Below are 57,671 nucleotides of genomic sequence, written 5' to 3'. Positions count from 1 at the left end.
CACGATTAGTGCAAACGCGCGTAATAGGATATGACGATTCAAAAACCAGAAACTGTCACCTTTGAGCAGACGATGATTGATGCCAAAGGGAATCGACATACCAACAATAAATAGAAACGCAGGAAACACGATGTCCGGAAAGCTCATTGCATCGGCATCAGCTGGCATATGTTTGAGCCAAATCGAAACCCCATTCACACCGGCAATTTCATTGACGATGATCATCATCAAAAAAGTAATGCCACGAAACGCGTCGATGGAGATCACTCTTTGATTTTTTAGAGTATTAATGGGATTAAGCATAAAGCGACTTTCGGTTGGCGAGTAGGTGATAGGCAGAAATTGGATATTGGCAAGTGGAAATTTACTCTGAAGAACTTAAAACGACAATGCATAGAACTACTTTGGCATCTAGGTAAATTCACTTACTTGTGACAAGCCTTCACTCTGACGACAAGAAAAAGCACAGAAAATTAAGTGAAAATACATTCCTTTCAAAAAAGAAATCAGGCACACTGCAATCGCTCTTGCCTTAAAATTTTATTACAAAATCGTATGTTGTTTGGTTTTGACTTGGATGCTTATGTTAACGAATTCTTCGAATTTTTCGCGCCATGTGTTTCAGATAATCTGTATAGCCATGGTCTGTATCAGCAATGGTGTGGTTGTTCGCGTCTCGCAAGCAGCGGAATTGAATATTTGGGTGATGTCGACCACCGCGCAACCGCAACAAGATATGCGTGAAATTTTGCGTCCTTATCTGGCAAATAATCCTGGCTTACGCGTGAACGTCACGGTCTTAAATTGGGAAAGTGCATTGGGCAAAATAAAAGCTGCTGCGGCATCAGGGCAGGGGCCGGATTTAGTTGAGTTAGGAAGTACCTGGGTCGCGGCTATTTCGGCGCTAGATGCGTTGGAACCGATTGGTCTAGCACAACAAGCTGAGGTGGGTGGTGAGCATGCATTTTTCCCAGCATTGTGGGTCACTACACATCGACATAATCAAGGCAAAGTTTTTGCGATTCCTTGGTATGCGGGGGCACGCGTGGCGTTTTATCGTATCGATTTATTTAAGAAAGCGGGCATTAAAGCGAGCGAAGCATTCGCGAATTGGAGTAGCTTCAAACAAGCGATGCAAAAAGTCAATGGCGTTAATTTTGAAGGGAAAAAAGTTGCGGCATTAGGCTATCCGGGAAAAAGTGACTCCGATATTTTGCATAATTTGGCGCCTTGGATTTGGAATGCCGGAGGTGATTTCTTAAGCCCAGATCGTCGCTCTGCGAGCATTTATTCACCTGAAACATTTCAGGCTGTGACTTATTACACCAGTTTTGCGGAAGAGGGTTTGGTACCATTATCCGCATTAGAAAAAGACTCTGCTCAAATCGAATCAGGCTTTTTTGCAAATCAATACGCGGTGATTTTTAGTGGGCCGTGGATATTAAAAATGATGAGCACATCGAAAGCAAAAGGTGGGCAAATGGAAACAGCGGCCGCGCAAAATTTTGGTGTGGCCTCGTATCCGGCCGGGATTAAGGGAAATCAAACTTTCTTCTCGGGCTCCGATTTAGCTTTAATGAAATCGTCAAAAAATAAGGAAGAAGCGTGGAAGTTATTGAAATTTTTGGTCGGACGCGAAGCGCAGTTAAAGTTTAGTAAATTGTCTGGCATGCTGCCAGCACGTTTGGATGCCGTGAATGATCCCTCCTTAATGAAAGATCCACATTATGCAGAATTTATTGAGCAAGTGAAGCTGGGTCGTCATTATCCTGTGGTCGCTGCATGGGCGCAGTTGGAACTTGTATTTCGCAGTCAAATTGCCAACATTGTGGCGCTAGTGAATGGGCAAAAAAATACTTTGACCAGCCCCGCGGTCAAGAAAAATCTGGAGCAGGCTTCGCAACAAGCCAATGCAATTTTAGCGACCGAACGACAATGAAAATTTTAGATTTGTGTTTGTAACTTTTAGAACGTTTTTAGTCGCTATTCTGAAGGTATTACTGCCACAAACTTGGTGGTATATCGCGTAGTTTTGCAGCTAATTCCATACTCGTTCTAACGTTTAATTTTTGGCAGATATGTAGTCTATGTGCTTCTACTGTTTTGGGGCTGATGGAAAGGTGATCTGCAATTTGTTTTCCGAGATAGCCAGCGACGATCTCGGTCAAAACCATCCTTTCTCTTTGTGTCAGTTCGGCGATCTCTTTCAAAATATCGGCTTGTCCCAGAAAATCAGCGCGCGCTTTTTTATCGGTATTGATTGCGCGAGTAATGGCATCAATCAGGCTGCGATGGTCGGCCGGTTTTTCTAAGAAATCGACAGCACCTTGTTTTAAAACTCTGACTACCAAGGGAATATCTCCATGCCCACTCAAAAAAATGACTGGGGGGAGATAGCTGCTGTCGAATTTGCTGCGACGAATTAATTCGTCAAATAGCTCTAAGCCATTGATTCCCGGTATCCGTACATCGACTAGCAAACAATTGAATGCAAGCGGATTGGCTGATTCTAGAAAATCTTGGGCGCGTTCAAATTCGGTGGTTTGCCAATAACGTGTTTCTAATAACATTACTAGCGAGCTACGGACACTAGGATCGTCGTCAATGATCGCGATATGGGGTGCGTTTTCAGTGGATGCAGTAGGTGTCGAGCTGTTATTGGAATTCATAGAGCTGTCTTCTCATTCATTGGTGGGCCTGAAGTGATGTTTTGCGCTGATGGTATCGGTAACGGGATTCGAAAATGGAAACTGGCTCCCAGATCTGGATTGTTCTCCGCCCAAATTTTCCCACCATGGTTTTCGATTACTGTCCTGCAGATCGCTAAACCAAGGCCCATTCCCTCTGATTTTGTCGTATAGAACGCCTGAAATAACTTGTCCATTTCACCGATCCCATGACCATCATCAACGATGCTGATACACACATAATCTTCCATTGTTCGTGCGATGATTTGTAAACGGTGAGGCAACTGATTTTCCGTTTCTATCGCCTCGGCAGAAATAGATTTTGTCGCTATAGAATCATGTGTCATCGCGTCTAATGCATTACGCATTAGATTGAATAAGACTTGTTTGAGCATCACCGCATCGCAAGCTAGCATCAAATCTGTGACATGTGATTCGAGTTGTATCGATATGTGCTGCCGTTGCGCTTGGACTTCTATCAGTTCGATGGATTCGTTGATCAGACGGAGTAAAGAATAGGGCTCATGAGGAGTGGTATTTTTCTGAATGAGATTGCGCATACTGCGCATAATTTTGCCAGCGCGACGTGATTCTTCCCCCATTTTTTCAATCGCCAGTTTTACTTTGGGTGATTGTATCTGATCGTTTTGTATGAGACATTCGGCGGCTGCCGCATAGTTAGCAATCGCTGCTAATGGCTGGTTGAGTTCATGCGCCATGCCTGACGCAAACTCGGCCAAGCTTGAAAGCCTGGCGGTATGTTGCAAGAGTTCGTCACGTTCACGCAATGCTTGTTGCGCAGTTTGTCGTTCAATCAACCAGCGGCGCAAAAGGCGCAGCAACCACACGATGAGCAGACCAAATAGCAGTACTGCCAATGCTAATGAAATCAATAAGGTGTCGAAATTTTGCCCAATACGAACACTCGTTTTCAAGGAGAGACCGCTGGTGGCCGGGCCAAAATCAAGACGATTCAATTCTTGTGTGTGATTGACTATTCCGCCATCGCTGGGCGATAGTTGCTTATCATTTTTGTCGACTAAACTGAGATCGTAACGCTGTACAAACCACCACGGAACTTCTTGCGTCAACAATTTATCGAGGTCGTAGGTGATGAGTAAGCTACTATCCTTGATGAATTCATTATCCGACGGTAAAGCTAACACCCACAATGGCGCAAATTGTTCGATGACACGGCTGTAGGCAACACTCTTCAGACTGCGACTTTGGTTGATCGTCTCGCTTACTAATGGATCATTGAGTGGCGGTAGATTGCCTGGTCGTTGTTCATACTCAGGTAGGCCAATAAGATGTTGTTGAAGTTGGTCTAGGAATTCAACGGCGAGAATGGCGTGATTCTCTTTCATCAACCCGTCGATTCTATGTAAAAATTCTTCACGAGATTTTTTTGAATCCGGATGCAGATCGACAGCCCAATTTTGAAGCATGATTTGATGGGCTTCTAATTTATTCGTGATGATTTGTTCCATCCACAATAAATCAAGTGAAGCCTGCCGCGCTGAAGTTGCTCGTTTTTCTGCGTACCAAAGCCATCCAAGTGTGCTTGCGACAAATAGACCAACCGTCAGGAATAGCATCATGCCGATCCAGGTCCAGCGATTATTGAATAAACTTTGTCGTGCAAATCGCATCGTATGTCCTGATGACGGCGCTGGATGGCCAAGGTCGAAATGCGTGATGTTTGAAATTTCACGGCCGTGCATAATCTATCATTGCTATAGCGGTTTTGTAAAACACTGTTGGAATATTTTAATAAGAGATCGCCAATATTGGATCGATCGGTGGCGCATCAATCGCTGTCGAAGTAGCAGGAAATTATTCTGCTAGCGTTGAAAAAAACGGCAAATCTCTTGCGAAATTTGCCGCGTAAATCCAGTTCGTCCTACATGATTAGCTCTCATTAGAATCCGGTTGCGCAACATCCGTTTCACTTTTGCTGACGCAATGGGGGAGAATCAGCAAATTGAACCAAACGGTAAAACGTCCTGGGGGAAATCAGTGTTCTACAATTCCATCGTGTTGATGGCTGAATCAATAATCAAAGCCAAGCCGTATGCCATAAGTACGAGGATCATTCCAGGTCGCCTTGATAAAACCTCCTGCATCACCTGCACTATTTTTTGAGCGTGTATCACTGACATTGAGCACATAAGCTTCGGCATACCAACTACGATTTGGTGAACTCAGTTTGATTGATGCGTCGACCTTGCTATAGGCTTTTTGTGCATCTGATAAATGCGCATTGTCGAAATTTCTTAACGTGAAATACATCTTATCCTGCCACTTAACGGCAATCCAAGGGGTTAAGGTGTAACCGTTCTCGAGCGCAATTTCTTGTGAGAAATTGAGCCCCAAAGTGAACTTTGGTGACAATGGTAAATGATTGCCAGTGATGTCATACAGGCGACGTCCGGCCAAAGTACGGTCTGAGCCACTATACATTTCTGGACAAGGCACCGCGCCATATTCTTCGCGCACACCACATCCCCAATTGTCACTAAAGGAAGAATAGTCGCGCATCTTCGTGTCTAAATAGGAAAAGAAACCACCAATACGGGCTCCGGCCCATGGTTTGTAGTCGATTTCTATTTCTAAGCCTTTAATATCGACTACGCCGACATTCGTCGTTTGCCATTTTGTGACGACATCACAATTTGGATTCCAGTCAGGGCAGGCACTTTCGGGAATAATTTTCGATGCAAAAAAATCGCCTGTTACTTGCATGTCTTTGTACTGACTATAAAATCCTGTCATCGAAAAGCTGAGACGTTTATCGAGCAATTTTGCTTTGTAGCCGAGTTCTAGATTGGTGACGGTTTCTGGTTTGTAAGGGAAAAAGCTGTATTGCGGACCGGCTGGTCCTTCTGCACAGCGCTTACCGGCGCAAATATCATCCTTATCGCCAAAACCGCCTGATTTATAACCCGTGGACAAAGAGCTATAAATCATCTCGTTGTTGTTGAGTTCTTTCATTAAGCCAATGCGGTAAGTTAGTTTATTCCAACTTTGTGCATGATCATTTTGTGCCGGTGGGCCATATTCACCGTAGGCTTCTGGCCCGGCAAATGCACCCATGTGGTTCGTTAAATCTGCACTGTTGTGGGCGCGAAATCCTGGTGTGCCTGGCGATCCAGGGTGATATAGGCCGTTGTAGTACGCAGTACTTTCGGTATCCCAACCACCATAGACTTTACCGCCTTTATCATCTTTCTTGTCCTGGCTGAAACGCGCACCAAACGTCGCGGTCCAACCGGGAATAAATTTCCAATCTGCTTGAGCGTACACAGCCTTGGCATCAATCTGACGATTTGGTTGTGCATAGTACTGACTCATAGGGTAACCAAAGGGTGCATTCACCAAATATTCTTGCGCATAATTAATTTGATTTTTCTCATGCATCCAAAATGCGCCTGTCACATATTGCAAATTGTCCGCGCGATGTTTGAATTGCACATCATGTACCGTAGAGACATATTTAGAATCTAGCGTGAGCGAAGAATTGTCGATTACTGGCCAATTACCCCATTCACCTTCCGCGCCTAATGGAAGAGTCACTAAGCCTTGGAGTCCTAATGGGTGATAACCGGAGTCGTCATCGCTTTGCTGTTTGCGTCTTTGGTCGGCATAAGCAAAGCCGTATTCTATGCTGTTGTTAGGGCCGAGATTCCAGCTAAGTGCTGAGCGTATGGTATCAATTGACATATCAATTTTACCCGGCACATTCACTTTGAGATCCCACGCGCCACCGTTACAGGCAAAGCGGGTTCCTGCAGCTTGTTTGCAGTCCTTTAGACCTATATCGCCGGCGCCATTGTTTTGAAATTTCTCGTACGAAAGTTGCCAGTCAATATCGGGTGTCACTTTGAGGCGCGCTGATAGGCGGGCGGCCCATTCATTTTTGTTATTGTAGAAGTCTTTCTTGGCGACTTTGCTATTGTGGCGTTGATCTACATCGGGAATGCCATCGCCGATAAAACCATGATCGGGAATATTCACGTCGGTGAAGTCTTGCATTTGGTTGACCCAACCATCGCGTTTCACATTCATGATGGTCGCCCGCAATGCAAAGTTATCGCTCACTGCGATGTTTTGTATCAGATTAATTTGTCGTTGATGGTAATTGCCAAGTTCCACAACGGTGCTGCCATAAGTAGAACCGAACTCGGGCTTTGCTGGAATCAGATTGATACTTCCAGCCGTGGAATTGCGTCCAAATAATGTGCCTTGTGGGCCTCGCAAAACCTCGACCTGGTCTAGATCGAACATCAAGGCCAAAGCACCTTGTGGACGCGGCGAATACAGTCCTGCGACATGCAGACCAACCGCCGGATCACCAATTTCGGTAAAGTTATTGGAACTGACGCCGCGTATGCTAATTTGCACGCCGGAATCGGCACCCGTCGAGAGTTGTAAGTTAGGGACATTACCTGAAAGACCGCGTACATCGGTAATGCCTTCGCGGCTCAGGTTCTCTTGTGTGATAGCCGATACCGCGACCGGTGTTTTAAGTAAAGAGGTTGCAAGCCTGGTCGCGCTGACAGTGACTTCCTGAATGACGTCTTTGTTATTTTCATCCGCTGTGTTGCTTGGTTTACTGGCCGACTTTTTGCTATTAGTCGTTTCTTGCGCATCTGCTTGGAATGCCAGCATTGCACAGGCACTGGCGATAGCAAGGTGCATGATAGTTCGTGAAGTTCTGAGACGGGGCATTTTAGCTCTCTCGAAAATGGTAGATGTTGACATGTGTATCGAGTCGTCCATAGTCCCCAGTACGCTCGATGCGAAGCTCAACACGAATTCAATGACAGTTAATTTATTAGCGTTGAGGCTAGACGTAGTTTTATCTCAGCCTCATTTTCAGGCAATTCAGAAATGTACTCTTGCGTCTAAGTGAATTTACTTACAATGAGGCTGGCACGTGTGCATAACAAATGGTGTCAGATATTTAACTGAGGAAACTTGTTGCCGCAGGGAGTGATTGATGCATGGATTGATGCATGGCTTGATGCGTTGATTGAATTAACAGAAACTAAACCGACGGGGTGATCGATAATCAGCTAAATGCAGCTGCGGCGAGCAAACCGCTACGTACGGCAGCTTCCAGCGTAGCAGGGTAGTCGCAGGCCGTGTAATCGCCAGCAATCGTCAAATTAGCAATGGCAGTTTGGTTCTGTGGACGTTGCATACCTGGAGTACAAGAAAACGTCGCGCGCTTTTCGGTAATGACTTGCGACCACAGCGGTTGGGCTAAGTGTGGCAGTTGTAGTTGTTGTGCCAATTGTTGACAAATTGCCTGCGTGAGTTGCGCATGTGAGTCGGCAATGGCGGCTGTTGACGCACTCACGACAACGGCCATTAATCCTGCCTGCTGAGAATTGAGCTGTCCACGATCAAAAATAAATTGTGCCCAATGGGATTGAGCTGGGTTATCAGCAAGTGCAAAAAATGGGCGGGTCAATTGTACCGAATCGGCGTATTGCAAATAGCAGGTGGTAATTGGTTCGTAGTCGAACTTAGTGTCGAATACCAATTGCTTGAGCAAGGCGGATGAATTTGTTTTTTCTACCTCAGGTAGATCAACCTGAGCGAGCAGCTTTTGACATTGCTCGGCACTCGTGGCGACTACAAGGCCATCAAATTCGTACTCCTGAGATAAGTCATCCGATGGAGCTGAGCTTAATTCTGGTAAGCGCCATTTTCCATTGGATAACAAGGTCAAAGTATGAATCGTTTTACCAAGAGTGACTTGTCCCCCATGACGCACAACGAATTCTGCGGCAGAGTCAGGCAGCAAGCGACTTAAATCCTGACGCGGAATCAACATATCCGACGCGGTTCGTCGTGCGCCAAGGCTATCGCGCAAGACATTTAAAAATACCTGAGCTGAGGCTCTCTCCGGTGGGGTGTTTAAAGCCGCAATGCAAAGGGGAATCCACATTAAACGGCAGAGGCGTTCGGTTTGATCGTAGCGTTGTAGTAGCTCGCTGACGCTACAGTCTTGATTGAGCTGCCAATCGATCCAGCGCGCGGTTGTAGAGAAGCGTGCTAAGGCAAGTTTATCTTCGCGAGCCAAACCTTTTGCCTGCCATAAAGCGAACAATAAATGGAGTGGAGCAGGTAGTCTCGGCGCAATAAATTGCATCCCAGTTTGGTGTGGATAGACCATTTGCAATGGCAAGCGCAGCAGACTCTGTTCCACATCAATCTTGAGCAAACGCATTAAATCTAAGCAGGCAGTATAGGCCCCAAGCAAGATATGTTGACCGTTATCTAGGCGCTTGCCATGAACCTCGACAGCACGGGCTCGCCCACCGAGCGTTCGGGCGGCTTCAATCAGGCTTACTTGGTGGCCATTTTGACTGAGTTTAACTGCCGCCGCGCAACCTGCCCAGCCAGCGCCAATTACTGCGATGCGTTTTGAATTCGGTTTAGCCACGAATATAGGTCTTCCACGCTAACCATAATTTGCGAATAGGCGTGAGTGAAATTCTTTGCTTCAAGACCTGAAACTGATCTTGTTGGATTTCTACCAGCAAGGCACGATAAATGGCGGCCATAATCAAGCCAGTACGTTGCGCACGGCGGTCTTCTGCAGGTAATAGGGCAAATGCTTCATCATATAATTTTTGTGTACGTTCATATTGAAACTGCATTAGCGCGACAAATTGTTCGCTGTGACGTGCGTTGAGAATGTCGCTGGCGGGCACATTAAATTGTTGGAGCTCATTGACCGGCAAATAAATCCGACCCTTGCGCGCATCTTCGCCAACATCACGAATGATATTGGTCATTTGGAACGCTAATCCCAATTTTTCCGCGAATTGTTTGGTTTGTGGATTTTTGATGCCGAAAATGCTGGCCGACAAGATCCCAACAACGCCGGCCACATGCCAGCAATATTGTTGTAATGCGATAAAGTCGAGATAACGATTTTGATTCAAATCCATTTCCATACCATCAACGATAGCGAGCAAATGCGCGCCATCAAGTTGGTAAGTTTCAAGATGGGGTAACAATGCTTTGGTGACAGGATGCGTTGGCGCTTGCTGTAACATTGCGCGGATTTCTTGGCGCCACCAAATCAGTTTATTGCGGGCAACGGATTCATCTATGCAGTCATCCACGACATCATCAACCTCGCGACAAAATGCATAAAGTGCAGTAATCGCGCGCCGCTTTTCTTGTGGTAAGAATAGAAAACTATAATAAAAACTTGAGCCACTTTGGGCGGCCTTTTCTTGGCAATATTCGTCTGGAGACATGCTGGATTCGAGGTGTTGGACTATAAAGTAAGGCGTAATCCTAACCGACTGAGCGCCTTAGCACAAACTCTTACTTATCGGCCTCACTCGCAAATGCTTGCTGACTCTTACAAGATTCTTACAACTGATAGACGAAAAAATGCCGCGCGCATGTTGTACAATGCCGGACTAATGTGTAATGGTCGTGCCGACCACTTCGATGTCGACTCGTTTTAAAGGTAGATTGATCTTGATTAAATTAAATAAAAAAGTAACCGCTTTGGGTATCTTACTGGCTGGTGCCTTGGTTGGTTGTGGTGGTTTTGTCTACACGACCGTCGGCGGAACCGTAAAGGGATTGACTGAAACGGGTAGCTATTTGGTCTTAGTCAATGAGATCGGTTATTCAAAGCCCCTGAGCGTTGATGGCAGCTTTTCATTCCGTGTAGCGAGTAACGCTTCTTATAGTATTACTGTTGGGCAGCAACCCAATCCGGTCAATTGCACAGTGGCGAATGGTAGTGGCAAAATGAATGGCGAAACGCCGATTAGTAATATTGCGGTGACTTGTGTCCCAAATGTTCCGTTGTCGGGTTCGCTAACTGGCTTGGTTTCTGGTGGCGCACTCACGTTGGCATTAAATGATATAGCACAAACGACACTGACGGCTGACGGTGTGTTTTCATTTCAAACTTATGTTGTGAATGGTAAATCTTACACAGCAAAAGTGAGTTTGCCCCCGGCTGGGCAGGTATGCCGGATTCAAAATGCCACTGGTACTGCAAACTTAAGTAGTCCACCAAACAATATTGCGGTGAATTGTACTGCCGGCGTACCAATTGGCGGAACGATCTCTGGCTTGAAATCCGGTACTTTTTTAACGGTGACCAATACGCTGCCTGACGGTACCAAAGATACACGTAACCTATTGGCCGACGGCGTTTATACATTCAATTTCAGTATTGGTGATGGTGAGGCTTATAACGTTGAAGTGACTACACAGCCAACAAGTCAAAAATGTACTTTGACGAACGCGAGCGGTAAAGCATCGTTGGCAGCGCCAGCAGCAGCGAGTAGCATTGCGGTCACTTGCGTTGCTGCTTAGTAGTTTGCGCTCAGTGTTTGCTTGCTCGATATAACGGCGAGTAAAGGACTTGGAATGGAAATTTTCGATTAAATTTTCATTCGCCAGTTCTTAAAGTCGCAAGGATAAAAAGCCAGGTTCGCCTGGCTTTTTTCATAGGCAAGCCAAACGCTCGTTTTGCTCAAAATAGAAAATGTCTTCGTGTTTGAATCCCCAGTGGCCACCTTTGACCCGCACAAAAGGTTCAAAGCTAAAGAAGTCGACACTGGATAAGGCCTGTAAATTATTTGCTTGTATATATTGACGATTTTCCCGTTCAATCTCAAGGCTATGGCCAACGTTTGATCGGAAATCCAAATTAACAAAACCGCTTTCTCGAATCCGAACATTCGCCCATTGAAATAGCTGATGAAAAGTCGTATTTGGATGCACCCAAGTTTGCATTTCATCATGTAAGTTTTTGAGAAAACACAATCCGTTTTGATATTCTAGCGTTTTGGCGTGCTCTACATAATTACCAAATTCAAACGCGAAACTGCGGGAATAATCTCCCCACACCCCATCTTTACTCGGACTGAGATCTACGCTGATAAGATTCTTGCCGCCTAATTTTTCGTGGCTGGCTAGATATTGTTTTCCTGAAATCGAAAGACAACTACGCGAACCAGCAAGGACAAGTGCCGGGCAATCGTAATACCACGTCTCCGTTAAGCCTTGTTCGCATAGTAACTGATATGCTTTTTCAGCAATACTATGTTCACTGTCTTCAACAGTGAGTAAAAATGGAAGTCTTGCCATCACCAATTTGGTACGGCTTTGAATGTCCCGGTAAGCCTGAATTTTTCCTTGATCAGGCATGGTATCGATTTACATAAATAAACATAAAGTTACATCCTCGCAGCGCGCCAAAATAAACGCCATGCATCTGTTGATTTGATTGTTGGACGTTGCAGAAAGACATCCATGTTGATTTGTTCTATCTTTTCCAAAATGCGTAGTCCTCCTTGAACCACCAAGCGTAGCTCGAAGCCTAACCGTCCTGGAAGTCTTTTGCAAAGCGGGCTCCCAGCAATCATCATTGCGCGTGCACGATCAATTTGAAACTGCATCATTTTGCGCCAAGCTTCATTACAGATTCCGGAAGCAATTTGGGTATCGTCGATCTGGAAACTTCGCAAGTCTTCTTGTGGCAAATACACGCGTGATTTTCGCCAGTCGATGGCGACATCTTGCCAAAAATTGATGAGTTGCAATGCGGTGCAGATCCAGTCTGACTGTATTAAGTTTTCTGTGGTATCTGCCTGGTAGAGATGCAGCATCATCCGTCCAACCGGGTTAGCCGAGCGATTGCAATAATTCAGCAATCCCGAAAAATCTTCATATTCCTTGCATGCAACGTCTTGCTTAAATGCAGAAATCAAATCAAAGAAATGTGCAATCGGCAAATTAAATTGTCTAATGATGACTGACAATTCACAAAATAGGGGATCTAGTTTGGTTTCCTGAATCGATTGCTCTTGAATCAGCTGTAGTTGTGATTCGTAATGTGATAGGGCAAACAGACGCTCTGTATCACTTGCATTACCTTCATCGGCAATATCGTCTGCACTGCGGGCGAATGCGTAAATCGTTTTGACGGCGGGACGCAGATGGGCTGGCATCAACCAAGATGCAACGGGAAAATTTTCGTAGTGCTCTTTGCTCATAGGTGTCGATATGCCAATAAAAAATAAATGACTCGAAAGTCATTGGCAAGTAAAAGATTCGTCATTATAATAAATAACTCAAGAGTCAGTAATTTAAATTAATTAAACTTTCTAAATAAAAAGCTAATATTTAATTATTTTACTTAGATGTTATTGTGTTGAAATAAGCTTGAGTTTGGGACTTGTGTTTCATGAAACTAGTGTAACTCATGTTATTTAAGTGGCTCGGAAAATTCAGAAGGCTCTTTTGTTTGCTGGTTCTGTTTTTTTGTATTTAGTTATACCTCACTTTTAAGTTTGTACTTGTTGCCATTAACTAGAGCTCACGGCAGTTCAGTGTTGGAATCGTAAAGGAAAATTCACGTGTCAATCTCACTATCCCGTATGCGCCGCAGTATTGCGCTTTCTGTTCCGTCATCGACTAATCTCACGAGATTTTTATCGCTGCTTAGTTTGCTTGGTTTGCTTAGTATTTCTGCTTGCTCGAAAAAAATAGAAAAAACCGAAGATATTCGACCAGTTCGCGTGATTCAGGCAAAACTGGAAGGGAGTGAAATATTCAGTGAGTTTTCGGGTGAGGTGAGGGCACGTGTCGAGTCGCGTCTCGGATTTCGTGTTGGCGGAAAAATTATCGCACGCAAGGTCGAGCTTGGCAGCATGGTGAAACGTGGTCAGGTGCTGATGCAGTTAGACCCACAAGATTTATTGTTGGGTCAGGCGCAGGCTAAAGCGGGATTGGCGGCGGCTGAGAGTAACCGTGATTTGGCGAAAGCGGAATTGAAGCGTTATCAAGATTTGCGCGAAAAGAATTTTGTGGCGCAAGCAATTTTAGAGTCTAAAGATAGTGCTTACAAGGCTGCCCAAGCAAGTTATGAACAGGCAAAAGCGGGATTCTCTACGCAAACAAATCAGGCCGGATATTCTAGCCTTGTCGCCGATGTGGATGGTGTCGTGACAGCGATTGATGCCGAAGTCGGGCAGGTGGTTAGCGCAGGCACTTCTGTTGTGCGCGTTGCCAAGACTGGGGATATGGATGTTATTGTAGGAATTCCGGAAGATAAAATTAATGCCATTCGTGGTATGACCGATGTCAAAGTGCGTTTATGGGCGAATGCGACGCAGAGTTACAACGCCAAGCTGCGCGAACTTTCACCGATAGCCGATCCTGTAACGCGCACCTTTCTCGCCAAAGTGGGATTGCCTGATACTGCGAAGGAAGTGCGTCTGGGTATGACGGCGACCGTTTCATTCGGTGTGAAAAACCCGCTAGCAATGATACGTGTGCCAATGACCGCCTTGTTTCAAGAAAAAAATATTAGTTCGGTTTGGATCGTTGAGTCGGGCGTTGTGAAGTTGGTGCCAGTGCAGCTGGGGGCTAGTAGTGGTGAGGATATTTTGATCTCTGCAGGACTGTTGCCAGGTCAGACGATTGTTACTGCTGGCGTTAATTTACTGAAGGCCGGTCAGAAAGTCACTATTCTTGGTGTAGAAGCTGAGCATAATGCAAGTCCGGCTGCGGCCTCAGTTGCAGCAGGAGTGGCTAAATGAGCCAAGAAAATAAAGACAAGGGCGGATTTAATCTGTCGCGTTGGGCATTGGAGCATATTCCCTTGACCCGATATTTAATGGTCGCTTTATTGTTAGGGGGGATCTTTAGTTTTGCCCGTTTGGGTCAAGATGAAGATCCGCCATTCACATTCCGCGCGATGGTGGTGCGTGCTGTGTGGCCGGGTGCAACGGCCCTGCAAATGGCTGAGCAAGTCACAGATAAGTTGGAAAAGAAGCTGCAAGAGGCTCCTTATGTCGACAAGATTCGTAGTTATTCCAAACCCGGTGAAACTTTGATTATTTTACAGTTGCGTGAATCGACGCCGCCGAAGGAAACTGCACAAACTTGGTATCAGGTACGTAAGAAGATTGGTGATATTAAAGGTACATTGCCTGCAGGTGTGGTTGGACCATTTTTTAATGATGAATTTGGCGATACTTATGGCTCGATCTTCGCGATCTCTGCTGACGGTTTTACCTATGAAGAGATGCGTGAGTACGCGGATTTTGTGCGCCAACAATTTTTGCGTATTCCTAAGGTCGCCAAAGTAGAGTTGTTTGGCGTGCAGGAAGAGAAAATTAATATCGAGTTTTCGCAGAAAAAATTCTCGCAACTTGGTGTGCCATTTGAAACCATCGTGGCGCAAATTAACTCACAAAATCAGATTGAAGCGACTGGGGTTTTGACGACTTCATCGAGCAATTTGCAGGTGCGTATTTCGGGTGCATTATTGGCCGTAAAAGATCTCGAGAATTTGCAGTTGCGTGCGAACGGAACGACTTTTCGTTTAGGTGATTTTGCTAGCATTAAACGTGAATACAAAAATCCACCCGGCGACAAGATGCGCTTTAATGGGAAAGAAGTAATTGGTTTGGGGATCTCAATGGAGAAGGGCGGTAACATCATTGAGCTGGGTAAACATCTGCAAGTCGAAGTGACTGCAATCAAATCGAAACTGCCCGTCGGCATTCAATTAGAGCGCGTATCTGATCAACCTAAGATAGTGGCGACTTCTGTTGGTGAATTTGTTAACACGCTTATCGAAGCGGTTGTGATTGTGCTCGCAGTGAGTTTCCTGTCATTGGGGTTGCACACCAAGCCTTGGCGACTAGATGTCTGGCCGGGTTTGGTTGTGGGTTTGACGATACCTTTAGTGCTGGCGGTAACTTTCTTGTTCATGCGTATTCTCAATATTGATTTGCATAAGATTTCGTTAGGGGCTTTGATTATCGCTTTGGGATTGCTGGTGGATGACGCGATCATTGCGGTCGAGATGATGGTGCGCAAGATGGAAGAGGGGTTCTCCCGCTTCGATGCTGCAACATTTGCGTATACCTCGACGGCTATGCCGATGTTGACAGGTACTCTGATTACGGCCGCTGGTTTTTTGCCTATTGGTTTGGCGGAGTCGGCTGCAGGTGAGTACACTTTCTCGATGTTTTCCGTGAATGCACTTGCTTTGTTGATTTCATGGCTGGCAGCTGTATTGTTCACGCCTTATCTTGGTTATTTATTGTTGCACGTGAAGCCACATACTGGCGCGGACGGACATCATGAGTTATTCGACACGCCGTTTTATTCTCGTTTCAGAGCATTAGTAAATTGGTGTGTGACATGGCGTAAAACAACGATTGCAATTACCTTGGGTGTCTTTGCATTGGGAGTGTTTGGATTTAAATTTATCGAACAACAATTTTTCCCTGACTCGAGTCGACCAGAATTGATGGTGGAGTTGTGGTTGCCAGAAGGTTCGTCTTTTGCTGCAACTGAAGCGCAGGCAAAAAAATTCGAAACTTTTATTCAAAAGCAGCAGGGCGTGGAGAGTGTAACGAGTTATGTTGGCACCGGGAGTCCACGTTTTTATTTGCCGTTAGATCAAATTTTTCCGCAAACGAACGTCACGCAAATCGTTGTTTTGCCAAAAGACTTAAAGGCGCGCGAAACTTTGCGTCTGAAGATTAATCAAGCATTTAAAGAAGATTTCCCAGAAGTTCGTGGTCGCGTTAAGTTGTTGCCGAACGGTCCACCAGTGCCATACCCGGTTCAGTTCCGCGTGACTGGCTTAGAGGTGGCTAAAGTGCGGGAGATTGCTGATCGAGTGAAGGCGGTTATGCGCGCAAATCCGAATGCAATCGGTGTGAATGACAATTGGAATGAGTCGGTAAAAACGATTCGTATCGATATGGATCAAGACAAGTTGCGCGCTTTGGGTATTACCTCGCAAAGTGTAATGCGAGCGGCAAATACGATTTTAACTGGCACGACCGTTGGGCAGTTTAGAGAGTCAAATAAATTGATTGATATTGTGGTGCGTCAACCAGTTGATGAACGTTCTACGGTGCAAGCTTTAAGTGATGCGAATATTCCGACCGGTAGCGGCAGGACTGTTCCGCTATCTCAAGTTGCCAAAATTTCGCTAGCTTGGGAGCCTGGTGTCGTATGGCGTGAGGGACGTGAGTGGGCGGTAACAGTGCAATCGGATGTGGTTGATGGCATTCAGGGGCCAACTGTTTCAGCTCAAATTAATCCTAAATTAGATGCGATTCGTGCCAGCTTATTGCCAGGATATAAGATTGATTTAGCTGGTGCCGCTGCAGATAGCGGCAAGGCGCAGGAGTCAATTGCTGCGAATGTGCCTTTGGTTATTTTCATTATTTTCACATTGTTGATGCTGCAATTGCATAGTTTTTCACGTGCTGTGTTGGTGTTTTTAACTGGGCCTTTAGGTGTGGCGGGTGCGGCGATGGCTTTGTTGATTTTGCAGCGCCCATTCGGTTTCGTCGCTCAACTCGGTGTGATTGCATTGTTCGGTATGATTATCCGTAACTCGGTGATTTTGATTGACCAGATTGAGCAAGATCGAGAAGCTGGAGTGCCGGCTTGGGATGCGATCGTGGAGGCAGCAGTACGCCGTTTCAGGCCAATTATTTTGACCGCGGCCGCAGCGGTGTTGGCGATGATTCCTTTGTCTCGGTCTGTGTTTTGGGGACCAATGGCAGTTGCAATCATGGGCGGTTTAATTATCGCTACTGCTCTGACATTGTTATTCTTGCCAGCCTTGTATGCAGCCTGGTTCAGAATAAGAAAACCCGTATCAACAATTTAATGCCTGATTGTCGAATACCTACTGCATATTGGATAGTGCACTGCCTTGTCTTTGATTTTTGTTGTATAAAAATCCTGAATAATCTAGATGGCGCTAATAAAAATGCAGTAGTTTCAATTTCAACATAAAAAATTCAAGACAAGTCGTGACAAAATCTAGTAGAATAGTTGGTTGAAGTTGAAATGCCACAGCACGAGTTATGGGCGACAATGCAATTGAAGTCGCCCTTTGCTTTTGTGCCGGTCTTTCTACCGGAAGGTGTTTTCATCCCGCGAGGATGGCGAAATTGGTAGACGCACCAGGTTTAGGTCCTGACGCCAGCAATGGTGTGGGGGTTCGAGTCCCCCTCCTCGCACCACAGATTTTTTATATTTGGACGATTTTCATGGCAACTGCAGTCGAAACTTTAGAAAAATTAGAACGCCGTATTACGATCACATTTCCTATCGCAGAAATGCAACCGGAAATTGAAAAGCGTTTGAAAGTACGTGCCCGTACAGCAAAAGCGCCTGGCTTCCGTCCAGGTAAAGTGCCGATGAAAATGGTCGCGGCACAATATGGTTATCAAGTTGAGAATGAAGTTCTCAATGATAAAGTCGGTATCGCTTTCTCCGAAGCAGTTAAAGAAAATAACTTGCGCGTTGCTGGTTACCCACGCATCGAGCCAAAGAAAAGCTACTCCGACAATTACCTGACTTTTGATGCTACTTTTGAAGTATATCCAGAAGTCGTTATTGGTGAGTTGTCTGGCGTTGAAGTTACTCAGGTTAAAACCGATGTAACTGACGCTGAAATTGACAAGACTATCGATATTTTGCGCAAACAACGTGTGCATTTCCATGTCAAAGGTGAGCAAAGTGCACACGGCGACGGAGGTGCTGATTTGTCAGCCCAAACCGGTGATCGTGCTACGGTTGATTTTACCGGTACTTTGGATGGCGTCGAGTTTGCAGGCGGAAAAGCAGAAGGTTTTGCATTTGTATTGGGCGAAGGCCGTATGTTGCCAGAATTTGAAGCTGCAACATTGGGTTTGAAAGTCGGCGATTCGAAAGTGTTTCCGCTGGCATTTCCAGAAGACTATCATAGCAAGGATGTCGCAGGCAAAACAGCCGAATTCACAGTCACACTGACAAAGTTGGAATGGGCTCACCTGCCAGCGGTTGATGCGGAATTTGCGAAGATGTTGGGCGTGGAAGATGGCGATTTGTCTAAAATGCGCAATGACATCAAAGAAAACCTCGAACGTGAAGTTAAAGGTCGAGTCAAAGCAAAAACCAAAGACAGTGTGATGGATGCATTGGTAAAAGCGGTCGAATTTGATGCGCCGAAAGCGTTGATCGAACAAGACGCAGAGCGTTTGTCTGAAATGACACGTCAGGATATGGCGCAGCGCGGTATGAACGTGCAAGGTGTTCCATTTCCAACAGAATTGTTTACTGCGCAAGCTGAACGTCGTGTACGTTTAGGTTTGATTTTGGCTGAATTAGTCAAAGCAAATCAATTGCAGGCGACTGCTGATCAAATCAAAGCTCAAGTTGAAGATTTTGCGCAAAGCTACGAAGATCCACAGCAAGTTGTGAAGTACTACTATAGTGATCGTAATCGTTTGGCTGAAGTTGAAGCCCTTGTTTTAGAAGAAAACGTCGTCAACTATGTGTTGGGCAAGGCAAAAGTGAGTGATTCAGTTTTGCCATTCGACGAACTGATGGGTAATAACGCAGCACAATAAGATAGGATAATTCATGACAGGCATCATTCATAACTCTGGTTTAGAAACAAATATGCTTGGCATGGTGCCAATGGTCGTTGAGCAAAGTGGGCGTGGAGAGCGTGCCTATGATATTTACTCCCGTTTGCTCAAGGAGCGTGTGATCTTTCTGGTTGGACCCGTGAATGATCAGGCAGCCAATTTAATCGTGGCTCAGTTGTTGTTTTTGGAAAGTGAAAATCCAGATAAGGATATTTCGCTTTACATTAATTCTCCTGGTGGCTCGGTTTCAGCCGGCATGGCGATTTTTGATACGATGCAGTTTATCAAGCCTGACGTGTCGACATTGTGCACTGGGTTAGCAGCTTCGATGGGTGCATTCTTATTGGCTGCCGGCGCTAAAGGTAAGCGTTTTTCTTTGCCAAATTCGCGCATCATGATTCATCAACCCTTGGGTGGTGCACAAGGCCAAGCATCTGATATTGAAATTCAAGCTCGTGAAATTTTGTACTTGCGTGAACGTTTGAATGGTATTTTGGCTGAGAAGACAGGGCAAAGTATCGACCAAATCGCAAAAGATACGGATCGTGATAACTTTATGTCTGCTGAGACAGCGGCTGAATACGGTTTGATTGATAAAGTATTGACGCATCGCGTTTAATATTTTATTTGGGTTTTAGTGAAAACGCCCGCATCTATCTGGTGCGGGCGTTTTTTTATTTTCTATGCCAATAGTTGATCACTCAGCGTGAAAAAACCTTTGCTTTGTATCGAGTATTGCAGTGAGGATTCGTTTTTTTGCAGTAATATAACGGTCATAGACTACTTCGTTAAAATTATTAAAAAGTATTATGTCAGATAAGAAAAGTACCTCAGGCGAAAAATTACTTTATTGCTCTTTTTGTGGCAAGAGCCAGCATGAAGTAAAAAAATTAATTGCCGGCCCCTCAGTCTTTATTTGCGATGAGTGCATCGACCTTTGTAACGATATTATTCGTGATGAAATGAATGCGCTTGAGCCAATCGCCTCCGCAAAAAGTGATTTGCCCACTCCCGTTGAAATCACGGAGTTGCTCGACCAGTATGTCATTGGCCAGGAAAAAGCCAAGCGTATTTTGGCCGTTGCGGTGTATAACCATTACAAGCGTCTCAAGCATCTTGGGAAGAAGGATGACGTTGAATTGGCGAAGAGTAATATCTTGCTAGTCGGACCTACAGGCTCTGGTAAGACACTGCTTGCACAAACTTTAGCGCGTATGCTGAATGTGCCATTTGTCATCGCAGATGCAACAACCTTGACTGAAGCTGGATATGTCGGCGAAGACGTCGAAAACATCATTCAAAAATTATTGCAAAACTGCAATTACGAAGTTGAGCGTGCGCAAAAAGGCATTGTATATATCGATGAGATCGACAAAATTTCACGCAAAGCTGAGAATCCTTCCATTACACGTGATGTCTCGGGTGAAGGTGTGCAGCAAGCATTGTTGAAACTAATTGAAGGTACAATGGCCTCTGTTCCGCCTCAAGGTGGGCGTAAGCACCCAAATCAAGATTTTATTCAAATCGATACGACGAACATTATGTTTATTTGTGGTGGTGCGTTTGATGGTTTGGCAAAAATTATTTCTGATCGCTCTGAAAAGAGTGGAATCGGTTTTGCTGCAAGTGTGAAGAGCGAAAGCCAGCGCAGCGCGAGCGAAGTGATTTTAGATGCTGAGCCTCAAGATTTAATCAAGTTCGGCATTATTCCTGAATTGGTTGGGCGTTTGCCGGTGATCGCGACTCTGATGGAGTTAGACGAGACTGCCTTAATTCAAATTCTAGTCGAACCAAAAAATGCATTAATTAAGCAATATGCGAAATTGCTAGAAATGGAAGGTTGTGAATTAGAAATTCGTCCTTCCGCTTTGCAGGCAATTGCTAAGAAGGCGATTGCGCGTAAAACTGGCGCGCGTGGTTTACGTTCAATTTTGGAGCATGCGCTGCTGGATATCATGTTTGAACTGCCAAGTGAAAAAAATGTTTCTAAGGTGGTAATTGACGAAAATACGATCAATAATGGCGGCAAGCCGCTATTAATTTACGATGAGCAACCTAAAGTAGCAGGCGCTTAAATTGCACTGTTGCAAATTTTCGGAAAGTTTTTGTGAATCACAGAGTTTTCCCTGTGATTCACAAGAATAAGCAGTACAATTTATCCAAACAATAGAGATTTTTAGCTTCAATCGAAAAGCTACCCAGGGAATTTCTCTGAGTGGCTTTTTTTATTGTTTTTTTAGGATGACGGGCTTGAGTTTTGGCCTAGTGCGCCAATCTAGTTACTGAAAGTTTTTTTTAAAAGGTGCGCCATGACAACTTCCACAATTACTGAACGTACAGAATTACCATTATTGCCTTTGCGCGATGTCGTGGTATTCCCACACATGGTGATCCCATTATTTGTCGGTCGTCCAAAATCTATCAAGGCATTAGAAGCTGCGATGGAGCAGGGCAAGAGCATTATGCTGGCGGCACAAAAAGCGGCGGCCAAAGATGAGCCATCTGCTGAAGATATTTATGAAATTGGTTGTATAGCAAATATTTTGCAGATGCTGAAATTACCTGACGGTACAGTAAAGGTATTGGTCGAGGGGGCACAACGCGCTCGAATTCATAAAATTACTGATTCTGAGTCACATTTTATCGCCGACTTGACACCAATTGCGCCAGAAGACGGCGAAGATGCTGAAGTTGAAGCCATGCGCCGCGCAATCGTGCAGCAATTCGATCAATACGTTAAATTAAATAAAAAGATTCCGCCAGAAATCTTAGCTTCGCTATCAGGTATCGATGATGCTGGCCGTTTGGCCGATACAATCGCAGCTCATTTGCCTTTGAAGCTAGAGCAGAAGCAAGTAATTTTGGAGATTTTCAGCGTAGCTAAGCGTCTCGAACATCTACTTGGTCAGCTTGAGGGTGAATTGGATATTCTTCAGGTGGAAAAAAGAATCCGTGGGCGGGTTAAGCGTCAGATGGAGAAATCCCAGCGCGAGTACTATTTGAATGAGCAGGTTAAAGCGATTCAAAAAGAGCTGGGAGAAGGGGAAGACGGCGCTGATATCGACGAACTTGAAAAGAAAATCACAGCAGCAAAAATGCCTAAGGAAGCGCGCGATAAGGCAATGAATGAGTTAAAAAAACTCAAGATGATGTCACCGATGTCAGCTGAAGCTACCGTTGTGCGCAATTACATTGACACCATTGTGAACTTGCCTTGGAAGAAAAAATCCAAAGTGAATAATGATTTGAGTAATGCAGAAAAAGTGTTGAGCGATGATCACTACGGCTTGGACAAGGTCAAAGAACGCATTTTGGAATATCTTGCCGTTCAGCAACGTGTTGATAAATTGAAAGCACCAATCTTGTGTTTGGTTGGTCCTCCAGGCGTGGGCAAGACATCGCTCGGACAATCCATTGCGCGTGCTACTAATCGCAAATTTGTTCGTATGGCATTGGGTGGTGTACGTGATGAGGCTGAAATTCGTGGTCACCGTCGTACTTACATTGGATCCATGCCAGGTAAGATTTTGCAGAGCTTGTCAAAAGCGGGTGTGCGAAATCCTTTATTTTTGTTGGATGAAGTAGATAAGATGGGCGCGGATTTCCGTGGGGATCCCTCATCAGCCTTATTGGAGGTTTTAGATCCCGAGCAGAATCACACTTTTTCTGATCATTACATCGAGGTAGATTTTGATTTATCTGATGTCATGTTTGTAGCAACTTCGAACTCGTATAACATTCCTGCGCCTCTGTTGGATAGGATGGAAGTGATTCGATTGTCTGGTTATACCGAAGACGAAAAAGCTAGTATTGCACTACGTTATTTATTGCCTAAACAAGTGAAAAATAACGGTCTCAAAGATGAGGAAATTTCGGTTTCTGAATCTGCAATCCGCGACATCATTCGTTATTACACACGTGAGGCCGGTGTGCGTTCGCTTGAGCGTGAAATCTCTAAGATTTGCCGTAAAGTGGTGAAGATGTTATTGCTTAAGAAGAGTGAGAAAAAAGCTACGATTACTTCGAAAAATCTGGATAAATTCTTAGGTGTGCGTCGCTATGATTTTGGTGTCGCAACAAAAGAAAATCAGGTCGGTCAAGTCGTCGGTTTGGCATGGACCGAAGTTGGTGGGGATTTGTTGACGATTGAAGCTGTTTCAATGCCCGGTAAAGGTGCGACGATTCGTACCGGTACACTCGGCGATGTCATGAAGGAGTCGATTGAGGCTGCCCGTACCGTTGTTCGTAGCAGAGCCGCACGTTTGGGCATCAAAGCAGATGTGTTTGAAAAAACCGACGTACATATTCATGTGCCTGAGGGTGCAACGCCGAAAGACGGCCCGTCGGCCGGTATTGCAATGACTACGGCAATGGTATCTATCTTTACCGGCATTCCAGTGCGTGCGGATGTGGCGATGACAGGTGAAATTACCTTACGCGGCGAAGTGTTGCCGATCGGTGGCTTGAAGGAAAAATTGTTAGCAGCACATCGCGGGGGAATCAAGACGGTTTTGATTCCAGAAGAAAATGCGAAGGATTTGACGGAAATTCCCGATAACGTCAAAAATAAACTGGAGATTATTCCAGTTCGTTGGATTGATAAAGTGTTGGAAATTGCCTTGGAGCGACAGCCTGTGCCATTGACTGAAGAGGAAATGGCGTTGCCTGCAGTAGCGAAGGCAGATCCAAGTGCCGACACTTCAACTATCAAACATTGATTTGTATTGTTAATCCGAATAAAAAAATGCCCGATAAATTCATCGGGCATTTTTTTGTGAGAATGATATTCTAAATCTCAAAGTTTTTAGTCGGAGCGCTGTACATTGGTGTCGCCCCGCAATCTTGTAACTGCGGTTTACCAGCTGCGCATCAATCCAACTGCCAGACCTTCCAAGGCAAAATCGTTCTCATTTTCATTGATGATGATAGGAGAAAAATCTGGATTTTCTGGCAGCAGTTCAATGCCAGTCGATGTTTTCATGTACCGTTTGACAGTCACCTCGTCGCTTATTCTGGCTACCACAATTTGGCCATTGCGGGCACTGTCAGTTTTTTTGACTGCCAGCAAATCGCCATCCATGATGCCAAAATCACGCATTGATAATCCACGCACGCGGAGCAAAAAATCTGGTTTGGCAGAAAATAATGATGGGTCAACCTGATAGGTTGCCTCCACATGTTCTGTTGCTAAAATAGGTGAGCCTGCTGCCACGCGACCAACAAGTGGCAAGCTTAACTGCATAAAAGTTGGATGTCGTAGCGCCATTTGCGCACTTGGCATTGAGTTTGTTAGTTCTGAATCCAGTAGGCGAATCCCGCGTGAGGTGCCCGCTGCGATCTCAATGACGCCTTTACGCGCCAAGGCTTGCAGGTGTTCTTCTGCGGCATTGGTTGAGCGAAAGCCTAATTCATTGGCAATTTCAGCTCGAGTCGGCGGAAAGCCTGTATTTTGGATCGCATCTTTGATGAGATTGAGAATTTGTTCCTGGCGAGCAGTGAGCTTTAACATGATGATCCTGAATATGTCTGGGTAAATCTTATCGGTGTTTGCGAATGAACTGTATATATAAGCAGACTGTATTTTTATACAGTAAATGACTGAATGCAAGTCATTTTGTATTTTTTTTGTACTTTGTTTTAAATTAGCAGCTAATACTCAATTTTCGAGTGATTAAATCACTTAGTTAGCAATTTTAAATCCGATGATCGTGCTAGAAGCTTGATTGTCAGTCAGAAGTGCGTTATCATCGTGGGCTGTCCTCTTCCTGCACTCGTCTTGACGCCGAGGCAGGCTTTATTATTGTCCACAAGGAGAATTTATGCGTCATTATGAAATCGTATTTATCGTACATCCCGATCAAAGCGAGCAAGTTCCTGCAATGATCGAACGCTACAAAGCTAGCGTAACTACACGTGGCGGCCAAGTGCACCGCGTTGAAGATTGGGGCCGTCGTCAGTTGGCTTACATGATTCAAAAATTAGCTAAAGCTCATTATGTTTGCATGAATATTGAGTGCGACGCTGAAACTTTGCTTGAGTTGGAAACAGCATTCAAATTTAATGATGCCGTATTGCGCCACCTCACAGTTAAATTGAAAAAAGCGGAAACAGCGCCTTCTCCAATGATGAAGTCTGTGCAGAAAGAAGATTCTGCTAAGGCACAACGTGTTGAAGCGCCTGCAGCTTAATAGTTTTAACTAAGAGCGTGTAAGAAGCTGTAAAAAAACAAAGTAAAAACAAACTTGTGAATCAACTTAAAGTCGTAGCCACAGTTGTCGAAAAATCGGTGTTGCGTTATACCCCTGCGGGAATACCCATCGCCACTGCAACTTTGATTCACGATTCTAAGCAAGAGCAAGCAGGCGGTCAGCGCCAAGTTGAATTTGAAGTTCCAGCTATTGCAGCAGGTGAAATTTCAAAGCGATTCTTGGAGATAGAGTTGGGCGTTTCTATGATTTTTACAGGCTTTTTAGCACGCAAGAACCGCAACAGCAAAAGTCTCGTTTTTCATGTGACTGAGTTTCAGAAAGCTGAAATTGAGTCGCCAAACGAAACAAATTTACTAGATTAGGAGCCAAAAATGGCATTCGGTAAAAAATTTGATAAAAGCAAATTAAAACAAAAGCGTCAGCAACAAAATCCTTTGTTCAAGCGTAAAAAATTCTGCCGCTTCTCAGCGGGTCATGTAGCCGCAGTTGACTACAAAGACATCGATACATTAAAAGATTTTATCCAAGAAAACGGCAAAATCATGCCAGCACGTTTGACTGGTACTAAAGCTTTGTATCAACGTCAAGTTGACACAGCAGTTAAGCGCGCACGCTATCTCGCGTTGTTGCCTTACACTGATTTGCACACAGCGTAATTGACGACGGAAATTAGGAGAAAAATATGCAAGTTATTTTGATGGATAAAGTCGTTAATCTCGGCAACTTGGGTGATGTAGTTCGTGTTAAAGATGGTTACGCTCGTAACTTCTTGATTCCACAACGTATCGCTCGTCGTGCAACAGCAGCTGCGATCGCTGAATTCGAAGCGAAACGCGCTGAGTTGGAAAAAGCAGCAGCAGCTAAATTGGCTGAAGCACAAGCACAAGGCGAAAAATTGAGCGGTTTGACAGTTCAAATTTCCCAAAAAGCAGGTGTAGATGGTCGTTTGTTTGGTTCTGTAACAAACTTCGATATCGCTGAAGCGTTGGCGAAACAAGGTTTCGCAGTTGAGAAGGCGCAAGTTCGCTTGCCAGCAGGTCCTTTGAAAACAACGGGTGATCACTCAGTTTCAGTGGCATTGCACACTGATGTTGTGGTTGATGTGATCGTTGCCGTATTGGGCGAGCACGCTTAAGTTTTAGTTCTTTCGAGAGCAAAAAAGCCGGGTTTTCCCGGCTTTTTTTATGTGTGGATTGATGTTGTTAAAATAACTTATGTATCCATTATTCAATCTAAAAAGTCACACATTTGGATGCGAGGATTGTCTCATTTCTTCTTTTTTTGCGTTCGAATAAAAAGGTATAATGCGCACCATGAAACATGCTCCCGATCCTCAGTTAGACTCACTCCGCGTTCCTCCTCATTCAATCGAAGCAGAGCAATCTGTTTTAGGTGGGTTGTTGCTGGATAATGCTGCGTGGGATAGGATCGCTGATTTTATTGGTGAAGATGACTTTTATCGCTTCGACCATCGTTTGATTTTTCAATCTATCGTTAAACTGATTAACTCTTCACGTCCGGCGGATGTGATTACAGTATTTGATTATTTGAATGCTGCCGGTAAAGCGGATGATGCTGGTGGATTAACTTATCTGAACGCATTAGCGCAGAATACGCCATCGGCGGCGAATATTCGTCGTTATGCAGAAATTGTTCGCGATCGTGGTGTATTGCGTAAGTTGATTACGGCAGCTGATGAAATTGCTGGGCAGGCGCTGAATCCTCAGGGCAAAGAGGTTAAGCAAATGCTCGACGAGGCAGAAGCAAAAATTTTCGCGATTGCTGAAGAAGGATCGCGTGGGGCACAGGGTTTTCAGGCTATTCAACCCTTGTTAACTCAAGTGGTAGAACGGATTGATGAACTGTATAACCGTGATCACACCAGTGACATTACTGGCGTGCCTACTGGCTTCGTCGACTTAGATCGTATGACGTCTGGTTTGCAGCCTGGTGATTTGATTATTGTTGCTGGTCGTCCATCGATGGGTAAAACGGCTTTCTCTATCAATATCGGTGAGAATGTTGCAATTGATAGTGGGCTGCCAGTAGCTGTGTTTTCGATGGAGATGGGTGGCGCTCAGTTGGCGATGCGTATGCTAGGTTCGGTTGGTAAGCTCGACCAACATCGTTTGCGTACTGGTCGCTTGATTGATGAGGATTGGCCGCGCTTGACATATGCTATTCAAAAGATGAACGAAGCACAGTTCTATATTGATGAAACACCGGCGCTGAGTTCGATTGAATTGCGCGCCCGTTCACGTCGTTTATCGCGCCAATGCGGTAAATTAGGCCTGATTATTATTGATTACTTGCAGTTGATGTCGGGGAACTCTGGCGGTGAGAATCGCGCGACAGAAATCTCTGAAATTTCTCGAAGTATGAAGGGTTTGGCGAAAGAATTGGGTTGTCCTGTGATCGCATTGTCTCAGTTGAATCGCTCGCTCGAACAGAGACCGAACAAACGTCCGGTCATGTCTGATTTACGTGAATCTGGCGCGATCGAACAGGATGCTGACGTGATTTTATTTATCTATCGTGATCAGGTTTACAACCCCGATTCGCCAGATAAAGGTACCGCTGAAATCATTATCGGTAAACAGCGTAATGGTCCTATTGGAAGTGTTCGTTTAAGCTTCTTGGGGGAGTACACTAAATTTGATAATTACATTGGTTCCCTATCCGTCTATAGCGACAATGAATAGTGGCAATGTAATTGTTTTAAGTATTTTTTTATGGTTTTTTGCAGTAATCACTAAGTCAGATGATCTCCGCACTCCGGGTCTTTGGTGTGCAGAGGCTTATTATAAAAATTTTCTATTTTCAGGGAAATAAAAATGTTTGGACGATTAATGCCCACCGAGGGTAAATTTTTTGATCTTTTTAATCAGCACGCTGAATTGTGTGTGAAAGGTTCAAAAGAGATGGTCGCTTTGATGACTAATTTCGATGACTTGGAAATTCGGGTCCACGCGATCGAAGGTATCGAAAAGCAAGCTGATGCAGTGACATATGCGGCGATTGAATTGTTGCATAAGACTTTCATTACACCAATTGATCGTGATGATATCCATAAGTTGATTACTAAAATGGACGACATCTTGGATTTGCTCGAAGATGCGGCACAAACAATTTCTTTATATGATATTCGGGAAATTACGCCTGAAGCGCAGCGCTTGGCTGAGCTTTGCTTGGCTTGTGCATTGAAGGTCAAAGATGCGGTCGCACTTTTGCATAATATGGATAATTCACGTCAAATTTTGACTATTTGCGAAGAAATCGATCGTCTTGAATCCGATGCCGATCACGTGATGCGCGCAGCGATGTCAAAGTTGTTCCGTGATGAGCCAGACGTTCGTAACTTGATTAAATTAAAAGCGATCTACGAAATTCTCGAAACGGTGACGGATCGTTGTGAAGACGTGGCAAATATCATTGAAGGCATCATTGTTGAAAACGCGTAGTTTTCACCTATATCTTTTTTTGAATATTTTTGCTTGCTCTAAATAGAGCGAGTTCACGAAAGAATTTACTATGCATATAAGTCTATATGTCATCATTCTGTTGGTGACCTTGGCATTATTGTTTGATTTTATGAATGGTTTTCACGATGCAGCGAATGCGATTGCAACCGTGGTCTCCACCGGTGTTTTGAAGCCGGGGCAAGCAGTGGCAATGGCTGCTTTATTTAATGTATTGGCGTTTTTTGTATTTAATTTGTCCGTTGCGAAGACAATAGGTAAAGGAACGATCGATCCTACCATCATTGATCAATATGTGATTTTCGGTGCCTTAGTTGGTGCTATTTTCTGGAATCTCGTCACTTGGTACTTTGGGATCCCATCTTCATCATCTCACGCGCTCATTGGTGGTTTAATTGGTGCTGCGGTGGCGAAAGAAGGCACTGGTGCTTTGATTGGAACTGGCTTGTACAAGATCATTTTGTTTATTGTTCTTTCTCCTTTGTTGGGTTTTGTTTTGGGTGCACTGATGATGTTGGTCGTGTCGTGGATATTCGTTAAATCGACGCCTCTGAAAGTTGATAAATGGTTTCGTCGATTGCAGTTGGTCTCCGCATCTGCCTTTAGTTTGGGACATGGCGGAAATGATGCACAAAAAACGATGGCGATTATTTGGATGTTACTCATTGCTGCGGGATATTCAAATCCTGCAGATCCGTTGCCACCGTTGTGGGTCGTTTACTCGTGCTATGCCGCGATTGGATTAGGTACTTTGTTCGGTGGATGGCGTATTGTTAAGACCATGGGGCAAAAAATCACAAAATTGAAACCAGTTGGTGGATTTTGTGCTGAAAGTGCAGGTGCCTTAACTTTGCTATTTGCTAATATTTCAGGCATACCAGTCTCCACGACACATACCATTACTGGTGCTATTGTGGGTGTTGGATCTTCTCAAAAAATGTCCGCAGTACGTTGGGGGGTTGCAGGTAATATTGTTTGGGCTTGGGTTTTGACTATACCTGCATCAGCATTTGTCGCCGCGATTTCGTGGTGGGTAGGTACTAAAATTCTGTAATTCGTTCTCATAAAAAGAAAAATCCCAGGCGATTGGTCTGGGATTTTTTTTAGCCAACGCTTGCTGGCTGCGATATTGGATAAGCGTTACATTTGCTTAAACAAATGTACGAAACTGCGGCTTACTTCGAGTTTCTCAGTTAATCCTTTGATTTGCACTAAATGCCGTCCACGCATGTCCCGCACAACGCCTGAAATCGCCTTTGAATTAACTAAGGTTGAGCGATGAATTTGCCAGAATAAGTGTGGGTCTAATTCTTCTGCCAAATCACGTACTGGCTTGCGAATTAAAGCTTCATAGCTGGCAGTCTGTACCCGCGTATATTTCTCATCGGACTGGAAAAAAAGAATATCTTCAACCGGAATAAGGCGAAGTTCTTGACCGATCGACGCTTGTATCCACTGTAAATAATTTGGCTTGGGTGCTATTCCTAATTGCTTAGCTAATTGCGCGAGCATATTGCTCATGTCGTTCGGTTCGGTCGCCGTGTTTAATCGTATTTTTAGCCGATCTACTGTTTTTGCCAAGCGTTCTGTATCTGCTGGCTTTAACACGTAATCGACAGCGCCTTGATCAAAAGCTTCTACTGCATATTGATCATATGCCGTAATAAATACAATATGTGCCTTGGTGCCTATTTCTTTTGCAGCTTCTAATCCAGTTTTTGCAGGCATGCGAATATCCAAAAATGCCAGATCTGGTTTGAGCGTTTCAACTAACTGAATCGCTTCTTCGCCGTTCTTAGCTTCATCTAATATTTCCAATTCTGGCCAGACTTGCTGTAGTCTCAGGCGTAACTGATCACGCATCAGTCTTTCATCGTCAGCGATAATAGCGGTGGGCATATTTTTCTCTCAAATAGTCTTGTTCTGAAATTTTTTATTTGGCAATTTCGTAAGGTATCTCTATGGTAACGCAGACACCACTTGGTTGGTTAGGGGAAATTACCATTTGTGCTTTATCTTTGTAAATTAGTTTTAATCGTTCACGAATATTTTGCAAACCCAAGCCAGTGCCGTTGCTTGGCACCGCTCCGAATCCCAAGCCGTCATCACTCACTGTGACACGTAATTTGTCTTGCATCAGCTCCGCGCGAAATTGCAGAGTGCCACCCTCAGTTTTGACTTCCAAACCGTGTTTGATAGAATTTTCTACTAGTGACTGCAACATCATCGGGGGGAAACTGGCTTTGCGTAAATTGTCCGGCATAATGAAGTCAATATTCAAGCGTTCTTCCATGCGCATTTTTAAGAGTTCAAGGTAAGCCTTTACCATGTCAGCTTCACGTCCTAAATTCGTTTTTGTTGCGTTCTCTCGCATTTGTGGCAGCACCGCGCGCAAGTAGGCTATCAGACTTCTTTGCATCTTTGCTGCTCGTGGAGGATCGGTTTCAATTAGAAATTCGACAGAGGCTAACGTATTGAACAAGAAATGTGGTTCTACCTGCGCTTGCATCATTTGCATTTGCGCTTCGCTGACTTGTCGTAATAAAGATTCGCGTTCTGCTGTTGCGTTCGCTTGTTTGGCTTGCTCTTCGGCACGTACTTTGCCACCAAGCAGGGCTTTCATACCGAACAGACCAAATACTAATAGAAGTACAAAATTTTGAAACCAGCGTGATGATTTTGTCTTTTCTTCGTCGGTCGCCTCTGCGGCAGCATCTGCCGCTGCACGTTCCATCTCAGTACGAATTTCTCGAGCCAATTCCTTTGGGAGCTTGATATGTACGTCGTCCTTACCAAAAGTAATCCCAGGGAGCTCTGACCCCTTACTAGTTTCAGGTAAGCTACTGACCGCAGATTCTACTTTTGATGCAATATTTTCTTGATTTTCATCAACGACTTGCCAGCCAGCACTGTTGATGTCAACGCGCTTGTTACTACCGCTTTTCTCAGGAGTTTTAATGCGGATACCGGTATTGTCGATTTCAATTTTTTTGTCATCGATGGCAATACTATTGTTTGATGCGGGTGTGTTTTTCTTATTGTTCTTTACTACTTTTTTGACTTGCTTGGTTTCGTCAGGTGAGAAGAACGTATTTTGAATAATATCTGCGGATGCTAACAGAAGCACAGCAAATAAAAAGAATTTCCACCATGATAGTTTACTAACCCACGTCGCCGTTTTGTCGAAGGCGATATTGAGCCAGGTCAAAGTATTGCGCATGATCAGCTTGAGTGTTTCAATTGTTTTTGGATCCATGGCGATCAGTCATTTCTTGGTTATTGCAAATTTCAGCAGGAATTATTCGCCGTATCACATGTGATTTGCGTCTTGTTTGCACTGTAATGGAAAGAGGGTAGTGCTTGGGGGAAATTGCGATGAGCCGTCAGATTGTAGGTGTAGATTGAAGAATTGCCCGTTCAATTTTTGTTGCATAGGTCAGAGTCTAATTTGTAAAGAATTGTTCTCGTCAAATTAAGGCAACTCGGTTTGCATCATGAATCACTAATTATTGACCTACGAACTTATGATCGCGCACTGGATATAGGAGTTTTTCGTTCCGCCTGAAAAGTAGTTATTGCTGCTCCCGCTTCATTTTTTAGAAAGCCAGAGTCGTAAGTCTTCTCTCGTTAACGGTCTTGCATAGAGATAGCCTTGTGCAAGATGACAACCATACGACATGAGCGTATCGGCTTGTTGTTCAGTTTCTACCCCTTCAGCAATAACTTTGATATTGAGACTTTGACTTAATTGAACAATCATTTTTGCGATACTGCCGTCACTTGATTTGTCACCAATTTCATTAACAAATGCACGATCAATTTTCAGCTTATCAACATTTAATTTTTGTAGGTGGCTAAGTGATGAAAATCCAGTACCAAAATCGTCAATAGATACTTGTGCCCCAAGGCGTTTAATATGGTGCAAAGTTCGAATTAATAATTCAGGGTCGGTCATCGCCATCGACTCTGTAATTTCAAGTTCTACGCATTGTGCTGGTGCTTGCGTATCGAGCAAAGCGCTCTCCAAACTTTGTAAAAATAAGGGGTGAGAAAATTGTGCTTGCGATACATTAATTGCCATCTTGAAATCGCTAAAACCTAATTTATGCAATGCCACTAATTCGAAACAAGCACTGCGTAAAACCCATTCGCCAATATCAACGATCAAACCTGAGTATTCCGCAATTGGAATAAACTGATCTGGTGGTACAAATTGACCATCTTCAGTTTTCCAGCGTAGCAACGCCTCCGCTCCGACGGCTCGTTCAGTGCGCATGTCAATTTGAGGTTGGTAAACGACAAAAAGTCTTTCATTTTCAAATGCCGCACGCAAAGCGTGCATCATGCGAACGCGCTCACGAATTTCGACACCCATATCCAAAGTGAAATAGCTGAAAGAAGCGCGCTGATGTGATTTTGCACGTTTCAAGGCAATATTGGTGTCTTTTAAGGCGTCTGAACTTCCACCTTCATAATTTCCGAGTCGTACCAATCCGATGGTTGAAGATAACTGCACGTCTTGCTGATCTACATTAAATGGCAGTTGAAATACGCCCGAAATATTGTCTGGATTAACTAAGTCTTCGTGTCCTAGCAACGCAAAAGTGTCACCGCCAACTCGTGCTAGATGACAATTTGTGCCAAATTGTGTCAGTAATCGTCTGGCGACGGCACAGAGCAGTAGATCGCCGAATTGGTGGCCTAACGCATCGTTTGTTTCAGCAAAATGATCAATGTCGATCAACGAAAGGACAGTTTTTGCTTTGTCAGACGAAATAAGCGTTTCATTTAATGTCTGAAGGAGTTTTAGCCTATTAGCCAAACCAGTCAGCGGATCAAAGTAGGCATATTTATGTAATCGAGAGGTCAACATGACATTGTTGAGACCGACCGCGACGTTGCTACAAAATACTTCTATCAAGCGCTTATCTAGTTCATTGAGTGGAGTTTGCAGAAATACGCAAACGCTACGTTGTCCTAAATTTTCAAAAAACAAGACTGTCGCCGAGGAGCGGTGTGTGCTCTTTTTTGTGTCAAGACTTTCCTGAATCATTTCAAGAATTTCAGGCACATCAATATTCAATACCTTTTGTTCAATCAATGACGTAAAACTATAGCTTCCGGCAATGATATTGAATTCGGCTACATTGCTGGAATTGCTGTCCTCATTGGAGCTACAAACCATTCCCTCAATTTTTCGTCCGAGAAGAATGACAATTTGTTGAAGAACACCAGCCGCGAAATTTTGCATGCCCTTTTGTGACATTAATTCTGTGCTTGCATTAACAATGAGTTCTAGGCCGCGTTGATTTGCGGTGATTGCACAGATTTGTTCGTACGAGCGAATTGCTGATGTCACTGTGGTGTATAGCTTGGTGCGGGTCAGTTCGGACTTGGTCTTGTAATCGTTAATGTCGTAATCGCGGATTGCGTCGATTTCCGGCGCATATCCAGGTTGACCGGTCCGTAGGATAATGCGAACGTCATGCAGACCTAAAGTCTTACGTACGTAATTAACTAGTGTAAGTCCAGCATCTTCTTGTTCCATCACTACATCAAGCAAGATTACGGCAATATTGGACTCATGAGCGAGAATTTCTCTGGCTTCGGTAGCGGAGTAGGCGTGCAAAAAGCTTAATGACCGATTTTGAATTTCGAGATTGCCTAGTGCAAACATCGTCGCAGAGTGGACATCTGGATCATCGTCAATAATCATTACGCGCCAATTTGGTTGTGGCGTATGGGTATCGGCTAAGTGGTCTCCACTTAATTCATCCATGAAGACCAGAGCATCGTCATTGGCATGATTCATTTCGCTCATCTGTGTTCAAGCTCCAGTGGAGGTGGCAATATTTTTGGTAACTTATTTTGCATTTTCATCGATTGGTCGTGATGAGTGTTTCTCCAGTATAAAACAACTAGTGATAAATAAACTGTTGGTTTGGTGCAAATGTTCAGTTTAATTTGTTTTTTTCATGGATTCCCTCTGAGTTTATGTTGTAGAACTCTGAAGATTCGAGTTAACGCTGATAAAATGTACTTAATTTTTATATTTTTATAGCGAAAAGATATGTCTGGAAATACCTTTGGTACCTTGTTTACAGTAACGACTTTTGGTGAGTCTCATGGTCCAGCGATTGGTTGCATCATTGACGGTTGCCCTCCTGGATTAGAATTAAGTGAAGTAGATATTCAACCCGAGTTGGATAGACGTAAGCCTGGCACTTCGCGTCATGTGACACAGCGTCAAGAGGCTGACCGGGTTGAAATTTTGTCAGGCGTGTATGAAGGTAAGACTACCGGCACGCCAATTGCGCTGCTAATACGTAACGAGGATCAACGTAGCAAAGATTATGGAAATATTGTTGAAACCTTCCGACCGGGTCACGCTGATTTCACGTATTGGAATAAATACGGTATCCGGGATCCCCGTGGTGGCGGTCGCTCATCTGCCAGATTGACTGCGCCAGTGGTTGGTGCTGCGGCAATAGCAAAAAAGTGGTTATTTCAGAAATTTGGTACGACATTTAATGGCGGGATGACTCAGCTCGGCGATATAGCGATTCCGTTTTCGTCCTGGGAGTTTACCGCGCAGAATCCCTTTTTTGCACCGACAAATGATGCTGACGTAATTGCAAATTTGGAGTCTTATATGGACAAACTGCGCAAAGATGGTGATTCTATTGGTGCTCGTATTGATGTCGTGGCCAATAATGTGCCTGTTGGCTTAGGTGAACCTATTTATGATAAGTTAGATGCAGAGATTGCTTTCGCAATGATGGGGATTAATGCCGTCAAGGGGGTGGAGATAGGTGCGGGTTTCGCGTCAATAGCTCAGCGGGGCTCCGAGCACGGTGATGAAATTACGGAAGATGGTTTTCAAAGTAATAATTCTGGCGGCATCTTAGGTGGCATTTCAACTGGACAGGAAATCCGTGTTTCAATGGCGATTAAGCCAACATCATCAATACGCACTCCAAAACGCTCTATAGATAAACTTGGCAATCCAGTAATGGTAGAAACCTTTGGTCGCCACGATCCTTGTGTTGGTATTCGTGCGACCCCAATCGCTGAGGCAATGTTGGCTTTGGTGTTAATGGATCATGCATTGCGCCATCGTGCACAATGTGCGGATGTGCAGGTGAATTGACTTTTCGATTTCGTGTGACTTTCAAGGCTCCAATAAATGAAGTGAAATTTCCATTTTCACTTCATTTTTGATAAAAATTTACCAAACAATAAACGGTGGTTTGTCTGGATAATGGTAATTTTTGGATTTATGTTTTGTAAAAATCAAATTCATTGAATTTTATTTTGCTAATTTGGTTCTGAAAAAAATGGTTTAGACGGTTTTGCGCTGCACAATTGTGGCATAATCGAAAGCTGATTTTCAGCTTTATGAATTCTTTAATTTCAGGCACCGATTATGGCCAAAACGCTTTACGACAAACTTTGGGAATCCCACGTAGTTCACACAGAAGATGACGGGACATCGATACTCTACATCGATCGTCATCTGTTGCATGAAGTCACCAGCCCCCAAGCATTTGAAGGCTTGAAACTAGCGGGGCGCCAACCGTGGCGCGTCTCTGCAAATCTAGTAGTAGCGGATCACAATGTTCCAACTACCAATCGTCAAGATGGCATAGCCGATCCGATTTCGCGCTTGCAGGTAGAAACGCTAGATGCGAATGCCAAACAATACGGTTTAACTTATTTCGCCATGAATGATTTGCGTCAGGGTATCGTGCATGTGATTGGGCCTGAACAAGGCGCGACATTGCCGGGTATGACAGTCGTTTGTGGTGATTCGCATACTTCAACTCATGGGGCATTCGGTTGTCTCGCACATGGTATCGGCACCTCTGAAGTTGAGCACGTTCTGGCTACGCAAACTTTGTTGGCAAAAAAATCAAAAGCAATGCTGATTCGTGTCGATGGTGATACGCCGCCTGGCGTGACTGCGAAAGATATTGTGTTGGCGATTATTGGCAAAATCGGTACCGCAGGCGGTACTGGTTATGCGATTGAATTTGCAGGTGCAGCAATTGAGCGATTGACGATGGAAGGTCGAATGACAGTCTGTAATATGGCAATTGAGGCGGGGGCGCGTGCCGGCATGATTGCCGTTGATCAAACGACCATTGACTACGTTCAAGGTCGTCCACTTAGTCCAACTGGTGTCGATTGGGATAAAGCGTTAAATTATTGGCGTACCTTGCACTCGGATGCAGAAGCTCAGTTTGATACTGTAGTGACTTTGTCGGCTGAAGATATACGCCCTCAAGTTACCTGGGGAACCTCTCCTGAAATGGTGGTGGCGATTGATGGGCAAACACCAGATCCCTTAGCTGAACAAGATGCTGTTAAACGCGATGCAATCGAGAAGGCGCTTGCTTATATGGATTTGCGTCCGAATATGCCTATCAGCGAGATTCAGATTGATAAAGTATTTATCGGATCTTGCACCAATTCTCGGATTGAAGATTTGCGAGCGGCTGCCAAGGTTGTTGCGGGTAAAATGCGTGCAGCAACTGTCAAGTTGGCGATGGTAGTGCCAGGTTCCGGCTTGGTAAAAAAACAAGCCGAGGAAGAAGGTTTGGATAAGATTTTTATCGATGCAGGATTTGAATGGCGTGAACCTGGTTGCTCGATGTGTTTGGCGATGAATGCCGATCGACTAGAACCGGGTGAACGATGTGCTTCAACATCGAATCGCAATTTTGAAGGTCGTCAGGGGCAGGGTGGACGTACCCATCTTGTTTCTCCGGAGATGGCTGCCGCAGCAGGAATCGCAGGTCATTTCGTCGACGTGCGCACCTTTGCATAAATAACTCATGAATGGAAAATGAAAATGAAAAAATTAACGGCACTTTTTACTCTATCCATGATTCTGCTGGGATTGGCAGGTTGCAACACAATTCAAGGTATCGGTAAAGATGTGAAAAAAGCCGGTGAAGTTGTCGAAAGCGCTGGGAAAAAATAGTCATGAATAAATTTACTTTGTTCGATGGATTGGTCGCACCGTTAGATCGTGCGAATGTCGACACTGATGCGATCATTCCTAAGCAATTTTTGAAGTCGATTAAACGCACTGGCTTCGGGCCTAACTTGTTTGATGAATGGCGTTATTTGGATCATGGTGAGCCTGGTGTTGATAATAGTGGGCGCCCATTGAATCCTGATTTCGTGTTGAATCAAGCTCGCTATCAAGGTGCATCGATCTTATTGGCGCGCAAGAATTTTGGCTGCGGATCTTCGCGTGAACATGCACCTTGGGCGCTCGATCAATTTGGATTTCGTGTGATTATCGCGCCAAGTTTTGCTGATATCTTCTTCAATAACTGCTTCAAGAATGGACTGTTGCCTATCGTCTTAAGTGAAGAAATCGTTGATGGCCTGTTCAATCAAGTACGTGCGAACGAAGGATTTGAGCTGACAATTGATTTGGAAGCGCAACAAGTTATTTCAAAAAGCACTGGTGAATCGTTTTCTTTTGATGTTGATGCTTTCCGTAAATACTGCCTGATGAATGGCTTAGATGATATTGGTTTGACTTTGGTTCATGCCGAAAAAATCAAGACATTTGAAGCTGCTCATATCAAGGCGCAACCTTGGCTGGCGGCAGTGATTTAAATATTTAATCAGTTTAATCTTACATAAGTTCAAGCATGAAAATTGCCATTTTGCCGGGTGACGGTATTGGTCCTGAAATCGTTGATCAGGCCGTTAAAGTTTTAAAAGTTTTGGGTGAGTCCTTTGAAATGGAATTCGCACCTGTTGGTGGTGCCGGATATGAAGCAGCGGGGCATCCGCTGCCAGAAGCGACGCTGAAATTAGCACAAGATGCAGACGCCGTGTTGTTTGGAGCAGTTGGTGATTGGAAGTACGATAGTCTTGATCGACCATTGCGTCCTGAGCAGGCAATTTTAGGTCTGCGTAAAAACCTAAATCTATTTGCCAATTTACGTCCAGCGATTTTGTATCCGGAATTGGCCGGTGCGTCGACCTTGAAGCCGGAAGTAGTTTCTGGTTTGGATATTTTGATTATTCGTGAATTGACTGGCGACATTTACTTTGGCCAACCACGCGGTGTGCGCGAATGTCCCGATGGTCCATTCAAAGGTCAGCGTGAAGGTTTTGATACGATGCGCTACGCGGAAGGCGAAATTCGTCGCATCGCGCACGTTGCGTTTCAAGCGGCACGTAAACGTGATAAACGTCTGACTAGTGTGGATAAGGCCAACGTGCTAGAGACTTTCCAATTTTGGAAAGACATCATGATTGATGTGCATAAAGAATATCCTGATGTCGCTTTGGATCACATGTACGTTGATAATGCGGCTATGCAATTAGTGCGCGCGCCGAAGAAGTTTGACGTGATGGTAACGGGAAATATGTTTGGTGATATTTTGTCAGATGCCGCCGCGATGTTGACGGGCTCAATCGGGATGTTACCGTCCGCCTCTTTGGATGCGAACAATAAAGGTTTGTATGAGCCGTCGCATGGTTCTGCGCCGGATATCGCTGGTAAAGGCATTGCCAATCCACTGGCTACAATTTTGTCCGCTGCAATGATGTTGCGCTACTCTTTAGGAAAAGCCGAGCAGGCTGATCGTATTGAAGCTGCTGTGAAAAAAGTGTTGACCCAAGGCTTGCGTACGCCAGATATTTTCGAAGTTGGCTGCACCAAAGTTGGCACCTCTGAAATGGGTGATGCAGTGGTGAGTGCGTTAGGTTGATTTTTATGTGAAACAGGGAGACCTGTAATTTTTAGGGAAAGATGATGAAACTAGTTGGTTTGGTCGGTTGGCGTGGAATGGTTGGTTCGGTCCTCATGCAGCGTATGCAGGAAGAGGGCGATTTTGCTCATATAGAACCAGTGTTTTTTTCAACTTCTAACACCGGTGGCGCAGCGCCAACGATGGCGAAGAATGAAAAGACGTTGAAAGACGCAAATGATATTGACGCATTGAAAAAATGCGACATTATTATTACCTGCCAAGGCGGTGACTATACCTCTGAAATTTTCCCTAAATTGCGTGCTGCCGGTTGGAATGGGTTTTGGATTGATGCGGCATCTACGTTACGTATGGAAAACGACGCGATTATCGTTCTCGATCCTGTTAATTTGGACGTGATTAAGAGTGCATTAAGTCGTGGTGTGAAGAATTATGTTGGCGGTAATTGCACCGTTTCTTGTATGTTAATGGGCTTGGGCGGTCTGTTTCAGCATGGCTTGGTGGAGTGGATGTCTTCGATGACATACCAAGCAGCATCTGGCGGCGGTGCTCAGCATATGCGTGAATTGTTGACGCAATTTGGTTCGATTAATGCGGAAGTAAAAGCATTGCTTGATGACCCAGCTGCGGCAATCTTAGAAATTGACCGCAAGGTTTTGGCGAAACAGCATAATTTCAGTTCGGACGAGACCAAACAATTTGGCGTACCTTTGGCTGGCAATTTGATTCCTTGGATTGACAAAGATTTGCATAATGGCGTTTCCAAAGAAGAGTGGAAAGCTGGCGCTGAGACAAATAAAATTCTTGGACTGGGCGAAGCATTCGGTTCTAAAGCGATTCCAGTGGATGGCTTATGTGTACGTATCGGCGCTATGCGCTGTCACTCACAGGCTTTGACAATCAAACTTACCAAAGATGTGCCACTAGACGAAATTACCGATATGCTCGCGCAAAATAATCCGTGGGCGAAAGTCGTGCCAAATACACGTGAAGATTCTATGCGTGATTTGACGCCTGCTGCGGTTACTGGTGGCTTGACGATTCCAGTTGGACGTTTACGTAAGATGCAGATGGGCGGTGATTACCTGTCTGCATTTACAGTAGGTGATCAATTGTTGTGGGGGGCAGCTGAACCTTTACGTCGCATGTTGCGTATTTTGATCGAGAAATAGATTCTATTTAAATGGATTGATAGTGAAAAAAAGGAATGAATTTCATTCCTTTTTTTTATCTATTCATTTGTGAATTGTAGAAATTGTCTAGCGGTAACAACGAAATGGCTGTGAAAGTCGTATTTCGGCTCTTAATGTATTTACCATATCTAGAATTCACGTTAAGCTTGCGCGACAAGTTGGGTAATGTTATCTTCAATTAACATACCTTTCGTTTGTGCAATTTTCCACTCATGAGTTGTGAAAATTGTATTGACCAAATTTCCCAGGAAATGTTCTAAAAATGCATAATTACAAACGCTTACCGATAAGTTTTTTGGGACGTAACGTGCTGAAAGCCGCCGCCTTATCTTCCTTACTTGTCTTTTCAAATGCATATGCGACTGGGCTTGGAAAGTTAACGGTGCTCTCGTCCCTTGGACAGCCGCTGCGAGCCGAGATTGAGTTGACTTCTCCAAATAAAGAAGAAATAAATTCTTTAGTGCCTAAAGTTGCTTCAATTGAAGCTTTCCGGCAAGCGAACATTGAGTTTAATCCAGCATTATTATCCTTGAGGTTTGCAGTTGAGCAGCGCGGTAATTCTTATATTATTCGGGTGACGTCAACGCAGGCGATGAACGAACCATGGGTTGACTTCTTACTGGAAATGAATGCTAGCAATGGTAAGTTAGTCCGTGAATATACATTCTTGCTTGATCCTGCAGAGCTCGCAAATAGCCAATCAGCGCAAATCGCCAATCCAAATGTTGCGGCTGGAAAACAAGTAATTCAAACGCAACCAGCAGCGCAAGAATCCAGAGGGAAAATTGCACCCGCTAATGCTGAAGTAAAGATAAGCAAGCGTGCGTCTGAAAAAAGTACCACTGCAGCAAGTAACGAAGGAAGTCAATATCAGGTAAAGCCAGGGGATACATTGATGCGAATTGCATCTGCTAACCTGAGCGGTGTTTCGTTGGATCAGATGCTCGTTAGTATCTATCGTGCGAATCCTCAGGCATTTGTTGGCGATAATATGAACCGTCTAAAAGCAGGTCAGATTTTGACGATTCCAGATGCTGAAACGGCGAGGGCAAACGCGGGCAATGATGCGCACTTAGTGGTGCAAACGCATTCGGCCAACTTTAATGCTTACCGCAATAAATTGGCTGGTCAAGTTTTGACAGCCCCTTCTGAAACTGTTGCACAAAAAAAACAAGCAGCTAGTGGCGCGATTACTGCCAAAGTTAAAGAGGTTCCGACTGCTGCCAACGAGGCAATAGATAAGTTGAAACTCTCCAAAGTCGCAGAAGCTAATGGCAAGAAATTGCCAGCGAAAGGCTTAACCGAAGAAGATAGAATTGCCAAAGATAAAGCATTAGCCGAAGCCAATGCACGAATAAAAGAATTAGAAAAAAATGCCAGTGAGATGAATAAACTCTTGGCGATGCCTGCGAAAAGCTCAGTTGCGCAAGCTTCTGTTCCAAGTGCTAGCGCCGCTGCGTCTAAGACTGGTCAGAAACCTGTTGAAGTACCAGTTGCATCTAAGCCAGCTTTGGCTTCAGCGGTCGCAAGTGTTTCAGCTTCAGCTTCAACTGTTGCGAGTGCAAGTGCAAGTGCGAGTGCGAGTGCGAGTGCGGCAAAACCTGAATCTGCTTCTGCGAGCTCAAAGTCGACCGCTTCAGCTAGTGTCGATGCAACAAGTGCTGCCAGTGTGGCGAGTGCATCAAAACCGAAGCGACCTCCACCGCCACCAGCACCAGTAGAGGAAGAATCTAGCTGGTTTGACTCTAAGTATTTGATTGCTGCTGGATTGTTAGCGGCCATTGGCGGTGCCATAGGTGTTTATTCTTCGCGTAAGAAGAAAGTTTCACATCAATTCGAAGATAGTATTTTGACGGGCTCTAGCTTGAAGGCAAACTCGATGTTTGGCTCAACAGGTGGTCAAAGTGTCGATACCAATAATAGTGTCTTTAACTCAAATTTCGCCCCATCGGCTAGTCAGTTGGACGCGAATGAAGTTGACCCTGTTGCCGAGGCGGATGTGTATATAGCCTATGGTCGCGACTCACAAGCTGAAGAAATCTTGAAAGAAGCATTGCGGACCCAGCCTGATCGTCATGCGGTGCGTCTTAAATTGTTGGAAATTTATTTTGGTCGGAAGGACTTGCGTTCGTTTGAGTTGTTTGCTGGCGAGCTATATGGGATGACGCGCGGAGAGGGTGAAGAGTGGGGGCAAGCTGCTTCCATGGGCATTTCTCTTGATCCAAATAATCCTTTATACGCCGGTGCTAGCGCGCAAGTAGAAGCTTATGCAAGCAGTGCTTTGGGGCAACCAACGCAGCCGTTGGAAGATTTAGATCCAGACGCCTTGCTTGAAAATTCTTTGTCGGAAGATATGCTTGATTCTATTAGTATTATCGATACTGCGTCGGCACTATCTGATGATACTTTCGGTGCCTCTGATAAACAAAAGGCGGATGCTGGATTGGGAAATCAAGCTGATTTCTCTCTAGACGAAGGTTTGGACTTTGATTTGGACATTTCGGAAAAGACCGAGGAACAAGAAGAGTTTCCATTGACTCTTCCAGAAATGGATGCGGTCAGCTTAATTAAACCTACACAGGATGAGCCCATGCCTGTGATTGATTTTGGTTCGATTGATTTTGATCTTGGCGGTGACGCAAAGCAGGACGCTGCAGCGGTCGATAAAGATAAGCAAGAGATTGTTTCTGAGCCCGTTCAATTAGAAACAAGAACCGCTGAATCCAATGAGGATGAGTTTGATTTGGGCTCTTTGGATTTTGATATGGGGGATGATCAACCTGCGCCTGTGGTTCATACACCTCTGCTGGTAAACGATGAAGTTGAGTTGAATTTCGGGGTCGATACATCTGAAAATCTGTCTAGTGGAGCTGCGTTGCCAGATGTCGAAGAGATTTCTCCTTATAATGCTGAAATGGCGACCAAGCTTGATTTGGCAGTAGCGTACCGGGAGATTGGTGATAAAGAGGGTGCAAGAGAATTACTAGATGAGGTTATAAAAGGTGGTTCAGCTGAGCAAATTGAGAAAGCTCGTAAGATGCTTGAGCAATTAGCTTAGTTCGAAGTTGTCAGTTCAAAGGGGCGCAGCAATTTGCTGCGCCCATTTTTATTTTGAGTGCAGTGATCGATGATGTTAAAAAGAGTGATCTTAGGTGTTGAGTATCAAGGTACCCATTATCAAGGCTGGCAAACTCAGCCAAGCGGCAATACTGTGCAGGACGTATTAGAATTGGCTTTGAATAAGTTTGCGAAGCATCCAATTCAAACCGTTTGCGCTGGTCGCACTGATGCTGGCGTCCATGCATTGGAACAGATCGTACACTTTGACACTGAATTGAACCGTGAAATGTATTCGTGGGTAAACGGCGTTAATGCATTTTTGCCAGCAGATATTGCTGTCAGGTGGGCTAAACAAATTCCTGTAGATATTCAAGATCAGCATGCATTCCATGCCCGATTTAGTGCGTATTCTCGTACATATCATTATTTTTTATATAATGCAAAAATCAGGTCTCCATTATGGGCTGATCGAGCTGGTTGGTTCTTTAGACCACTGAAGGTCGAGTTAATGCGTGAAGCAGCAAATTATTTGATTGGTGAACATGACTTCACAGTGTTTCGTGCTGCTGGTTGTCAGGCCAAAACACCGATAAAGCATATGTATGAAGTAAAAATTCGGCAACAAGGCGATTTAATTGTCTTTAGTCTCAGGGCGAATGCTTTTTTGCATCACATGGTCAGAAATATCGTTGGATCTTTAATTTTCGTTGGCATGGGTAAGCGCGAACCTGACTGGATTGCAAGCCTGATATCTGCAAAAGATCGTAGCCTATCCGCACCTACTTTCATGCCTGACGGACTTTACCTAGCAAAAATAGATTATGACAAAAAATGGGGCTTGCCCGATGCAACAAATGAGAATCTTCCGTATGACATGACATTTTAGTTTATCGTCTAAGTGTTACTGCCGGCAGGAGGTTGCGACGCCTTTCCTAGAGCATTTTCCCATTGCTTGAAGGAATTTAGGACAGCCAGAGGTGAAATCCGGTAAAATGTCGTTTTTGCATAACCCAAATATGAGGCGCTCGCCTGGGAATTTGCCCGGTAGTAGGCGCCTTTTTTGTAATCGGTTTCAGTATATCTAATGAATAATATTCGTAATTTTTCTATCATTGCCCACATTGACCACGGTAAATCTACTTTGGCGGACCGCATTATTCAATTGTGCGGTGGTTTATCTGATCGAGAAATGGAGGCACAAGTCTTAGATTCCATGGATATTGAGCGTGAGCGAGGTATTACGATTAAGGCTCAAACTGCAGCTCTTCACTACAAAGCATTGGATGGTCAGATTTATAATCTGAACCTTATCGATACTCCTGGGCACGTCGATTTTAGCTACGAAGTTAGTCGCTCATTATCCGCCTGTGAGGGCGCTCTATTGGTTGTAGATGCCTCTCAGGGTGTCGAGGCGCAGACAGTAGCAAATTGCTATACGGCGATTGACCTAGGTGTTGAGGTTGTGCCAGTGCTGAATAAAATCGATTTGCCTTCTGCGGATCCGGAAAACGCAATAAGTGAGATTGAAGAAGTGATAGGAATTGATGCGACTGATGCCGTCCATTGTTCCGCGAAGACAGGTTTAGGGGTTAGGGATATTTTGGAGTCTTTGATTGTCAAAGTCCCTGCACCGAAAGGTGATCCTGATGCGCCGTTGCAAGCTCTTATTATCGACTCTTGGTTTGATAATTACGTTGGTGTAGTGATGTTGGTTAGAATTGTCAATGGCACATTACGTCCCAAAGAAAAGATTCTTTTTATGGCGACCGAAGCGCAACATTTAGTTGAGAGCGTCGGCGTTTTTACGCCTAAATCGTTGAGTCGGCCAGAATTGTCGGCAGGTCAGGTTGGTTTTATTATTGCAGGTATTAAAGAGTTGAAAGCGGCGAAAGTTGGCGATACGATCACGACCGTGGCACGTGCCGCCAAAGAGCCATTGCCAGGCTTTAAGGAAGTTCAGCCACAAGTGTTTGCTGGGTTATTCCCGGTTGAGGCAAATCAGTATGATGCTTTGCGCGATTCGTTGGAAAAGTTAAAACTCAACGATGCAGCATTAATGTATGAGCCAGAAGTGTCGCAGGCTTTAGGTTTTGGATTTCGTTGTGGCTTCTTAGGTTTGTTGCACATGGAAATTGTGCAGGAGCGTCTGGAACGAGAATTCGACATGGATCTCATCACGACTGCGCCAACGGTCATTTATGAAGTGATCATGGGAGACGGTAGTACCTTGATGGTTGATAATCCATCCAAGATGCCAGATCCTTCTAAAATTGAAGAAATTCGTGAGCCAATTGTGACTGTCAATCTTTACATGCCTCAAGAGTATGTAGGTTCTGTGATCACCTTGTGTACCTCTAAGCGTGGGGTGCAGCTTGATATGAATTATCATGGTCGTCAGGTGAAGCTCACTTATGAAATGCCAATGGCAGAGATCGTTTTGGATTTCTTTGATCGATTGAAATCGACTTCGCGTGGATATGCCTCCATGGACTACGAGTTTAAAGAGTACCGTGCTGCGGATGTGGTCAAGGTCGATATGCTTATCAATAGCGAAAAAGTTGATGCGTTAGCGATTATTGTGCATCGTGCTAATGCACATTACCGTGGCCGTGCTGTCGCTGCAAAAATGCGTGAATTAATTCCACGACAAATGTTTGATGTGGCTATCCAAGCCGCAATTGGTGCGAATATTATTTCACGTGAAAATGTCAAAGCTTTGCGCAAGAACGTATTGGCCAAGTGTTACGGTGGCGATATTAGTCGGAAGCGTAAATTGCTAGAAAAGCAAAAAGCTGGTAAAAAGCGGATGAAACAAGTTGGCTCGGTGGAAATTCCACAAGAAGCATTTTTGGCAATTTTACAAGTGGAAGAAAAATGAATTTGCAATCCATAATTGGCAACTTCGCCTTAATTCTTTTCGTGCTTCTTATTGTCACTGGACTGGTTTGGGCGTTTGATCGGTTTGTTTTGGCTCCAAAACGTCTGGCGTATGCGCAACAAGCATTACGTGAATTTGATCTAAAAGCAAACGCTGATCAAGGCGCACGTGCGAACTTGGAAGCTAGCTTGCTAAGACAACCGGCTTGGGTAGAATATTCAGGAAGCTTTTTTCCTGTGATTGCCTTAGTGTTTGTGTTACGGTCGTTTTTGTTTGAACCGTTCAAAATCCCGTCCGGCTCAATGTTGCCAACTTTGTTCATCGGCGATTTTATTTTAGTAAATAAGTTTACTTACGGTATTCGTTTGCCAATCATTGATAAGAAAATTGTTTCTGTAAATGAGCCACAACGTGGTGAAGTGATGGTCTTTAAGTATCCTAAAGACCCAACTCAAAACTATATCAAGCGAATTGTCGGTATTCCGGGTGATCTTGTGGTCTACAAAAATAAGAAATTAACCGTAAATGGCGTGGCTAGTCAGTATGAGAATTTGCCTGATTTCTTACACGAAGGAAGCCAATTAAGCTATTCCCAAAAAATGAATGAGAAGTCAGGCAACTTTACGCATAGAGTGTTAAATGATGAGGGTGTTCCCGCCGCTGTTTCGCGAACAGCCGAAGACGACTTTCCCTTTGCCGATCAGTGTGTATACGATACTGAAGGTGTTAGTTGTAAAGTTCCGCAAGGGCATTATTTTATGATGGGTGATAATCGGGATAATAGTCGCGATAGTCGTTATTGGGGATTTGTTCCTGATCAGAATATAGTGGGAAAAGCGTTTTTTATCTGGATGAATTTTAGTGATTTGAAGAGAATTGGTAGTTTTCAATAAAATCGGAGAGAGACTATGCGTAAATATCAACAGGTGTCAGTGAAGAAAAGTCGTGGAATGTCTTTGGTTGGGTTGATCTTTGTCTTGGGAATACTTGCAGTATTGGTGTTATTAGCCTCTAAGATTGCACCAACGGCAATTGAATACATGTCGATTAAAAAGGCGATTCAAACTGCAAAATTAACTGGTGGTGGCTCGGCAAAAGACATTCAGCAAGCGTTTAATAAGCAAGCTGATGTTGGTTATATTACCTCTATTTCTGGGCGTGATTTGGTTATAGATAAGAGCGAGACAGGGTTTGAGGTCAGTTTTTTCTACACGAAAAAAATTCCATTATTTGGGCCAGCAAGTTTGTTGCTTGAATATCAGGGAACCACGGCAAAGACTCCAACGGCGCAAAAGAAACAGGAATAAGTCGGATTTATGAATGAACAGTTGTTGCAAAAGCGTCTGGGGCACCAATTTAATGATGTTGCACTATTGCAGCAAGCATTAACGCACCGAAGTCATAGTGTCACACATAATGAGCGCCTAGAATTCCTTGGTGATTCGATACTCAACTGTGTGGTTGCTTCCATTTTGTTTGATACTTTTCAGAGTATTGATGAAGGTGATTTGTCGCGTGTACGTGCGAATTTGGTCAAACAACAATCTTTGTTTGAAATTGCACAAAAATTGGAGCTTTCCCAGTTTTTACGTCTAGGCGAGGGCGAATTAAAGTCCGGTGGTTTTCGGCGGCCTTCAATTTTGGCGGATACGCTAGAGGCTTTGTTCGGGGCAATCTATTTGGACGCGGGTTTTGACATCGCCAAGAGAGTCATTCAATCCTTATATGAGCCTATCCTAAGCTCGGTTGATCCAACTACCTTAGGGAAAGATGCGAAAACCTTATTGCAGGAATTTTTGCAAAGCAAGAAAATCGCCTTACCGCAATACAATGTCGTTGCAACGCATGGTGCAGCACATAATCAAGAATTTGAAATCGAGTGTTTGGTACCTAAATTAGAAATTCAGGTATTTGGCACTGGCGGAAGTCGCCGGGCAGGCGAACAGGCAGCAGCGAAATTGGCTTTGGAAACTGCGGTCAAATTGCTGTCTAAAACTCCCAATAGCAAGAAATCCAAACCCCGTACATCACAGTTAAAACTAGCTGGAATTGCGACGATACAATCAACGGTCAAGATCAATGACATGAATCCTTCGCTGCTACTTCCTGAAGGCAGTGAAGAGCAGCTGTCTTTGGATGTGTCCGTGCGAGAGACTATACAAAAGTAAAATAAAGATGAATGATATGTTAGATAACTCAGAGTATCGTTGCGGCTATATCGCGATTGTTGGACGTCCGAATGTTGGTAAATCGACTCTGATGAATGCCTTGATTGGAGCGAAAGTCAGTATCACATCGCGTAAGGCGCAGACGACGCGTCATCGCATTACGGGAATTCAAACCAAAGACCAGACGCAATTCGTCTATGTTGATACGCCGGGTTTTCAGACACGTCATTCAAATCCGTTGAATCGCACCTTAAACCGGACTGTCACGAACACATTGATGGCGTCTGACGTCATCTTGTACATTATTGAGGCGGGCACATTCGGTCAGGCGGATCAGCAAGTAATTGATTTGTTGCCAAAAAATGTACCGTGCATCTTGGTAATCAATAAATCCGATCGAGTCAAAGACAAAGCCATTTTGATGCCTTTTGCGCAGAAGGTAATGTCCCTGTTCCCATTTACTGCCGTTGTGCCGGTGTCAGCAACATTGAAATTTCAGTTGGATAGCCTAGAACGCGAAACACGTAAATATCTTCCGTTGAATCCACCTGTGTTTGGTGAGGATGATATTACCGATCGTAGTGAGAAATTCTTGGCGACTGAGATCGTTCGTGAAAAATTATTTCGTTTTGTTGGAGACGAGCTGCCTTACACAAGTACGGTACTGATTGAGAAATTCGAACAGGAAGGTAATTTGCGACGTATATTCGTCGCAATCTTGGTTGATCGCGATGGACATAAATCTATGGTGATAGGCAATAAAGGTGCACGTTTGAAAGATATCTCCACGCAATCGCGACAAGATATGGAAAAGCTTTTTGGCGGTCCTGTGTATCTAGAAATTTGGATTAAAGTCAAATCTGGCTGGGCGGATAATGAAGCAGGATTACGTGCCTATGGCTATGAATAAAATCTGCGTCAGCGAGACAGTGATTGGATAAAGACTCAAATGCGGCGCTGACGACACCGAAACGTCGAGCGCGTGCTGGTGAGCTAAGTGTAAGTAGTGCGCTTGTTTTAACGCCCCCTAAGAGAAGCTCCAAAGAAGTCCGCATCCTGCATCAACCGGGCTTTGTTCTGCATTCGTATCCATACAAAGAAAGCAGCCTGATTGTTGACGTCTTTAGCCGTGAATATGGGCGATTGTCACTAGTTGCAAAGGGCGCAAAGCGTCCGACCTCTGCATTGCGAAGCGTTCTGCAAACCTTTCAACCCTTAAGTATTTCATGGACCGGAAAATCGGAAGTCCGTACACTGACTGCAGCTGAATGGGTCGGTGGTATGCTTCCACTGGAAAAATCAGCTTTGCTTTGTGGATTTTACCTGAATGAGCTATTGATTAAGTTCCTATTGCGTGATGAGTCAAATACGGTTCTGTTTGACCTGTATGTTTCTAGTCTGAATCAATTGGCGCACAATGAATCTGCGGCTATAGTGTTACGTAAATTTGAGCTTATACTTTTGCAACAAGCTGGATTGTTAGGTGATTTGACTTATTGCATTAATTCCCGTGGGCGGATTCTTGCTGAAGAGTTTTATGTCTTAGAGCCAGGTGTTGGTGTGCGCTTCGCTGGTCTTATCGAAAACCTTCCCAAAGTGAGTGGAAAAACGCTATTGGACATGTCTGTTGGCAGTTACACTGATCCTCAGACGCAAGCCCAAAGCAAACAACTCATGCGTTTTTTATTGAGCTTTCATTTGCATGGCGCACCACTTAATACACGCCAAATTTTAATTGATCTTCAAAAGCTATGAATATACACGGACAAACACAAAGTATTGATCTTGGTATCAATATCGATCACGTCGCGACAGTGCGAAATGCGCGCGGTACGATTTATCCAGAACCTTTGAAGGCAGCATTGCTGGCGGAAGAGGCGGGTGCAGATTGTATTACTTTACACTTGCGTGAAGATAGACGTCACATCAAAGACCGCGACGTAGAAGAGATACGTCCACGCTTATTAACACGTATGAATCTCGAAGCGGCAGTAACGCAGGAAATGATAGATTTCGCTTGTCGTATCAAGCCCCATGATGCATGTTTGGTACCAGAGCGCCGCGAAGAAGTTACGACAGAAGGTGGCTTAGACGTAGTACGATTTTACAAGCAGGTTGAGATCGCGACCAAGCAATTGCAGTGTGAAGGTATTCGCGTAAGTTTGTTTATTGATGCTGATCGTCAGCAAATTCAAGCAGCAAAAGATTTGGGTGCCACAGTAATCGAATTACACACAGGGCGTTATGCAGACGCGACTAGTGATGCGGTTCAAAAGAGTGAGCTATTAAGAATAAACGACGGTGTTGATTTTGCCTTGAGCTTAGGGTTGAAGGTGAATGCTGGTCACGGTTTACACTATACGAATACGCAGGCAATTGCCGCGATTCGTGGTATTTCAGAATTAAACATCGGCCATGCCATCGTTGCGCAGTCTATATTTGTCGGCTGGCAAAAGGCGATCGCTGATATGAAAGCCTTGATGGTAAAGGCAAGACTGGATGTGAAATGATTTTCGGGATTGGCACCGATATCGTTAAGATTTCACGGATTCAAGCGGCATTGTCGCGCCATCCGCAACGCTTTGCTGCAAAAATTCTTGGGCCGGATGAGCAGTCGATTTATCGGGAGCGAGCTGCACAGTCTTTGCGTCGAGCTGCTTTATTTTTATCTACACGCTTCGCTGCCAAGGAAGCGTTTTCCAAAGCAATAGGCCTAGGGGTACGCCACCCTATGAATTGGCATTCATTGCAAGTATTGAGCGACCAGATTGGGCGACCATATTTGTGTTGGGAAGGCGAGTTAGCGATGTGGATGAATGAACGTAATTTGTGCGCTCATTTGTCAATGTCTGATGAGGATGAATTTGCGATCGCGTATGTCGTAATCGAGCAGCGAATTTCAGGTAACGCCCATGAGTAAAGATAATGGCACCGTCACCACGCCCAATTCGGTTCTAGAGCTAGTTGCAGCATTGCCTAATTTGCCAGGGGTCTATCGCTACTTCGATGTTAATGATCAGGTTTTATATGTGGGTAAGGCGCGTGATTTAAAAAAACGTGTTTCTAGCTATTTTCAAAAAAATCTGAGTAGTCCGCGCATCGCCATGATGGTGGCGAAAATAGTTCGCCTTGAAACCACAGTCACGCGCAGCGAAGCAGAAGCACTGATTTTAGAAAATAATTTGATCAAAGCGTTAAAGCCTCGCTATAACATTTTATTTCGAGATGATAAGTCTTATCCCTATCTAAAAATTACCCGAGAAAAAACGCCACGCATGACCTATTTTCGCGGCGCGATCGATAAGAAGCATCAATATTTTGGGCCTTTTCCATCGGCCTGGGCGGTGAAAGAGTCCATGCAGCTATTGCAAAAAATATTTCTCTTGCGTAGTTGTGAGGACAGCGTCTTCGCAAACCGTACACGCCCTTGCTTATTGCACCAAATTCAACGTTGTAGTGCTCCATGTGTTGATTATATTTCAGATGCGGATTATCAATCTGATGTTGAAGACGCATCCCATTTTCTGCGCGGCCGCCAGTCCGAAGTGATGGCAAGGCTCGAGCATAAAATGTTGACTTATGCGCACGAATTGGCCTTTGAGAAAGCCGCCATAGTTCGTAATCAAATGTCGGCATTGTCGAAGGTGCTGCATCAGCAAAGTATGGAGCTCGCAGGCGATGCTGATATTGATATCGTTGCTGTTGTGTTAGACGGTGGTAGAGCTTGCGTTAACTTGGCAATGGTACGTGGTGGCCGACATTTAGGCGATCGCTCTTATTTTCCTAGCCATTTAGAGTTGGCTCAGGCCGCACTAAATGAAGGCATTGAAATTGAAGTGATGATTGCATTCATTGCACAACACTACATCAATCAATTTATTCCTAGTCAAATTATATTAAACGTCGAAATTGACGCTCCTGAATTGATGCTCGCATTGATGGAGCAGTGTGGCCACAAAATTCACTTGAGTTTTCAGCCGCAAGAACAAAAACGAGCATGGTTGGAAATGGCTGAAAAAGGAGCGCGCTTAGCGTTGGCTCGTGCATTGTCTGAGCAAGGTGCGCAACAAGTGCGTACAAAAGCCTTGGTTGATGCCTTAGACATCGAAATTGCGGATATGGAGCAATTTAGAATTGAATGTTTTGACATCAGTCATACACATGGTGAAGCGACTCAGGCATCCTGTGTGGTTTTTCATCACCATACCATGCAAAACAGCGAGTATCGTCGATTCAATATTCATGACATCACACCTGGTGACGATTATGCAGCGATGCGCCAGGTAATTCATCGACGCTTTGAAAAATTTGCGACCGCTAGTGAGGACTCTTCCGATTTGGTAGCTGTCATGCCAGATATCGTTTTGATTGATGGGGGGAAAGGGCAGGTCGAAGTTGCGCGTCAAGTATTTGTTGAACTAGGCTTGGATACAAGTTTGATTGTTGGTGTTGCCAAGGGCGAAGGGCGTAGAGTCGGACTTGAAACCTTGGTGTTCGTTGATGGACGTGAATCTAAAGAGTTGGGAAAAGAATCTGCAGCTTTGATGTTGATCGCACAGATTCGCGATGAAGCGCACCGTTTTGCAATTACTGGTATGCGTGCGAAGCGAGCGAAGGCCCGTCAGTCTTCAAAATTAGAAGAAATTGATGGTGTCGGCCCCAAACGACGTCAAAGACTATTGACTCGATTCGGCGGAATTAAAGGGGTCGAGGATGCCAGCGTGGAAGATTTGATGGCGGTCGAAGGTATATCACGTACATTAGCTGAAGAAATTTATCAGCGCCTCCGATAGTTTCTCAATTCGTTGCTTTCCTCGAAGAATTTTGAAATTAATTGCATGTGTGCACGTCAGGCAAAATATAATGCATTTAATTCTCAATTAATCCATCAAAATGCCTTTTAACTTTCCTATCTTATTGACTTGGTTACGGGTCGCTCTGATTCCTCTGGTGGTCGGAGTTTTTTATCTGCCGGATTCGATGTTGAGTCCATTTGAAAAGAATGTTGCCTCCACGGTGATTTTTATAGTTGCCGCAGTGACTGACTGGTTTGATGGTTTTCTAGCCAGACGCTGGAATCAAACATCGGCCTTCGGTGCCTTTCTTGACCCTGTAGCAGATAAATTAATGGTTGCTGGGGCTTTGTTAGTTTTAGTCGAATGGAATCGTGTGAACGCGGTCATCGCATTTATTATCATAGGGCGCGAAATTACGATTTCAGCGTTGCGTGAGTGGATGGCGCAAATAGGTGCATCCAAGTCGGTTGCGGTAAGTTCACTAGGTAAAGTCAAGACCGCAGCACAGATGGTAGCAATTCCTATGTTACTTTTTTATGGTGATCTGTTTGGTGTGGTTGATACGATACTTTGGGGAAGAGTGCTGTTATTAGTGGCTGCAATATTGACTGTATGGTCGATGTTTTACTATCTGCAGAAGGCTTGGCCTCTGATAAAAGAAAAAGCAGGCAATCTTCTGGATCATAATTCTTGACAACTTTTGCAGGTGCTATATAATGCACGGCTGTTGTCGCAATGCGGGAGTAGCTCAGTTGGTAGAGCGCAACCTTGCCAAGGTTGAGGTCGAGAGTTCGAGACTCTTCTCCCGCTCCAATTTTTTTTTTGGGTTGGCGCTGTAGTAGCAAGAAGTATTATGCGGGAGTAGCTCAGTTGGTAGAGCGCAACCTTGCCAAGGTTGAGGTCGAGAGTTCGAGACTCTTCTCCCGCTCCAAGTTTTTTGGAATGGCGCTGTAGTAGCAAGAAGTATTATGCGGGAGTAGCTCAGTTGGTAGAGCGCAACCTTGCCAAGGTTGAGGTCGAGAGTTCGAGACTCTTCTCCCGCTCCAGATTCCGAAGGGGAGCACAGCTTCCCTTTTTTATTCGTAAGTTGTTCCGCTTTTTGTTTGCTAAAGTTTGAGAAAATTCAGATGCAAATGAAATAGCAACCCTTGGCGGGGTAGCAAAGTGGTTATGCAGCGGCCTGCAAAGCCGTAGACGCCGGTTCGATCCCGACCCCCGCCTCCAAGAATTTTGATAGTTAAGTTTCGAACTATCATTAAGTAACAAGCTAGCAAGTTGCTAGATGCAAGTTGAGTGCCCGAGTGGTGAAACTGGTAGACACATCGGACTTAAAATCCGCCGCTTTCCGTAAAAGGGGCGTGCCGGTTCAATTCCGGCCTCGGGCACCATTAGTACGTTTCAGGCAGTACCAAGAAGCATTCAAACCCGCGTTACTCACTATGAGAACGCGGGTTTTTTGTTTCAGGACGTACCAAGCGGTTTCTTGACAGCCCAAGTTTTTGACGGTACTTTTGACGGTATGTCTTAAAAGACAGATGCCATCAAAAAAATGTTAAATTTTGATGGTGTGCCTGAAGTCTTCTTGGGTCGTTGGCCATGATTGTTCGAAATAAAGAGGAAAACCCGTCCTTCATGAGAAGTGCGGGTTTTTTTATTGCTGTTAAACTAGCGGTTTTTACTTTGAGACTTGAAATGGAAGCGACCAAAGTTATTGAATTTGAGCGTCCTCAAATGGATGTTGGCAGTAGTTGTACTGCGTCGGCGTGGGCGCGAGTGCCAGATGCGCCAAGTATTGATGAAAAAATTAAGTTAAAAAAGCGTATTGTGGAGCTGCTAAAAGAAAAGCAGGCTGTGCTGGTCGCGCATTACTATGTTGATTCTGATTTACAGGATCTGGCAGAAGAGACGGGTGGTTGTGTTTCTGATTCGCTGGAGATGGCGCGTTTTGGGCGTGATCATGCCGCCAAAACTTTGATTGTCGCAGGTGTTAAGTTTATGGGCGAGACGGCGAAAATCTTGAGTCCTGAAAAGACCATCTTAATGCCGGATTTGGATGCGACTTGTTCTTTGGATCTCGGTTGTGATCCAGAAGAATTTGCCGCATTTTGTGACGCTCATCCTGACCGTACGGTGGTGGTGTATGCAAATACCAGTGCGGCGGTGAAGGCGCGTGCTGATTGGATGGTGACTTCTAGCGTTGGCTTGGATATCGTTGCGCATCTGCATGCGCAGGGCAAAAAAATTCTTTGGGCCCCAGATAAACACTTGGGTGGCTACATTCAAAAGCAGACTGGTGCCGATATGTTGCTGTGGCAGGGTTCCTGCCTTGTGCATGACGAATTTAAGGGGATTGAATTGGAGATTCTGAAGGAGTCTCACCCAGCAGCCAAGATCTTGGTACATCCAGAGTCACCCGCCGCGGTGGTTGCTTTGGCGGATGTGGTCGGGTCTACGTCGCAATTAATTAATGCGGCAAAAACGATGGATGCGCAGGAATTTATTGTGGCGACTGATAACGGCATTTTGCATAAAATGCAGATGGCTGCGCCTGGGAAAAAATTTATTGTTGCGCCAACAGCAGGCAATAGTGCTACTTGTAAGAGTTGTGCGCACTGTCCTTGGATGGCGATGAATGGTTTGCGTAATCTCTTGCATGTGCTTGAGACTGGTGAGAATCAAATTCAAGTTGATCTTGTGATTGGGCAACGGGCGAAGCGTTCAATTGATCGCATGTTAGATTTTGCGGCAGCTCGAAAAAACAATGTGAAAGCAAGTGGTGATTTGGCGCAAGATGGAAAATTGTTTTCTGGTATTGGCCCAGCTTAAGGATGGCTATGAGTCTTCAAAGTACAAATTTAAAAAATACGTTTGCCCCTTTCGATTTGGATTTGACCAATGCGCTGAATGCTAACGTCTCGCTTGCATTGAGTGAGGATGTGGGAGCTGGTGACTTGACAGGTGAATTGGTGCCACTTGATGCGAGGGTTATCGCGCATGTTGTGGTGCGTGAAGAAGCTGTCCTTTGCGGTGCGCCTTGGTTTGATGCTGTGATGTTGGCGCTTGATAGCTCTATTGTGGTTGATTGGCAATATGCGGAAGGCGCGCTGATGAGTGCCGATACTATTGTATGTAAAATCCAGGCGCCGGCGCGTAGCTTGTTAACCGCTGAGCGTAGTGCGCTTAATTTTATGCAGCTGTTGTCGGGTGTTGCCACTGCAACGCGTCGTTATGTAGAGTTAATTGAAGGAACGTCCGCTTCGATTTTGGATACGCGTAAAACTTTGCCTGGAATGCGTTTGGCTCAAAAGTATGCCGTGCGCGTTGGTGGTGGAAAAAATCAACGTTTGGCCTTGTATGATGGCATTCTGATTAAAGAGAATCATATTGCTGCTGCCGGCGGCATTGTTCCAGCATTGCAGAATGCTAGTGAGGTTGTCGCAAAATACGTCCGACAAATTAGCGTGCAAATTGAAGTTGAATCCTTGGATCAGTTGCGGCTGGCATTGGATTCTGGTGCAAACTCAATTTTATTGGATAACTTTGATACGTCTATGATGCGTGCGGCGGTGGCGATTAACAACGGCCGCGCTTTGCTGGAGGCTTCTGGTGGGGTGGACTTAAGCACTGTTCGTGCGATAGCTGAGACTGGCGTAGATCGCATTTCTATTGGCGCACTCACTAAGGATGTTCGGGCGGTGGATTTTTCTCTGCGTGTTCAAGAGTAATTTGTATTTTTTGATAGATGTTAGAGCGCCCCACCCTTGGGGCGTTTTTCTTTTGTGTTTAGAGTTTCAGTCGTATAAGTAGATAGTGCAGGGCGATTTATAAGATTTATTCAATTTATCCAAATAAGTCTTGCCAAGGAAGAGCGATGCTTGCTATAGTTCGCCTCCCGCAGAAATGCGGGTGTGAAATAAGAGAAATGCAAGTAGCTGGTCGTTAAGTTCCTGATGTTTGAATTGAAGTTGAAGAAACTAAAATTTAGACGGTAGTTAAAACAGG

General features: G+C 44.6%; 47 protein-coding genes and 6 tRNA genes (1 of these 53 running past the window's edge). 41 read left to right on the top strand and 12 right to left on the bottom strand.

Features of this window, described 5'->3' with window-relative positions; translation table 11 throughout:
* On the bottom strand, positions 1–303 hold the 5' end (the start) of the coding sequence (locus ACO0KW_RS17850) for a hypothetical protein (protein ID WP_423054727.1). 924 nt of this gene lie to the left of the window's left edge; only the first 303 of its 1,227 coding nucleotides appear in the window; the start codon lies at positions 301–303; the stop codon falls past the left edge of the window.
* Positions 304–583: 280 nt separating this feature from the next.
* Here ACO0KW_RS17850 and ACO0KW_RS17845 point away from each other — a divergent pair, with 280 nt between their 5' ends.
* The gene (locus ACO0KW_RS17845; protein WP_423054726.1) at positions 584–1,939 is read left to right on the top strand and encodes a sugar ABC transporter substrate-binding protein; all 1,356 of its coding nucleotides are present in this window, start codon (positions 584–586) and stop codon (positions 1,937–1,939) included.
* Between the two features lie 58 nt (positions 1,940–1,997).
* On the opposite strand, the gene ACO0KW_RS17840 is transcribed toward ACO0KW_RS17845, so the two are convergent.
* The 5 genes from ACO0KW_RS17840 to hpnD all read right to left on the bottom strand — a co-directional run bounded on the left by ACO0KW_RS17840 (position 1,998) and on the right by hpnD (position 9,970).
* Positions 1,998–2,669 (bottom strand): response regulator transcription factor, encoded by a 672-nt coding sequence (locus tag ACO0KW_RS17840; RefSeq protein WP_423054725.1) that lies wholly within the window; start codon positions 2,667–2,669, stop codon positions 1,998–2,000.
* The gene (locus ACO0KW_RS17835; protein WP_423054724.1) at positions 2,666–4,411 is read right to left on the bottom strand and encodes a sensor histidine kinase; all 1,746 of its coding nucleotides are present in this window, start codon (positions 4,409–4,411) and stop codon (positions 2,666–2,668) included. The genes ACO0KW_RS17840 and ACO0KW_RS17835 overlap by 4 nt, the downstream gene beginning before the upstream one ends.
* Before the next feature lie 328 nt (positions 4,412–4,739).
* Positions 4,740–7,388, bottom strand: coding sequence for a TonB-dependent receptor (locus ACO0KW_RS17830; RefSeq protein WP_423054723.1), 2,649 nt, complete (start codon positions 7,386–7,388; stop codon positions 4,740–4,742).
* A 373-nt stretch (positions 7,389–7,761) separates the two neighbouring features.
* A complete protein-coding gene (hpnE, locus tag ACO0KW_RS17825) occupies positions 7,762–9,150 on the bottom strand; it encodes a hydroxysqualene dehydroxylase HpnE (RefSeq protein WP_423054988.1) in 1,389 nt (462 codons plus the stop codon).
* Positions 9,137–9,970 carry a presqualene diphosphate synthase HpnD gene (gene hpnD / locus ACO0KW_RS17820; RefSeq protein WP_423054722.1) on the bottom strand — a complete coding sequence of 278 codons (834 nt, stop codon included), beginning with the start codon at positions 9,968–9,970 and terminating at the stop codon, positions 9,137–9,139. The genes hpnE and hpnD overlap by 14 nt, the downstream gene beginning before the upstream one ends.
* 199 nt (positions 9,971–10,169) lie before the next feature.
* On the opposite strand from hpnD, the gene ACO0KW_RS17815 reads away from it, so the two are divergent.
* A complete protein-coding gene (locus ACO0KW_RS17815; protein ID WP_423054721.1) occupies positions 10,170–11,054 on the top strand; it encodes a hypothetical protein in 885 nt (294 codons plus the stop codon).
* Positions 11,055–11,186: 132 nt separating this feature from the next.
* Here ACO0KW_RS17815 and ACO0KW_RS17810 read toward each other — a convergent pair whose 3' ends face one another.
* Positions 11,187–11,891, bottom strand: a complete 705-nt coding sequence (locus ACO0KW_RS17810) for a M24 family metallopeptidase (protein WP_423054720.1) — start codon at positions 11,889–11,891, stop codon at positions 11,187–11,189.
* Between the two features lie 29 nt (positions 11,892–11,920).
* Positions 11,921–12,739, bottom strand: coding sequence for a squalene synthase HpnC (gene hpnC / locus ACO0KW_RS17805; protein WP_423054719.1), 819 nt, complete (start codon positions 12,737–12,739; stop codon positions 11,921–11,923).
* A 363-nt stretch (positions 12,740–13,102) separates the two neighbouring features.
* On the opposite strand from hpnC, the gene ACO0KW_RS17800 reads away from it, so the two are divergent.
* The 7 genes from ACO0KW_RS17800 (at position 13,103) to lon (ending at position 23,862) form a co-directional block, all read left to right on the top strand.
* Positions 13,103–14,287 (top strand): efflux RND transporter periplasmic adaptor subunit, encoded by a 1,185-nt coding sequence (locus ACO0KW_RS17800; RefSeq protein ID WP_423054718.1) that lies wholly within the window; start codon positions 13,103–13,105, stop codon positions 14,285–14,287.
* The gene (locus ACO0KW_RS17795; protein ID WP_423054717.1) at positions 14,284–17,394 is read left to right on the top strand and encodes an efflux RND transporter permease subunit; all 3,111 of its coding nucleotides are present in this window, start codon (positions 14,284–14,286) and stop codon (positions 17,392–17,394) included. Before ACO0KW_RS17800 ends, ACO0KW_RS17795 begins: the two co-directional genes overlap by 4 nt.
* 271 nt (positions 17,395–17,665) lie before the next feature.
* Positions 17,666–17,752 (top strand) — tRNA-Leu (locus ACO0KW_RS17790).
* 27 nt (positions 17,753–17,779) lie between these two features.
* On the top strand, positions 17,780–19,123 hold the full coding sequence (gene tig, locus ACO0KW_RS17785; RefSeq protein WP_423054716.1) for a trigger factor: 1,344 nt from the start codon (positions 17,780–17,782) through the stop codon (positions 19,121–19,123).
* A gap of 13 nt (positions 19,124–19,136) precedes the next feature.
* Positions 19,137–19,763: an ATP-dependent Clp endopeptidase proteolytic subunit ClpP gene (gene clpP / locus ACO0KW_RS17780; RefSeq protein WP_423054715.1), complete on the top strand. Its 627-nt coding sequence runs from the start codon at positions 19,137–19,139 to the stop codon at positions 19,761–19,763.
* 190 nt (positions 19,764–19,953) lie between these two features.
* The gene (clpX, locus tag ACO0KW_RS17775; RefSeq protein WP_423054714.1) at positions 19,954–21,219 is read left to right on the top strand and encodes an ATP-dependent Clp protease ATP-binding subunit ClpX; all 1,266 of its coding nucleotides are present in this window, start codon (positions 19,954–19,956) and stop codon (positions 21,217–21,219) included.
* Positions 21,220–21,453: 234 nt separating this feature from the next.
* Entirely contained in the window at positions 21,454–23,862 is a 2,409-nt protein-coding gene (gene lon / locus ACO0KW_RS17770; RefSeq protein ID WP_423054713.1) for an endopeptidase La, read from the top strand.
* Positions 23,863–23,999: 137 nt separating this feature from the next.
* Here lon and lexA read toward each other — a convergent pair whose 3' ends face one another.
* Positions 24,000–24,653: a transcriptional repressor LexA gene (lexA, locus tag ACO0KW_RS17765; protein ID WP_423054712.1), complete on the bottom strand. Its 654-nt coding sequence runs from the start codon at positions 24,651–24,653 to the stop codon at positions 24,000–24,002.
* A gap of 310 nt (positions 24,654–24,963) precedes the next feature.
* Here lexA and rpsF point away from each other — a divergent pair, with 310 nt between their 5' ends.
* The 7 genes from rpsF to ACO0KW_RS17730 all read left to right on the top strand — a co-directional run bounded on the left by rpsF (position 24,964) and on the right by ACO0KW_RS17730 (position 29,886).
* Positions 24,964–25,332, top strand: coding sequence for a 30S ribosomal protein S6 (rpsF, locus tag ACO0KW_RS17760; protein ID WP_395011227.1), 369 nt, complete (start codon positions 24,964–24,966; stop codon positions 25,330–25,332).
* Positions 25,333–25,388: 56 nt separating this feature from the next.
* The gene (gene priB / locus ACO0KW_RS17755) at positions 25,389–25,715 is read left to right on the top strand and encodes a primosomal replication protein N (protein WP_423054711.1); all 327 of its coding nucleotides are present in this window, start codon (positions 25,389–25,391) and stop codon (positions 25,713–25,715) included.
* Positions 25,716–25,724: 9 nt separating this feature from the next.
* Positions 25,725–26,009, top strand: coding sequence for a 30S ribosomal protein S18 (gene rpsR, locus ACO0KW_RS17750; protein WP_186889822.1), 285 nt, complete (start codon positions 25,725–25,727; stop codon positions 26,007–26,009).
* Between the two features lie 26 nt (positions 26,010–26,035).
* Entirely contained in the window at positions 26,036–26,488 is a 453-nt protein-coding gene (gene rplI / locus ACO0KW_RS17745; RefSeq protein ID WP_423054710.1) for a 50S ribosomal protein L9, read from the top strand.
* 178 nt (positions 26,489–26,666) lie between these two features.
* Positions 26,667–28,055: a replicative DNA helicase gene (locus tag ACO0KW_RS17740; protein WP_423054709.1), complete on the top strand. Its 1,389-nt coding sequence runs from the start codon at positions 26,667–26,669 to the stop codon at positions 28,053–28,055.
* 132 nt (positions 28,056–28,187) lie between these two features.
* Positions 28,188–28,814 carry a DUF47 domain-containing protein gene (locus ACO0KW_RS17735; protein ID WP_423054708.1) on the top strand — a complete coding sequence of 209 codons (627 nt, stop codon included), beginning with the start codon at positions 28,188–28,190 and terminating at the stop codon, positions 28,812–28,814.
* Between the two features lie 70 nt (positions 28,815–28,884).
* Complete coding sequence (locus ACO0KW_RS17730; protein ID WP_423054707.1) at positions 28,885–29,886, top strand: inorganic phosphate transporter; 1,002 nt, start codon at positions 28,885–28,887, stop codon at positions 29,884–29,886.
* 86 nt (positions 29,887–29,972) lie between these two features.
* Here ACO0KW_RS17730 and ACO0KW_RS17725 read toward each other — a convergent pair whose 3' ends face one another.
* The 3 genes from ACO0KW_RS17725 to ACO0KW_RS17715 all read right to left on the bottom strand — a co-directional run bounded on the left by ACO0KW_RS17725 (position 29,973) and on the right by ACO0KW_RS17715 (position 34,644).
* Positions 29,973–30,731, bottom strand: a complete 759-nt coding sequence (locus ACO0KW_RS17725; protein WP_423054706.1) for a LytR/AlgR family response regulator transcription factor — start codon at positions 30,729–30,731, stop codon at positions 29,973–29,975.
* A gap of 34 nt (positions 30,732–30,765) precedes the next feature.
* Complete coding sequence (locus ACO0KW_RS17720; RefSeq protein ID WP_423054705.1) at positions 30,766–32,088, bottom strand: sensor histidine kinase; 1,323 nt, start codon at positions 32,086–32,088, stop codon at positions 30,766–30,768.
* A 333-nt stretch (positions 32,089–32,421) separates the two neighbouring features.
* Positions 32,422–34,644, bottom strand: coding sequence for a bifunctional diguanylate cyclase/phosphodiesterase (locus ACO0KW_RS17715; RefSeq protein WP_423054704.1), 2,223 nt, complete (start codon positions 34,642–34,644; stop codon positions 32,422–32,424).
* Positions 34,645–34,902: 258 nt separating this feature from the next.
* On the opposite strand from ACO0KW_RS17715, the gene aroC reads away from it, so the two are divergent.
* The 25 genes from aroC (at position 34,903) to nadC (ending at position 57,394) form a co-directional block, all read left to right on the top strand.
* Positions 34,903–35,982 carry a chorismate synthase gene (aroC, locus tag ACO0KW_RS17710; protein WP_423054703.1) on the top strand — a complete coding sequence of 360 codons (1,080 nt, stop codon included), beginning with the start codon at positions 34,903–34,905 and terminating at the stop codon, positions 35,980–35,982.
* A gap of 276 nt (positions 35,983–36,258) precedes the next feature.
* Positions 36,259–37,662 (top strand): 3-isopropylmalate dehydratase large subunit, encoded by a 1,404-nt coding sequence (leuC, locus tag ACO0KW_RS17705; protein WP_423054702.1) that lies wholly within the window; start codon positions 36,259–36,261, stop codon positions 37,660–37,662.
* A 24-nt stretch (positions 37,663–37,686) separates the two neighbouring features.
* Positions 37,687–37,818 (top strand): entericidin A/B family lipoprotein, encoded by a 132-nt coding sequence (locus ACO0KW_RS17700; protein ID WP_423054701.1) that lies wholly within the window; start codon positions 37,687–37,689, stop codon positions 37,816–37,818.
* A 2-nt stretch (positions 37,819–37,820) separates the two neighbouring features.
* Positions 37,821–38,468, top strand: a complete 648-nt coding sequence (gene leuD / locus ACO0KW_RS17695; protein WP_423054700.1) for a 3-isopropylmalate dehydratase small subunit — start codon at positions 37,821–37,823, stop codon at positions 38,466–38,468.
* Positions 38,469–38,503: 35 nt separating this feature from the next.
* The gene (gene leuB, locus ACO0KW_RS17690) at positions 38,504–39,574 is read left to right on the top strand and encodes a 3-isopropylmalate dehydrogenase (protein WP_423054699.1); all 1,071 of its coding nucleotides are present in this window, start codon (positions 38,504–38,506) and stop codon (positions 39,572–39,574) included.
* Between the two features lie 44 nt (positions 39,575–39,618).
* Positions 39,619–40,746, top strand: coding sequence for an aspartate-semialdehyde dehydrogenase (gene asd, locus ACO0KW_RS17685; RefSeq protein WP_423054987.1), 1,128 nt, complete (start codon positions 39,619–39,621; stop codon positions 40,744–40,746).
* A gap of 283 nt (positions 40,747–41,029) precedes the next feature.
* Positions 41,030–43,825 (top strand): FimV/HubP family polar landmark protein, encoded by a 2,796-nt coding sequence (locus ACO0KW_RS17680; protein WP_423054698.1) that lies wholly within the window; start codon positions 41,030–41,032, stop codon positions 43,823–43,825.
* Positions 43,826–43,894: 69 nt separating this feature from the next.
* Complete coding sequence (truA, locus tag ACO0KW_RS17675; protein ID WP_423054697.1) at positions 43,895–44,713, top strand: tRNA pseudouridine(38-40) synthase TruA; 819 nt, start codon at positions 43,895–43,897, stop codon at positions 44,711–44,713.
* 198 nt (positions 44,714–44,911) lie between these two features.
* Positions 44,912–46,705: a translation elongation factor 4 gene (gene lepA, locus ACO0KW_RS17670; RefSeq protein ID WP_423054696.1), complete on the top strand. Its 1,794-nt coding sequence runs from the start codon at positions 44,912–44,914 to the stop codon at positions 46,703–46,705.
* Entirely contained in the window at positions 46,702–47,598 is an 897-nt protein-coding gene (gene lepB / locus ACO0KW_RS17665; protein ID WP_423054695.1) for a signal peptidase I, read from the top strand. The genes lepA and lepB overlap by 4 nt, the downstream gene beginning before the upstream one ends.
* A gap of 15 nt (positions 47,599–47,613) precedes the next feature.
* On the top strand, positions 47,614–48,012 hold the full coding sequence (locus ACO0KW_RS17660; protein WP_423054694.1) for a DUF4845 domain-containing protein: 399 nt from the start codon (positions 47,614–47,616) through the stop codon (positions 48,010–48,012).
* Between the two features lie 9 nt (positions 48,013–48,021).
* On the top strand, positions 48,022–48,873 hold the full coding sequence (gene rnc / locus ACO0KW_RS17655; RefSeq protein WP_423054693.1) for a ribonuclease III: 852 nt from the start codon (positions 48,022–48,024) through the stop codon (positions 48,871–48,873).
* Positions 48,874–48,880: 7 nt separating this feature from the next.
* Entirely contained in the window at positions 48,881–49,783 is a 903-nt protein-coding gene (gene era, locus ACO0KW_RS17650; protein ID WP_423054692.1) for a GTPase Era, read from the top strand.
* A 23-nt stretch (positions 49,784–49,806) separates the two neighbouring features.
* Entirely contained in the window at positions 49,807–50,628 is an 822-nt protein-coding gene (gene recO, locus ACO0KW_RS17645) for a DNA repair protein RecO (RefSeq protein ID WP_423054691.1), read from the top strand.
* Positions 50,625–51,383: a pyridoxine 5'-phosphate synthase gene (gene pdxJ / locus ACO0KW_RS17640; RefSeq protein WP_423054690.1), complete on the top strand. Its 759-nt coding sequence runs from the start codon at positions 50,625–50,627 to the stop codon at positions 51,381–51,383. The genes recO and pdxJ overlap by 4 nt, the downstream gene beginning before the upstream one ends.
* The gene (gene acpS / locus ACO0KW_RS17635; RefSeq protein ID WP_423054689.1) at positions 51,380–51,793 is read left to right on the top strand and encodes a holo-ACP synthase; all 414 of its coding nucleotides are present in this window, start codon (positions 51,380–51,382) and stop codon (positions 51,791–51,793) included. Before pdxJ ends, acpS begins: the two co-directional genes overlap by 4 nt.
* The gene (gene uvrC / locus ACO0KW_RS17630) at positions 51,786–53,666 is read left to right on the top strand and encodes an excinuclease ABC subunit UvrC (RefSeq protein WP_423054688.1); all 1,881 of its coding nucleotides are present in this window, start codon (positions 51,786–51,788) and stop codon (positions 53,664–53,666) included. The genes acpS and uvrC overlap by 8 nt, the downstream gene beginning before the upstream one ends.
* Before the next feature lie 100 nt (positions 53,667–53,766).
* Positions 53,767–54,363: a CDP-diacylglycerol--glycerol-3-phosphate 3-phosphatidyltransferase gene (pgsA, locus tag ACO0KW_RS17625; RefSeq protein ID WP_423054687.1), complete on the top strand. Its 597-nt coding sequence runs from the start codon at positions 53,767–53,769 to the stop codon at positions 54,361–54,363.
* Between the two features lie 43 nt (positions 54,364–54,406).
* Positions 54,407–54,482, top strand: a tRNA-Gly gene (locus ACO0KW_RS17620).
* A 42-nt stretch (positions 54,483–54,524) separates the two neighbouring features.
* Positions 54,525–54,600 (top strand) — tRNA-Gly (locus ACO0KW_RS17615).
* Positions 54,601–54,639: 39 nt separating this feature from the next.
* Positions 54,640–54,715, top strand: a tRNA-Gly gene (locus ACO0KW_RS17610).
* Between the two features lie 104 nt (positions 54,716–54,819).
* Positions 54,820–54,893 (top strand) — tRNA-Cys (locus ACO0KW_RS17605).
* Between the two features lie 71 nt (positions 54,894–54,964).
* Positions 54,965–55,057, top strand: a tRNA-Leu gene (locus ACO0KW_RS17600).
* A 304-nt stretch (positions 55,058–55,361) separates the two neighbouring features.
* Positions 55,362–56,495, top strand: coding sequence for a quinolinate synthase NadA (nadA, locus tag ACO0KW_RS17595; RefSeq protein ID WP_423054686.1), 1,134 nt, complete (start codon positions 55,362–55,364; stop codon positions 56,493–56,495).
* 8 nt (positions 56,496–56,503) lie between these two features.
* A complete protein-coding gene (nadC, locus tag ACO0KW_RS17590) occupies positions 56,504–57,394 on the top strand; it encodes a carboxylating nicotinate-nucleotide diphosphorylase (protein ID WP_423054685.1) in 891 nt (296 codons plus the stop codon).
* Positions 57,395–57,671 lie beyond the last annotated feature (277 nt).

Origin of the sequence: Undibacterium sp. Ji22W, from assembly GCF_049340305.1 — a bacterium.
Taxonomy (GTDB): Bacteria; Pseudomonadota; Gammaproteobacteria; order Burkholderiales; family Burkholderiaceae_D; genus Undibacterium.
Note: the sequence above shows the minus strand (reverse complement) of the source record. Positions and strands in the feature narration are given on the sequence as shown.

Coding starts and splice junctions, on each gene's coding strand:
- ACO0KW_RS17845 (WP_423054726.1), top strand. CDS start 584: ATGTTAACGAATTCTTCGAATTTTTCGCGCCATGTGTTTCAGATAATC.
- ACO0KW_RS17840 (WP_423054725.1), bottom strand. CDS start 2,669: ATGAATTCCAATAACAGCTCGACACCTACTGCATCCACTGAAAACGCA.
- ACO0KW_RS17835 (WP_423054724.1), bottom strand. CDS start 4,411: ATGCACGGCCGTGAAATTTCAAACATCACGCATTTCGACCTTGGCCAT.
- ACO0KW_RS17830 (WP_423054723.1), bottom strand. CDS start 7,388: ATGCACCTTGCTATCGCCAGTGCCTGTGCAATGCTGGCATTCCAAGCA.
- hpnD (WP_423054722.1), bottom strand. CDS start 9,970: ATGTCTCCAGACGAATATTGCCAAGAAAAGGCCGCCCAAAGTGGCTCA.
- ACO0KW_RS17815 (WP_423054721.1), top strand. CDS start 10,170: ATGTCGACTCGTTTTAAAGGTAGATTGATCTTGATTAAATTAAATAAA.
- ACO0KW_RS17810 (WP_423054720.1), bottom strand. CDS start 11,891: ATGCCTGATCAAGGAAAAATTCAGGCTTACCGGGACATTCAAAGCCGT.
- hpnC (WP_423054719.1), bottom strand. CDS start 12,739: ATGAGCAAAGAGCACTACGAAAATTTTCCCGTTGCATCTTGGTTGATG.
- ACO0KW_RS17795 (WP_423054717.1), top strand. CDS start 14,284: ATGAGCCAAGAAAATAAAGACAAGGGCGGATTTAATCTGTCGCGTTGG.
- tig (WP_423054716.1), top strand. CDS start 17,780: ATGGCAACTGCAGTCGAAACTTTAGAAAAATTAGAACGCCGTATTACG.
- clpP (WP_423054715.1), top strand. CDS start 19,137: ATGACAGGCATCATTCATAACTCTGGTTTAGAAACAAATATGCTTGGC.
- clpX (WP_423054714.1), top strand. CDS start 19,954: ATGTCAGATAAGAAAAGTACCTCAGGCGAAAAATTACTTTATTGCTCT.
- lon (WP_423054713.1), top strand. CDS start 21,454: ATGACAACTTCCACAATTACTGAACGTACAGAATTACCATTATTGCCT.
- lexA (WP_423054712.1), bottom strand. CDS start 24,653: ATGTTAAAGCTCACTGCTCGCCAGGAACAAATTCTCAATCTCATCAAA.
- rpsF (WP_395011227.1), top strand. CDS start 24,964: ATGCGTCATTATGAAATCGTATTTATCGTACATCCCGATCAAAGCGAG.
- rpsR (WP_186889822.1), top strand. CDS start 25,725: ATGGCATTCGGTAAAAAATTTGATAAAAGCAAATTAAAACAAAAGCGT.
- rplI (WP_423054710.1), top strand. CDS start 26,036: ATGCAAGTTATTTTGATGGATAAAGTCGTTAATCTCGGCAACTTGGGT.
- ACO0KW_RS17740 (WP_423054709.1), top strand. CDS start 26,667: ATGAAACATGCTCCCGATCCTCAGTTAGACTCACTCCGCGTTCCTCCT.
- ACO0KW_RS17735 (WP_423054708.1), top strand. CDS start 28,188: ATGTTTGGACGATTAATGCCCACCGAGGGTAAATTTTTTGATCTTTTT.
- ACO0KW_RS17730 (WP_423054707.1), top strand. CDS start 28,885: ATGCATATAAGTCTATATGTCATCATTCTGTTGGTGACCTTGGCATTA.
- ACO0KW_RS17725 (WP_423054706.1), bottom strand. CDS start 30,731: ATGCCCACCGCTATTATCGCTGACGATGAAAGACTGATGCGTGATCAG.
- ACO0KW_RS17720 (WP_423054705.1), bottom strand. CDS start 32,088: ATGGATCCAAAAACAATTGAAACACTCAAGCTGATCATGCGCAATACT.
- ACO0KW_RS17715 (WP_423054704.1), bottom strand. CDS start 34,644: ATGAATCATGCCAATGACGATGCTCTGGTCTTCATGGATGAATTAAGT.
- aroC (WP_423054703.1), top strand. CDS start 34,903: ATGTCTGGAAATACCTTTGGTACCTTGTTTACAGTAACGACTTTTGGT.
- leuC (WP_423054702.1), top strand. CDS start 36,259: ATGGCCAAAACGCTTTACGACAAACTTTGGGAATCCCACGTAGTTCAC.
- ACO0KW_RS17700 (WP_423054701.1), top strand. CDS start 37,687: ATGAAAAAATTAACGGCACTTTTTACTCTATCCATGATTCTGCTGGGA.
- leuD (WP_423054700.1), top strand. CDS start 37,821: ATGAATAAATTTACTTTGTTCGATGGATTGGTCGCACCGTTAGATCGT.
- leuB (WP_423054699.1), top strand. CDS start 38,504: ATGAAAATTGCCATTTTGCCGGGTGACGGTATTGGTCCTGAAATCGTT.
- asd (WP_423054987.1), top strand. CDS start 39,619: ATGAAACTAGTTGGTTTGGTCGGTTGGCGTGGAATGGTTGGTTCGGTC.
- ACO0KW_RS17680 (WP_423054698.1), top strand. CDS start 41,030: ATGCATAATTACAAACGCTTACCGATAAGTTTTTTGGGACGTAACGTG.
- truA (WP_423054697.1), top strand. CDS start 43,895: ATGATGTTAAAAAGAGTGATCTTAGGTGTTGAGTATCAAGGTACCCAT.
- lepA (WP_423054696.1), top strand. CDS start 44,912: ATGAATAATATTCGTAATTTTTCTATCATTGCCCACATTGACCACGGT.
- lepB (WP_423054695.1), top strand. CDS start 46,702: ATGAATTTGCAATCCATAATTGGCAACTTCGCCTTAATTCTTTTCGTG.
- ACO0KW_RS17660 (WP_423054694.1), top strand. CDS start 47,614: ATGCGTAAATATCAACAGGTGTCAGTGAAGAAAAGTCGTGGAATGTCT.
- rnc (WP_423054693.1), top strand. CDS start 48,022: ATGAATGAACAGTTGTTGCAAAAGCGTCTGGGGCACCAATTTAATGAT.
- era (WP_423054692.1), top strand. CDS start 48,881: ATGAATGATATGTTAGATAACTCAGAGTATCGTTGCGGCTATATCGCG.
- pdxJ (WP_423054690.1), top strand. CDS start 50,625: ATGAATATACACGGACAAACACAAAGTATTGATCTTGGTATCAATATC.
- acpS (WP_423054689.1), top strand. CDS start 51,380: ATGATTTTCGGGATTGGCACCGATATCGTTAAGATTTCACGGATTCAA.
- uvrC (WP_423054688.1), top strand. CDS start 51,786: ATGAGTAAAGATAATGGCACCGTCACCACGCCCAATTCGGTTCTAGAG.
- pgsA (WP_423054687.1), top strand. CDS start 53,767: ATGCCTTTTAACTTTCCTATCTTATTGACTTGGTTACGGGTCGCTCTG.
- nadA (WP_423054686.1), top strand. CDS start 55,362: ATGGAAGCGACCAAAGTTATTGAATTTGAGCGTCCTCAAATGGATGTT.
- nadC (WP_423054685.1), top strand. CDS start 56,504: ATGAGTCTTCAAAGTACAAATTTAAAAAATACGTTTGCCCCTTTCGAT.